The organism is Pseudomonas sp. Irchel s3b6, from assembly GCF_900187415.1.
GTDB lineage: Bacteria > Pseudomonadota > Gammaproteobacteria > Pseudomonadales > Pseudomonadaceae > Aquipseudomonas.
In genome coordinates this window covers 57,672-101,517 of the sequence record NZ_FYDM01000017.1, presented here as the reverse complement: position 1 = coordinate 101,517, position 43,846 = coordinate 57,672, and the positions used below count along the sequence as shown (strand labels likewise).

Genomic DNA, 43,846 nt, shown 5'->3' with positions numbered 1-43,846 from the left:
ATCACTACGACGCAGCTCGGCAGGTTGCCGAAAAAATGCATCATCTGTGCTCGCGTGAGCTTCTTGTGAAACACCTCTCGGCCCGCAGTGTCTTGGCCGTGCAGGTGAAAACTGTGTTTACCGAGATCGATACCGATCAGCGCTGACTCACTCATGATGATGGCCTCCGAAAACAAAACACCCTGCGAAAGCGTAGCCCTCGCAGGGTGTGGGGGTGACCATCTCATTAAACCGGCCACGTGGACCGGTTTTTTGTATTCCTGCATCCCCCGTCAAAAGCACCTTGACGTGAGACAAAATTCGATTGGAGCGGGTGAAGGGAATCGAACCTTCGTTATCAGCTTGGGAATCTACAATTGGCGTAATGCCATCATTGTCCGGGGAATATCATTAACCCCCTTCGAGCCAGTAGAATCGTGCCTTTCAGCGTGGTGCTGCAGTCAGTGCTTGTTCACCTCGGACCACACTGGTTCTTGCGAACTGTCACCACGAACTGTCACCAAATACAAGGAAGAGACACCGATGCTCACGGATAAGCAGATACGGGCGCTGCAGCCCCGGGAAAAGCCCTACGTCATGTCGGACGGACGCAGTGCAAGGGGAGAGGGCGTATTGCTGCTCAAGATCCGCCCGAACGGAACAAAGGAATTCTATTTTCAACGCTTTGTTGGTGGAAAGAAGAAACTTTCGAAACTGGGAACATGGCCCGCATTGGGCTTGGCAGCGGCCAGAGACCAGTGCCGTGAAGAAAAAGAGCTGGTTATCTCGGCGGGTACCTTCCAGCAGCTGTTGGACAACTACATCGCCAAGCTGCGTGCAGAGAATGCCGCGTCGGTCGAGGATGTTAAGAGTTCATTTGAACGGTACGTGAGCAGGCCTTTTCCGCAGATGGTGCAACGCCCGGTCGCGATGATTGGGCCTGTCGAGGTCCGCACTATCATTGCGAGGATGATCGACAACGGCATTACCACCTATTGCAATCGCGTCAGATCGCAATTGCACGCTGCGTTTCAGCTGGGATTGGAGCAAGAGCACAACCCGCGCAATTATCTGCAGAACAAAATCCAGTTCGGATTACTGAGCAACCCGGTAGCCAGTATTCCTGTGCAGGCCGATTGGGAGCAACCAGGTAATCGGGCGTTATCCGTTGCTGAGCTTAAATCTCTCTGGAATTTGCTTCCTGAACAGCTATCGCTTGTGACGTCTGAGCTGATCAAGTTTCTTATCGCATCCGGTGGCCAACGTCCCCAACAATTGTTGGCCACCACGCGAAAGCAGTATTTCGACGATCACCTGGTTATTCGTAACCTCAAGGGTGTCGACGGTGAAAGGATCTTGCACGCGGTACCGTACAACCGACTGATGCGGCAGAGTCTGAAAACGTTGGATGAGGTCAGCGAAACAAGCATTTATCGGTTTATGGGAAAGATGGAAGACAAACCCCTACACACCCAGTCGTTGTCTAGGTCGGTGACAAAACTTTATAGCCGACATATGAAGCTGTTCGACGGGCCGTTCACCCTTCGAGATATTCGACGTACCTGTAAAACGCTGATGGGGGTTGCGGGCCTGGATAAGGAACTGCGGGACCGTATTCAAGGGCATGCTTTCAACGATGTGTCATCAAAGCACTACGATCGTTATGATTATTTCAAAGAAAAACAGCGTGGTATGCAACGGTGGTCGCTATGGCTACAGAAAAACATTGTAGATGTTGGTACTTTATAGATTCGTTTTAAGTGGGTTAAGTAGCAGATCGTTATAATTGGGAGCGAGTGTTATTTCGTTGAGTGATTGATTTAAATAGTGTCCAATTAGTTTACAGTTTTCTTTTCCGACAGAAGGTACGAATAAAATCGATGTCTGAGTTTTTAGTCTTTTTTTTCGTGCTATACCATTTCTATCGGTGTTTCCTTCAATATGTAGATCTAGGATATCTCAAGTGAAAATTATTGTCCGCTTGGCTTTGTTCTTTGGCTTGGTTATCTCGCAGCTCTCGCAAGCAGATTATCCAGTGTTAACATCAAAAAATAATCAATGTTTGGTTGAAATAAGAAAGTCACCATTTTATGGTAATGGAGATGCTAATTCTTATCCGGTAATAAGCACTGGGCCCGTGAGTGCCGGTCAGGTGTGGGATGGTCCTGAGGGTTCCAGAATATGCGTTCGACATGCAAGCGATTGCAAGAACTTACCGTCCAGCTTCTATTGTGTGGGCTCTACGGTGGGGATAAGTGAGGGACAGGCAGTGAATGGAGAGTTTTAATAATGTTTTTTTGAGGATGCATTTTAGGAGGTGAGTAATGAGAACTCTAGGATTGCTCGGTTTGATGGTTTTTTCGTGCTGGTCTGGTTTGGCAAGCGCAGACTATACCGATAAATGGTGTATTTCGGATGATCCTGGGAAATGCACTGTTAAACCTACTTATGGTTGCCCTCAAGATGGTGGGCCAGGCGCCGGCGATCTGGCAAAGCAAGTTTGCACGATCCATTCAACTAGCGGACAAAAAGTTTTGGACTTCAGATTAAAAACACTATCTTCCGATAGCGGAGGCAAGTGTGGTATTAGTGTCTATGAAGTGACTTGCATTGAAAAGTAGTAAGTCTGCAAGACTAAGTTTTCCACCGAAAGGTAAAAATATAATAAATAAATGACCAAAGGGCCGCTTACGCGGCCTCAGTGGCTTTCCATTGAATCGGGTTCTTCTGCCAAGCGATGATCGCAGATTCCCGCCATCCCACACGGCCAGGCGAGATCAAAACGGGCCTGGGGAATCGACCCTCCTTCATCGCACGCCAAATGGTGGAATGTGAAAGTGACGTCACCGCTATCACGTCCTTTTCCCGCATGAACCGGTCCAGCTTACTCATTTAATTTCTCCATTTTATAGCCACTGTTGCTTCTCTTTATGTCTGAGGGGCTCTACGTCAGGCCATTGCGGGTCGTAATCTGAATGGTCATTCGTGCGCTACTTGATCACGATTTGAAAATCCAGCATTTGACGGTGGGGCATCGGTTGATCATCGGATTCTTGGCTGCTTGCGCGGACCGCACTGCGCTGTCGACGGCCTTGTAGTCCAGGAATTTGTGGCTGCGGGATTCCTTGAGCAGGTCTTTCAACGTAGTGACGTCGGAGAGCTTCTGACGGTGTTCTGCAGCACGCTCGGCAAACTCGTTAAGATTGATGGCGATAACGTCCGGGTTCTTGCTGTGGTTCACCAGGGGCTCGTCGTAGATAGATTCCAAGTAGTCATAAACCTGCCAAAACTCGGCCACAGCACTATGGTCAGCGTTGGTCGTGCTCTGCCGCTCGAGCGCCATCTCGACGATCTGACGGCGCGTGGAGCTGACTTGTACTTCGGTCAGAGTGATGACCAGTCGGATGGCGTCCAGCAGAGCGAATAGCTGAGCGTGGTTCTTGATGATCCGCTCAACGCCGATATAGCCCCGCAAACCATTTCCGCACTTGCGGCACGAGCCTTCACCGCTGAACTGGGTGTCACAGGCAAAACAATGTGTGTGCAGCCGGCGCAACTTGGCTTCGTGTTCAGGAAAACGCTTGCTGAACAGGTCCATCACCTCTGCCTCTTTGCGCACTGCCTGCAGGAGGAAGTGGCTTAGCGTCTTCCCGTCCAGGGCATTGAGCTTGTCCGCTGCAGCGCGGCTTTCCGGGGTGACAGTTGGGCGTATGAAGTGCAGCTTCACAATGCGCGTCATGATCGCTTCGTGGGCCACCACTGCTGCGTTCTGACTGATTGCGATCGTTCCGCGAAACGGAGGTTCGTAGGTTTCGTTGCCGGCAGTCTTAACGCCCTTGGTCGCCAGCGTGCCGCCGCCGAAAAAGTCTTTCAGCTCGTCCCATTCGAAGGTTTTGGCGTGCGCCTTGTCTTCGCTATGGCGGTCGGCCTCGAGGAACACGACCGGCATACCGGACACTTGCCCCATCAAGCGCGACCGTCCGGCCTTGGTGGACTTCATCGGGTCGAACCCTTCGTAGCCTTCACGGCCGAGTAGTTTCCACAGCAGGTTGAGCAAGGTGGTCTTGCCGGCACCGGCTTCGCCGGTGGCTTCCAGGAATGGAAACGACTGGTAGCGTGCGCGGATCTGCTCGCAGAACAACGAACCGAAGAAGAACAGCCGCGCCGCCAATCCTTGGGTGCCAAAGCAGATCCAGAGCAGGCGCAACCACTCCTCGTCGTAGCCTTTCGAATCGCGCTGCAGCTGCACCGGCACGCCCTTCTGCAGGGTCTTGAGGCGCATTTTCCCGAACTCGAAATAGTCTTCGCTATTCACCGGATAAACGTTGCCATCCTTGATGGCCACGTCGCCGTAGATATAGCACTCGTATTCCTTGCTGTAGCCGACGTAGTCGATGGTAGAGACGGTTTTGATGCCATAGAGCTGGTCTTTCATGAGCTTGTCCAGTTGTTGGCCGCTGCCGGTGTACATGGCGCCAGCGGCCATCCCCAGCAATCGCTTTTTGAATTCGCTGGCGGCGGCAAGCTGGCCGCTGGTGAAGGTGTTCTTGACGCTGCCGGCGTCATGGGGGAAGTCCACGCGCAGGTAGTACCAGGACTCGTCGGTGACTTCGTTCCGCTGGAAGTACAAGGCTTGCGGGTAGCAGTTGGCGATCTCCACCACGCTGCCGGATTGCTGCAGCGCCTTTTCACGCATCTGCGCTTGGTTCAGCAGCTGCTCATCGTGATTTTCACTGTCCTCAAGATCCTGGACGGCCCGGTTGTACTTCTCCATGTCCAACTTGAACCAATAGAGACGGTTGCCGAAGCCCAGGTGGAATTCGCCGCGCTTGTTCCAGTCGTACATCAGCAACGCCTTCTCGGCGGCGCTTTCGGCTATTAGCAGCGCACCTTGGTGGCGGATCTGCTTAACGTCTGTAGCGACCTGAGCGGCCCGCTTCTCATCACCGTCAATAAAGGCCCAGCGCTGATGCAAGTCGTTCCAATCGACCTTGCGGCCGTCGCGCTGAGGGATCTGTGCTGCCTCACAGATGAAGCCCATCTCCCGCGCCTGACGGACCCAGCGACGGGTGTAGGTATGCGCACCAGGTTCGTTATCAAGAGCCCAGACGAGCTTCGGCAACTTGTCAGTTCGATCGCGCAGCAATGCTTTCAGTGATTCTTCAGGGAAGGCGTTCGAAGACATTGCCGACACGGCGGAAAGGCCGTTATGTACAAGTGCAATCGCGTCAAAGATGCCTTCAACAATCCAGATTTCTTTGACCTCGAGCAGGTCCACGCACGGCGGGCACCACCACACCCCACGGTAGGTTTCACCTGGTTTGAAGCGTGCTTTCATTTTGCCGAAGCGGGCAGGACGATCGATCAGGCGTTCCCAATATCCACCTTTCTCCAGGGCGAAACGCACCGTTGCGCTGCCTGCCTGATCATTGCTGGAGTAAAACGTTTCCTGAGTGAACCAACCACCGATCAGCGAAATATCGAAGCCGCGGGCGAACTCTAGGTAGGCCCGGGCGGTTGCTGTTGGAGCGCTTTCGGTGGACGGAGCGCGCTTGCTCCAATCTTCAAACAGATCGTCGTAGAGCTCCTTAACGTGCAGTGTGTGGCCGCACTTTTCCTGACGACCACAAATCAGCTGCCACGGGCTATCGAAACGTGTGTACAGCTCTTTCTTGTTGCACTTTGGGCAGACGCCACCACGCATGTAATTCGTGGGGATGCGGTGCTTCAGGCCAAAGTCCGATTCGATGCGCTGCAGAACGTCATGACGCAGATCTTCTCTCATGGTTATTTCACTGCTTTGAGGCTGAGGCCAAGGCTTTGAGTGAGGGCACCGATCAGGTGTTTTTGAGCGGCCATCACCGGGCTATTGGCGAGAATCGATCCGTGACGTAGGCCATCAGGAATCAACCGATATTCGTCTGCGTACCAAAGGTCATTGAGGCTGAGACGGTATTGCTCGCGCAGGTTGGCCAAGAGCGCCTGGGCCTGACCTGGTGTCAGTTTTGCGTTGATGTTCATGGCGTTTTCCATCGTCAAACCTCAATTTCGGACGCAGCTCACCCAAACCCACGGCAGTGGGACAGGCGATTTAGTGGGTGGGTGTTACGGTGCGGCTACGCGGAAACGACCGTTATCCGGCGCGTTGAGAATGCGTTCATAGATCAGACTGACCGGAACGGCCCAGGCTTTGCCTGTGGCGGGGTCAATGATGACGGTGTGTGTCGACGAACTGCTGCCGACGTCGAGTCGCTGCCGATCGCGTATCGCTGACATATCGCTGCAGGCTAGATGCACGGCCTTCTCTGCTGTGGTCGTCAGGATGTCGAAATCCGTGATGAGGTACTGCACTGTGCGGTCGAACAATTGTTGGTCGTCGCCCAGGTGTTCGCATTGGTGACGCTCTAGGAACAACAGCGCAGCAGCTTTGAGCACGTCCTGGTATTCCTGTACTGCAGGCAGATCGTTCATTGAGCAGCCCCTGATTTGTTGCGGTACAGGTCGATAGCTGCAAGCACTTCTGCGTGACGTGCAGCCATGTGTAGGTTGTGAGCATTGAGTATGTGTTCTGCTTCGATTTCGGAAATGCAGCCATCCGCTAAAGCCTTCGCGATCTCTTGGTCAACACATCCCCGCTTGGCCGCAACGTTCACCGAAAGGGTGTACATCTCGACGTTGTCCAGGTTCTCCGGATCTGCAACCGGAACGAACAAACCCCCATACATTGCTGCAACGTAGTTGGGAAAATGCTGGGTGCCAGCCTCCTGCTCCAGTTGGTAGAGCTGGGCGTCTGAGAGCGGGCGACTGTTGTTATTTTCGTACGCATGGTTGTCGAATTTTTTCAGTGCCAAACCGATGCGCGCAGCGGCGCATTCTCGGCCACCTGGGTAACTGCAGATAATGGCGCTGACTACTTCCCGACGAGTCTTTAGAACTGAACTTTTCATGTTCTGCTTTTCCCTGTGGCTCAGTGCCATTACTGTTCGATCACGCCGTCTTTGATACCTAGCAAAACAGCGGCGCGATGTGCCTCCCCACGGCGACAACGGCTCTGGCCACTCAGCACCGCGTATACGGTGCTGGGATTCAGATTGTGCTGTTCAGCAAAGTCCTTTGCGGATTGACCGCGCTTATCCAAGGCCTCACGCGCTTGTTGTCGGGCTTGCTCGGTGATGCTTGAGTTGGGCATAGTGCAGTTCCGTGCATTTTCATGTGGTGTGAGATGCAGAATGATGCACTTCGATGCATTTGTAAATATCAGAGATGAATAATTTTGCACCTTTCCGAAGAGATAGGCTCCCGACTGCAAGAAGAACGTAAGCGTTGCGCTTTGACGCAGAACGAGATCGCAGAAGCGCTTGGAATAGCCAAACGGACGCAGGCCAATTACGAAGCAGGAACCAGTGACGCGACTGCGTCTTACCTGAGTAAAGTCGCGAGCCAGTTCGGTTTTGACGTTCCCTACATCCTCAATGGTTTGCGCTCTACGTTGGCTGTGGATGCTCTCAGCGACATTGAAGACCAGCTGGTAAAGCAATACAGAAGCATCGCTCCAGGGGACCAAGAGGCGATTCGTCGATTCCTTAAAGCCATGGCCGACGATGCTGCCCGTCAATCGAAGTGACTTGTTACAACGCGTGTACGACATTCGTCGCCCCCTTGTACTTAAGCCAGTTCCAGCCCCGTCAACGTCGGTTCAGCAATGCACTTTATGGAGTAGTACGCATGTTGGATCGCAAGAAGAACGACCTTGGCAATATCGGAACCACCGAGTTCGAATGGACAAACCTGACCAAAATTGAACGTCGCCTCATTCGGCTGTACCGCATGCTGAATGAGAAGGAACAGGTTCATCTCCGTCGTATGTCCGAGGTCCTGGCGACCCATCCGGAAGAGCCGGTTGGTAGCTGATAGCCGTTTCATACAACCGATCGCCGACTTAATGAGTCGGCGGTTTGCGCCTCACGCCACTGCCTGTGAACCAAGCTGCTCGAACAGCTCTCGCTGTTTCGCCCTGGGCATATCCCTCAAACGATCAATCAACATCCTTTCGAATGACTGAGCTGAAGGGCTCAGCGTGTGTGAAAACGTCAGCTCTGCGACCCATGTGTGCCCGCACTTTGCATCCAGGCACTGGCAGTAGAGCTTCACGAAATCTACGGAAAATTTCTCTCTCGAAGAGATCCGGCCTTTGTGTCCGCACTTGCATTCAACTCGCATTGTGTCCCTCCCCAGGGCATCCAATCGCCACTATATTGCCACAATATGTAGTGGCAATCTCTCAGCTATGCGCTGGATGTAGTGGAATCAACTGCATCTTCCGGTTTTCTCCAGGTGAATCGCCTATCTTCTCGAAGCGTGTCATTCAGCTGATTGAATAGCTGACAGATCGGCCGGATCTCGTTGCTGGTGTAAACGCGATCGATCTTTTCGATGTCGCCAAACCCAGCGCTGTTTTCCGGGATGATCCCGGCCAATGCCGGGTTCATGCGCCAGGCGGCGATCACGTCGTTGCGCGTGATGTTCTTCACCTTCTCCAGCTCGTCCTTCGCCTGGAAGTCGCCGACCGGGATGATCTGAATCGCTTTCTCAGCGCCGCCCGGGATGTTCACGAACATCGACCGGAAGTTACCCACACCCTTGCTGGCGCTGATCTGATCGCGCAGGGAGTCTTCGTCTTCCTCCGTCAGGTTGGGGTCGTTCGTGTAGAAGATGTAGCCCGCGTGCGCGCCGTTGCTGTAGTAGCGGCGTCGGAAGAGGGTGGCGGCTTCGTTCAACAACAGCGCCTGCATACCGCCCAGGTAATCGGGTACGCCGTAGATGTTCTGTTCCACGTCGTAGTTCATGACGTGCTCGACTTCGTGCTCTTCGAACTCCACTTGTTTGCCGTCCGGCAACAGCATCACAAACCCGCCCCCAACCCTGACCCGCATGTTGATCGTTGGCAGGTGGTCCAGGTGCAGCACCTGGCCAAAGGCGTTTCGATTGCGCAAAAAGTACGCTTCACCGAACACCATGAAGTCCAACCCGGCACGGCTCATGGTTTGAACCGAACAGCCTTCAGAGGCAATGAATTCACGCAGCAGCAGGTTGCGCTTGAACCCGGGAATGGCGCCGTGGTGAGCGTTGGCGCGCAGCAACTTGGCCAGGCCTTGGCGCGATACCGGTGGTGTGTAGGTCTTGCCGTCGTGGGTGGCGAACACGCCCAGGTAATGCCCGATGTTCTCGGTCAGAACCTGTTCCGGCGCACCGAATGAAAACGCCCGCATCGGACCTGGTGCTGGTTTTTGCGGCTGGTTTTTTACTGGTTTGCCCATGGGTGCTTGGTCCGCTGAGTGTGTAGCGGCTGCGCCGCTGTTTGTTGGTGTTGAGGGGTTCATGGGCCAGGGCATGCATGATCGCCCAGGCAATGTCGGCATGGCCGGAGGCGTCGGTGCGTGATGCGCTGTACGTGACCTGGCCACCGCCGGTGGTTCCGCGTCTGATCGTCAGGAACGCCTGAGCGATGTCATTCCAGCCCGCATCCCACTCGATCCGGCTGCCCTGAATCGTGTCCTGCGCCTTGAGCACCAGGGTGTTTTTGGTTTCGAGGCTGTAGTGGATTGAGGTCGCACGCGGGTAGAAGTCGCGCACCAGGTCGAACACGCCGTAACCGATGCCGGTGGTATCGATGCCGATGTGCTGCACGTTGAAGCGTTCGGTGAGCTTCTTGACCTGGTCGGCCTGGAACTTGAACGACTGCCCACGCCAGCTGTGTTTCTCCAGGATCCGGAACTTGCCGCCGTCCTCCAGCGGCGGTGCGATGACCACGCAGCTGGCATCGTCGCGGGTCCGACTCGGGTCATAGCCAATCCACACTGGGCTGTTGCCGAATGGACGGGGATCGTCGGGGTCGTAATCGGTCCACAAGGACAGGTCGGAATAGCAGCGCTCCAGGTCGTCCAGGGAAAAGGCGCTCTGCGTGCTGTCGATGAACTTGCACATGAACAGCTGCTGAAACTTGTCCTCGTCGTACTCCAGCTGCAGCTGCTCGAGGTCGAACAGATCGCAACCGCCGGCGATGGCGTCGAGGATGGTGATGACCTTGCGCCATTGCCCGTCCGGACACAACGTGCCAGCCGCGGCTTGGGCTTCGCTGGGCCATGGGTCCTTGGCGTTTTTGCGCTTGCTGTTGCGGAACTTTTCACCGGTCCAGAACGGGTAAGCCTGGTGCGACACCGCGCTGGGCGTGGAGAAGTAGGTCTTACGCCACTTCTTGTGGGTGGCCATGGCACTGGCAACGGTGTTCAGTTTCTCGAAGTCGCGAATCCAGAAGTACTCGTCGACGTAGACGTGCCCGTGGTGACCTTGGGCGGTGCTGCTGTTGGTGCTGAGAAAACGTAGCTCGGCCCACGGTTTGCCGTCTTTGCTGAGCACTATCGGGTTGCCGGTCAGCTCCAGGCCGAACCATTCCTGCGCAAACGACACGATGTAGCTGCGGAAAATCTCGGACTGGGCGCGGCTGGCTGACAGGAAGATCTGGTTGTCACCGGTCAGCACCGCGTCCATGAAGGCTTCGCCGGCGAAGTAGTACGTCAGGCCCACCTGGCGGCTTTTGAGAATGTTCCGGATCCGGCTCGTCAGCGGATTCTGTTTGGCGGCAAACAGCTCCTTCTGATAGCCGTACATTTTGCTGATGAACTTGTCGAGAAAGTCGACTTCCGTCAGCTCGCCGACCTCGTTTTTGGCTTTCTTCTCGCGCTTCTTCCCGCCCTTGTCGCCGCGATCGCCGCGATCGCCACGATCACGACGCTCGTTACGCTGTGGCTCACGGCGCTGTCCATCGTCCGGCGGCGGATCGCCGATCGGCGCCGGCGCCGGTTTCGCGGACTGCTTCAAGAGCCGATCGCGAATGGTGGTCAACCGGTCGAGCTCGTCCAACTCGCCCTTGGTCAATGACGTGGCTTTATCCAGTAGCAGGGTGATTCGTCGGCCGACGGCGGTCAGCGGTTCTTCATCCGACAACATGTCGTCCCACTCACCCTGGCGGATCCAGTAGTAAACGATTCGGATGTTGGGCAGGGATAACTGCGCCTGAATTTCACGCGGCTTGCAGCGGCGTAAATAGAGGCGTTTGGCGGCTTCTTTAAGTTCGGGGGCGTATGGCATGTCCGCAGTCTATGCGGCGAAAACGCTAGAAACGTGGGGGTAAAATCCGCATTAGACCTAAAAGCGCGAAATAGGACCAAAGCAAAAGTGAACCGTTTGTTTGGTGGTCCGACGGTGCATATCGTGGCGACTCAAATCAACGATTGAGCGCAGTTATCGCCCATGCCCCGTTCCCTTGTTTCGTTCTGGAAACGAGTCGCCACCAGCGGCCCGACCGTAGATGGCCGCGAGATCCTTCCCCAGGAACTGCGTGATATCGCTGATACCTACAAAGCTGCCACTTACACGGCGGTGATCTGGTGCGAACACGAACGCTGGTACGGGTCCCACGGCACCGTATTCGCCGTGCGCCTGGTCGAAGAGGCCGAGGATCTGGCCCCAGGTCAAGTCGCCTTAGAAGCGCAGTTGAAGCCCAACGACAAACTGCTTTGGCTCAACGACCAGGGCGAAAAGCTGTTTACCAGCATCGAGATCACACCCAACTTCGCGAACACCGGGAAAGCCTACCTGACAGGCCTGGCTGTGACCGACGAACCGGCCAGCCTCGGCACTCAGGAACTCTACTTTTCGAAGAGGACCAGTAAGGCCGCGTACTACGCCGCCTCTATGGAACTTGGCCCATTCCGCGAACCCGAGACCCAAGGCGAAATCAGCAAGATCGCTGCCATGTTTGCGGGTCTGTTCAAGCGCTTCGGCCTCGAAGAAACCCCCGCATCCCCGCAAACCCCCACCGAGAGCAAACCCCCAATGGATGAAGCTACAGCCAAAGCGCTGAAGGCACTGCTGGAGCAGCTGTTGCTTGTTGCTGCCGGCATTCAGGCCGTGATCGAACCCGTCACTGATGAAGTTACGGACCCTGTGGTTGACCAGGTCGATGACGTTGAAGTCGCTGTAAAGGACATCGTCGATCAGGTCGAAGCCGATCGCGAGTTCGCAAAAAACGGCGACACCGACAAGCGCCTGGCCAACATCGAGAAGCTGTTGAGCAAGGCGTTCAACACCGTCAGCACTCGTCAGGTACCGCGCGTCACCGGTCCTGCCGACACCAAAAAGCGGGTGCTGTGATATGAGCCAACAATCTCTATCCAACCGCGCCCTGAAGCAATACGCAGCCCTGCGTGAGGCCATCGCCGAGACCTACAGCGTCGACGTGACTCGCCAGTTCAACGTCGAGCCGACCATTGCCCAGGAGCTGAACGACAAGATCACCGAACGCGCCGACTTCCTGGAGCGCATCAACGTCATTCCGGTGACCGAGATCAAGGGTGAAAAGGTCATGATCGGTGTGAGCGGTCCCGTGACCAGCCGCACCAACACCAAAACCACCGACCGTGAAGCCAAGGACGTTTCCGACCTGAACGGTCTGCCTTACGAGCTGTTCCACACCGAGTCGGACGTGGGCCTGCCGTTCGCCAAGATCGACAGCTGGGCCAAGTTCCCCGACTTCGCCGATCGCTACTCGGCAGCGGTACAGAAGCAGATTGCCCTCGATCGCATCATGATCGGTTGGCATGGCGTCACAGCTGCAGCCCAGACGAACCTGACCACCAGCCCGATGCTGCAGGACGTCAACAAAGGCTGGCTGCAACTGGCCCGCGAGCAGATTCCTGAACAGGTTCTGCTGGAAGGCGCGGTCGACGGCAAGATCACCCTGGGCGCTAGTGGCGATTACGAAAACCTCGACGCCCTGGTGCATGACGTCAAACAGATGATCAGCTCGGTGTTCCGCGATGGCGGTGACCTGATTGCCATCGTTGGCAGCGATCTGTTGGCCAGCGACAAGGCCAAGCTGTATTCCAACCAAGCCGGCAAACCGACCGAAAAGGAGCGCATCGAAAGCGCCCAGGTCATTGCGACCTACGGCGGTCTGCCGACCTTCACCGTGCCGCACTTCCCGGTCAATGCCGTGGTCGTCACCAGCTGGGACAATCTATCGATCTACTTCCAGGACAGCAGCTGGCGTCGTCACCTGATCGAGAACCCGAAGCGCTCCCGCGTCGAGGATTACAACGGCCGCAACGAAGGCTACGTGATCGAGCAGCTGGAGAAATTCGCGGCTGCTGAAAACGTGGAGCTGATCTGATGAGCCTGGCACTGGCGCACAAACGCCGCGTTCAAGCCGAAGGCCCGGCCGCTGCTGCGCGTGCCGGGGCCGAAACGGCGGTGTATTCCGCTGCTACCGCGCTGTCCAGCCCAGCCAACGCCAAAAAGCACCTGAAGCTGATGGAAGACGCATTGGCTCAAGACCTGGAGCGCATTGGCGCGATCAACAGTCGCGAACTGCGCCAGCAACTCAAGCGTGACGAGTTGCTGCCCAAGTACCTGGACTATGTGCAGCGCTACCGCGATTCCGGATTGAGTTTCCCGAACTCGGTAGTAATGCAAGTCCTGGTTTGGCTCTTCGACACCGAGCAATTCGAAGCAGGTCTGGACTTGGCGACCTTCGCGATGGGGCAAGACCAGCAGCTGCCTGAGCGCTTCAGACGTGACATCCCTACCTTCGTCGCTGATGCGGTGATCGACTGGGCTGAGGCTGAGTACAAAGCCAAACGCAGCCCAGAACCTTACCTCTCCAACCTGCTGCCTTTGGTGGACGGCGAATGGAAGCTCTTTGAGCGCATTCCTGCTCGCTATCACAAGCAAGTGGGGATTCTGGCCCTGGACCAGCGCGAGTTTGCGAAAGCCATCACCCACTTTGAACGTGCGGAAGCTCTGTACGAGGGCATCGGTGTTGGTACCCGCCTGGAAGGTGCTCGCAAGGCCCTGGCAAAAGAACTGGCTGAGAAAGCCGCCGAATAACCGACTACCCCCCCCGGCGAGAAACTGTGGATGTGAGCCAACCATTTATGGCCCTGACCCACTGAAACAGTTTTCCCGCCCCTATTTGAGTGCCCAGCAATGAGCTTTTCCGGGAAACCCACCACCTTTGTGGATCAGGCGATCGAGAACGACGGCTTCTGGCCGAACCTCTCCCTGGCCGAATTCCAGAAGGGCTACCGCCTGCCGGCGGAGTACCTGGTAGACATGCTGGCCACTGATCTGACCACGGCGATGATCGAGGTCAATCGAGATCTGGCCAAGCTCAAAGGTCAATGGCAGAACGCGGGCGCGTCCTCCGTGGAATCTGCTGACCCTACGGTGCTGCCGGAGCGCACATTTCAAGCAGCGACGTACAAGCGCGCCGTGTATTGCCGCGCCAAGGCCAGCTTGCTGACTCAGTTCGCCACCGTGACCCGCCGTGAAAGCGCGGAGAACACCGGCAAAGAACTGCCCGAGCGTGGCGAAACCTTCCTGGAGTTCAGCCAGCAGGCCGTTCGCTCGCTGCAGGGCCGTGGCCGCATCACGGCGGTACTCCTGTGATCAAACTCAAAGCCCTCACGACATACCTGATCGAGCGCGAACTGGTGTTGCCGGAACAGCTCGACAGTTGGGCCGACCAGGTACACCTGGAGCTGATCTGGAAACCCGACATTGACGGCATGCGCATGGGTGATATGCGCTACAGCGCGACGATCGCCCTCGAGCGTTTCGCCGATCATCCGGGGCGTCTTATGGCACTGGTGGGTAGCTGGCTGGAAGCCAATGACCAGGAGCGTTATCGCGACGAACTGTCGGCGCCGAAGTTCGACATCACCATGCTCGACAACGACCTGGCCGACGTGGACATCACCCTGGAGTTCAACGAACCGCAGTATTTGGCCGAGGATCCCGACGGCGAAATCAAGGCCTTCGGCAATACCTGGGCATTTGTCCCGTTTGATCTGTGGATTGCCGAACACGGCGAGGTATCAAGCCTTGGCCGGTCGTAGCACCTTCGAGCTCGACGCCCGGGGCTATCTGGGCGTGCGCGAGCAGCTGGCGCTGCTCAGCCTGCCGCCACAGCTGCGCCGACGCCTGCTGAACAACGTTACCAAGCGCGTGCGGACCATGAGCCGCAAGCGTGTGCGCGATCAGCAGAACCTCGACGGCACCCCGTTTGAAGCGCGCAAAGGCACTGGCAAGGGCAAAAAGAAGATGGAAGCGGGGCTGGCCAAGCTGATGTTGGTCACCCGCGTGAGTCCCGATGAGGCCGAGCTGGGTTGGCGTAATGCCCTGACCAGCTGGGTCGCGGCGCAGCAGCACAACGGCGTCAGCGAGCGCCGCACCGCCGCCCAGATGAAGCGCTGGAACAACGTTCCCGCTGGACTGGCAGCCACGGAAAAGCAGGCCAAGCGCCTGCGCCGGCTGGGCTTCAAGGTTCGCCAGGAGGGCAAGAAATCCCTGTCCCGGCCATCGGTGGCCTGGATTCAGGAGCATGTGAACTACGCCAAGGCCGGACTGCTGATCCGCATCCTGGACGACGAAAAAGCTGAAAGCAGCGGCGCGCAAAGCTGGGAGATCACCTTGCCCAAGCGCCAGTTCATCGGCGTCAGCACCGAACGAGACACCGGCTTGCTGCTGAACCAGGTGCTCCAACAAATCCTTAATTCTCCCCGCTAGCGAGGCACTGCATGGCACTCGGCAAAGTCAGCGTAAACAATCTCAATCTGGGCCAGGGTGCCGTGACTGAGATCGAACGCTATTTCCTATTCATCGGCGTCGGTGCGAAGAGCGTCGGCCAGCTGATTCCCTTGAACACCGACAGCGACCTGGACAGCGCCCTGGGCATTCCTGCCAGTGACCTGAAAACCCAGATCACTGCCGCCAAACTGAACGGCGGCGATCGCTGGGCCTGCCTGGCTGCGCCGATCGCGGCCGACGGTGATTGGTCCGACGCACTGGAGTACGCGCAGCAGCAGGGTTTTTCGGTGGAGGCGGTGGTGATCACCAAGCCGGTGACCACTGCAGCTCAGCTGTCGGCGATGCACGACGCGGCCATTGCACTGAACAACGTCTACGGCCGCCGGGCTTTTGTGATGGCTGCGAGCGCGGGCATCACCGTGCTGCAGACGTGGGACCAATACCTGATTGCGCAGCGGGCCATCACCGCAAGCGTGGCCGCTCCGCGTGTTCTGGTCGTACCGCAATTGCACGGCAATGACCTGGGCGTGTTGGCGGGTCGTTTGGCCAACGCGGCGGTGAGCATTGCCGACAGCCCCATGCGTGTGGCGTCCGGCGCCGTGCTGGGCTTGGGCGCGATTCCTGCCGACGTTGACGGCGTGCCGCTGCCATCGGCGATCCGTTCCGAACTGGATAAGGCGCGGTTCTCTGTATCGCAGACCTATCCCGATTACCCGGGCGTGTTCTGGGGCGACGGCAACATGCTCGATGCGCCGGCGAGCGACTTCCAGGTGGTTGAGTACCTGCGCCTGGCTGACAAGGCCGCTCGCCAAGTGCGCCCGCTGCTGATCCGCCGCGTGGCCGATCGCCGACTGAACAACACCCCCAACAGCATGGCCGCCGCCATTAGTGCGCTGATGAAGCCCCTGCGCCAGATGGCCAAGTCCGTCACGTTCGCCGGCCAGGTGTTCCCTGGTGAGATCGAGGCGCCCAAGGACGGCGACATCGTCCTGGTGTGGCTCAGCAAAACCAAGGTCGAGGTTTACATCAAGATCCGGCCGCTCAACTGCCCGAAAGACCTGACGGCCAACATCGCCCTCGACCTTTCCAACGACGATTCGGAGTAACCCCTTATGTCACGTATTGGCGGCAAGAACTTCGACGTGAACCTGGGCGATCTACTGGTCCACGTCGAAAGCTGCACCCTGGATATCACGGACAACACTGCCGTGGCGCAAAGCCGGGGCGTACCCGACGGCCACGTCGATGGCGACGTGGCGGCCAGCGGGGAAATGGAGTTCGACACCAGCAACTTCAATTTGCTGATCGAAGCTGCACGCGCTGCCGGCAGTTTCCGCGAGCTTGAGCCATTCGACTCAGTGTTCTTCGCCAAGGCCGGCGAGGAGGAACTGCGCGTTGAGGCCTTCGGTTGCAAATTGAAGGTCTCCAGCCTGCTCAGCATCGACCCGCAAGGCGGCGAGAAGTCCAAGCACAAGGTGCCGTTTGACGTCACCAGCCCGGACTTCATTCGCATCAACGGCGTGCCTTATCTGGCTGCCGCCGAGATCGAGGGCCTGCGCTGATGGTCTGCCCGTTCGATCGTGCCCAGGCGCTGGAACAACGCCAGCGTGAACAGGCGATTAACGCCCAACTCGCCAAGGCACGTGCGAGCGGGCCGAGCCGCAGCCATTGCCTGGACTGTGACGAGCCGATCCCGGAGAAGCGCCAGGCGCTGGGTGGCATCACTCGTTGCACGCCATGCCAATCCCTTTTCGAGCAAGGAAAACGCCGATGAAAGTCATCAGTTGGCCCTACACCTGGCCGCACTTCGCCGCGGCTGAATTGCGCTGCAAATGTGGCAAGTGCAACAGCACCGGCGCTGAGATGGATCCGGCGTTCATGGCCGAGCTGGTGACCCTGCGTCAGCAGTTTGGCCGGCCCATGGCGCTGAGCAGCGCTTACCGCTGCCCGAAACACCCGGTGGAGGTGAACAAGCCTGCACCAGGTGAGCACTGCACCGGTCTGGCGGTAGATGTGCGCTGCCGTGGTGAAGACGCGGTGGAGATTCTGCGTCTGGCCATGAACCTGAAGTTCACCCGTTTCGGCATCAGCCAGCGCGGCAACTCTCGTTTCCTGCACCTGGGCATGGCGCCGGCCGGTGGGCGATTCCCAAGTCCTGCGATCTGGAGCTACTGAATGACACGCCTGTTGATGATTGCCGTGTTCACCGTCGTCGCCCTGGTCGGCTGCGCCTTCAGCGACACCCACGCGGTGGTGGCGCGCAGCGCTTCCACGTTGGTGGCGTTGTATTGCAAGGCGCCGGAGGCCGGGCGTGTGCTGCTGCGCACGCAGATTGCCAGTGATACGGCCCCGAACACGATCCGCGTGGAGTGCGCCGCCGATGGCCTTTAGGAGCGAGCTGGTCGTCAAGGCCGTGAAGGGCACCAAGCAATGGCAGCTGATCAGGCCGCTGTTCTACCTGACGGCCAGCAACAAGCTGGTGACGGTGCCCAAGTGCTACCGCACCGACCTGGCCAGCGTGCCCCGGCCGGTCTGGTGGTTGATCCCGCGTGACGACGAGTGCGCTCGGCGCCCATCGGTGGTGCACGACTTCATTTACACCCATGGCACCTGGACCTTCACCAAGGCCGAGGCAGACCAGATCTTTTATGACGCCTTGCTCGAGGAGGGCATGCCCAAGCCTCTGGCCTGGCTGATGTACGCCGCCGTCCGGATTGGCGGGCGTGGCAACTGGAGCGCGTGAAATGGAGCTTTCAGCCATGGCCGTGAGCGTACTGCTGATGCTGACCGAACTGGTTCTGACCGGTGTGGTGGGCTTTCAGATGTACCTCTTCAAACAGATCAGCGCGGCCCGTCGTGAGCACCTGGAGTTTCGCATCGAGGTCGCTGAGCGATACGTGCGGGCCGAGCACATCGACAAGGCCATGGAAAAGCTGGAAGACCGGCTGGAACAACGCCTGCAGCACCTTTTTAACCAACCCCCACAACGGAAAAGAACATGAGCGAAAAACGCGATATCACCCTGGAAGTCGGCGCCCAAGAATTCACCTTCACCCTGACGCCCCAGGACGTGACCAAGTACTTCAACGCCGTGACCGCCAACAACAAGGTGGCGCCATCCCACAACTTGCTGAGCAACACCGTCGTGGCCGAGCAGCGCGCCGATCTGCGCACGTTGTTGGCCAACCCGGTGATGACCATGCAGATCGCCGGTGCCCTGCTCGAGGAGTACGCGCCGGACGTTGAGATCATCGTAAAAAAGCACTCGACCACGCTGAGCGCCTGAGCGAGGACGGACTAGGTCAGCTGCTGGCCTTGTCCAGTCGCTGGCTACCTGGTCAGGAGCCCACACCCGAAGTAATGGGCACGGCCAAGTGGCTGGAAGACGAACACTGGAAACGCATGGAAATCGCCGTGGCTAACGGCATCGCCCATGCTCTGAACGGATAAAAACACATGGCTGACCGCGCCGCCCGCCTGGCCTTCATCTTGAGCCTGACCGACAAGGTCACCGCGCCCCTGGGCAAGGTGAAAATGGGTTTTTCCGACCTTGCTGAGCAGGGCGAAAAGAACATCAAGACGATGGGCTTGGGCTTGGGCGGCTTGGTGGGTGCTGGCGTAGCGATCACCCAGTCATTGGCACCCGCCCTGGAGATGAACCGCGCCCTGGGCGAGGTCAGATCGCTGGGCGTGGCCGAAGACGCGCTGACCGCGCTCAATCAAAAGGCGCTGGAGTTCTCTGTCGACTACGCCGCCAATGCCCGGGATTTTGTGGCATCGGCGTCGACGATCGATGGCGCCATCAAAGGATTGACCGCCAGCCAGCTGACCTCGATCACCAACACCAGCAACGTGCTGGCCAAGGCGACCAAGGCCGACGCAGAAACCACCAGCGCCTACGTGGGCACCATGTACAACCTGTTCAAGGGTCAGGCGGACGCCTTCGGCAAAACCGAATGGATCGAGAAGCTGGGCGGGCAGACTGCGCTGGCGGTGAAGCTGTTCCGCACCGATGGCGCGCAGTTGAAGGATGCCTTCAAGGAAGTCGGCTCCATCGCGACCACAGCGGGTGTGGACCTGGCCGAGCAGTTCGCGGTGATTGGCTCGCTGAGCAGCACCATGGAAGGCGGCGATGCCGGCGGCATCTACAAATCGTTTTTCGAGAACATCGGCAGCGCCTCGGAAAAGCTGGGGATGAAGTTTGTCGACCAGAACGGCAAGTTGCTGCCGATGCTCGACATCCTTGGCAAGTTGGAAGGCAAGTTCGGTGATCTAAACAGTGCCAACGCGGGCGCCAAGCTGATCGATGCCTTTGGCGGCGAAGGTGCGCGCGTGATCACGGCACTGGCCAAGGACACCGATCGCCTGCGCATCGGTATGGACCAGTTGGGCAAGATTCGCGGCCTGGAGAGTGCCGAGCAGATGGCCAAGGCCATGGTCGATCCTTGGGCGCAATGGACGTCCCTGGTGGAAAGCATGCGCGCTTTGTTTGGCCAGCTGCTGATCCCGGTCCTGGCGCCGTTCATGGAAAAGATGGTGGCGATCGGCAAGGCGCTGATGCGCTGGGTCACCCTGTTTCCCAACATCACCCGGGTGATCGGTATCACCGCACTGACCATCTTCGGCATCATCGCCGCTATGTCCCTACTGACCCTGGCGGTGGGCATGTCGAAGATGGTTTGGCTGGGGATGTTGACGGTCTGGAAGCTGTTGAACTGGACCGGCTACCGCAGCATCGCCATGTTCCTGTTCCACACCGTCATGACGATCGCCTTCGTCGCCGGCCTGGTGCTGCTGTACACCTGGATGGGCCTGGTCAAGGTCGGGATGGTGGCGTGGCAGGCAGCGATCTGGCTGGTCAACGGCGCGCTGCTGGCCAACCCGGTGCTGTTGATCGTTGTGGGCATCGTTGCCCTAGTCGCGGCGGTGGTCGCCGCCATCTACTACTGGGACGAATGGACCGCCGCCCTGATGAACAGCGCCGCCTTCCAGTGGGTCAGCGATCAGTTCAAGGCCCTTTCCGACTGGTTCAGCTCCATGGGCGGCTGGTCCGCCATGGCCAAAGGCGCCTGGGACAGCATCGTCGGCGTCTTCTACAAGGCCATCAACAGCCTGATCGAGATGATCAACAGCATCCCGGGCGTGAACATCGAAGCGCGCTTTGGCGGCATGCCTGAAGTACCAGGAGTCGACGCGGCAGTCAGTGCGGCCAACACCGCCGGCGCTGGGCAGAAAGCTCAGGAGAGCATCAATGGGGCCATTCCAAGCCTTTCCCCCACGCGCCCGACGGCCGTGCCCCCGGGCGGGTTGCTGACCAGCATTCAGAACACCAAAAACCAGACAAAGACCACTCCTGTAGAGAACGTGAACATCTACACCAGCAAGCCAATGACCCCGCTTGAGCTGGAAAACATGGTCGCGATGGGAGTAGGCGGATGAGCCTCTACATCGATCTGCTGATCACCAATAACGACCTGACCCTGGATCCGTCGAACCAGCCCCTGCTGGTGGACGATCGGGCCAGCATCGCCCAGGACATCGGCCACATGATCCGCGAAAGCGGGCTGCTGGTGACGATGGTGGCCGAGCGCGATCGCTTCCGCCAAGCCGACTGCATCCAGCAGCTGGAGCTGCTGGTCGAGACCGACGTGCGCCTGGTACCGGGCACCGTCCGCATCCTTGGTGAAGGGACAGGGAAGTACCTGGTGACGGCGAAAACCGTTGAATTTGGATCTGTCGAGGTAGTGCTGTGAGTGACGTGGACTTCAAACAGGCGTTGAGCGACGCCGGCATTCCGACCACCGAGGCCAAGCTGCGCGCCGCCTGGGAACTCGAAGTGATCGCCCAGGGCAGCAAGTTGAGCAACACCAGCGCCTGGTCGCCATTCTGGCGGGTGATCACCGCCCTGGTGACCAAGCCAGTGATGTGGCTGATCGAATTCATTGCCGGCACCGTGCTGCCGAACTTCTTCGTGAAGACAGCGACCGGCGCCTGGCTGGACATGTTGGCTTGGGCGGTCAACGTCACCCGCAAGCCAGCGACAAAGGCCGAGGGGTTGTTGCTGTTCACCCGCAGCGCGCTGGCTGGCTTGCTGGAAGTGCCGGCCGGTACCCGAGTTCAATCGATCGCCATCAACGGCAACGTCTACGAACTGTTGACGGTGGCAGCGGCAACCTTTGCCGATGGCGAATCGCAGATCCGCGTGCTGGCCCAAGCAAAATACGCCGGCAGCGGCTTCAACCTTGCACCAGGTTACTTTTCCATCCTTCCGGAACCGGTGCCCGGGGTTGTCCAGGTGGTGAATGCTGACGGCTGGTTGAGCCAACCAGGTGCTGACACCGAGCCTGATGATGAGCTGCGCCTGCGCGTGCGCAACCAATTCTCCGCGGTCAACCAATGGCACACCGACGCGGTGTATCGCGCCATGATCGCCGCGTTCCCAGGTGTGCAGCCCGACGGCGTTTATTTTGAACACAACGCGCCCCGGGGCCCCGGCAGCGCCAATGCCTTTGTGCTGTTCGAAGCGGACTCGCCGGCGGATACCTATCTGGCTGAAATCAACAACTCCATTCGCGACCAGGGCAACCATGGCCACGGCGACGACCTGCTGGTGCTGGAAATGCCGGCCACGTTGCACACCGTGAATTTGACGGTCTGGCCGAAAGCCGAAGTCGGTGCCGAGCGCTGGCCGAAGCTGAAATCTGACATCGAGCTGTTTATCCGCGCCGCGTTTCGCGAGAGCACTGCGAGCGACTATCAGCCAACGCTGACCCATCCGCAGTCCCGTTTTTCCTTCAGCCGCCTGGGTGAGGAATTGCATCAGCAGTTCCCGGGGATCGACTCCCTGGACTTCGACAACGACGACATCATTTCTGAGCTGACCATCCCGCGCCTGTCCGGGGTTGAGGTTGTGCTGAATGCTTAAGTTGAGCCTGCCTTTTTGGCTGGACGGGCCGGAGCTGGCCAAGCTTAAAGCCGCCGCGCAGTCCTGGTGGGGCAAGGTTGAGAGCTGGGTGAACTGGCCGTTGCTGCAGCTGGACGCCGAGACCTGCCACCTGAGCGTGCTCGATCTGCTGGCTTGGCAGCGCGACATCCAGCGTTTTCATGGCGAGCCGGAAGGGTTGTATCGCCGACGGGTGAAGTACGCCTTTATCAATGCCGTCGACGCCGGCAGCACCTCCGGCATGGTGCGCATCTTCGAACGCCTGGGCGTGGGTTATGTGGAGATCCAGGAGCGCCTGCCGGATCTGGATTGGGACGTGGTCCTGCTGCACCTGTCCGACACGCAACTGAGCGAGAACCCGGTGCTGCTGCGCGTCCTGATGCAGCAATACGGGCGCACTTGCCGGCGTTACGACTTCGTCACGATCACCCCGGTGAAGCTGAACATCGGCGTGGCCGACTTCAACGACGACCAGCAGACCCTGATTGCCAGGCTCGATGACAGCGCAAGCCGCCTGGTCGTGATCAACGAGCTCGCCATTCTCACCTTTCTGACCGATTCATTTTAGGAGCCCCCATGGGAGCGAGCATTACCCTTGCCGGCGAAAGCCTCATTGCCCAGAAACAAGGCGCTGGGGAGAAGCTTGATATTGCTCGCTTCGTGCTGGCCCTTGTTCCTGGCCTTGATCCGAATGCGCCGGTCGATCGAGCAGCTGGCAAGCCGCCGGCGGATCAGATCGTTTACACCAAAGTCTATGACCGCAAAGGTTATGTCAGCCCCAACCAGGTGATCTACAGCCTGATGGTGGGCTCCGATGTGGGTGACTGGGACTTCAACTGGATCGGCCTGGAAGCCGCCGAAGGCGTGCTGCTGGCTGTTGCCACGGTCCCGGTACAGCAGAAGCGCAAGAACATCCCGCCGCTGCAGATCGGCAACAACGTCACCCGCAACTTCCTGGTGGAATTCAACGGGGCCCAGGCACTGACCGGCGTCACCGTGGATGCCAGCACCTGGCAACACGACTTCACGGTGCGTCTGAATGGCATCGATCGGCGCGAGCGCATGAGTAATCGTGACGTCTTTGGCCGTGTCTGCTACCTGGCCAACAGCCTGCAGATGGAGCGCAACGGCTTCGGGTTGTATCAGCTCAAGGCCGGGACTGCCTACGTGGAAGGGATCCGCGTCGAACTGCCTGAGCCTGTCCAGGTGCAATTGCCGGCACTGCCGGCCAAAGCCTGGCTGGACGTCGCCCTGGCCCGCGAAGGCAGTGACACCGTTGCCGTCTGGAAGGTGGTGTTTGGCGAGGCGAAAGCGGACTACGCCGACAGCAACGGCACAGCCCACTACGTGGTGGAGCTGGCCAGCGTGACGGTGTCGGGCGAGATCACCGACCAGCGTCAAAGTGAGCCCATCACCGACGCCCTGGTCAAGCGGATCGCCCTGCGCGATGGTGATTACGAGGGCCTGCGCGCCCGTGCTACGACCAAGGACGACGTCGACCTGGGCAACCTCCCCAATGCCAAAAGCGACGATCCGGCAACCGACAGCAGCGAGATCCTGGCCACCACCAAGGCGCTCAAGGCGCTGCGCAAGATCATCGAAGATTCCGAAGTCGGGCGCATCGGCACTTTTGCCATGGACACCCCACCGCCGGGTTGGTTCCGGGCCAACGGTGCGGCAGTGTCGCGCACGGTCTATGCCGCCTTGTTCGCCAAGATCGGTACCACCTACGGCGCCGGTGATGGCGTCAGCACGTTCAATTTGCCGGACCCACGCGGCAAGTTCATTCGCGTCTTGGACGATGGTCGGGGCATCGATGTCGGCCGGGTGCTGGGCAGCTCGCAGGCTGATGAGATCCGCAGCCACAGCCACACCGGCAGTTCCGGCGCGGCGGGTGGTCACGGCCACACCGGCAGTTCCGGCGCCGCCGGTAACCACAGCCACACCGCGTCCAGCGATGCCCAGGGTGCCCACGCTCACACGGTGAAAGAGGGTTCGACCAACCCGAGCATGACCGGTGGCGAGCTTCTGGCGTCTGGCGATGACGTCACTCAAGTCGCCGGCTCTACCTCAACGACATCCACCGATGGCGCGCACGCCCACAACATCACCGTCAACGCAGTGGGTGATCACTCCCACGCCATCTCGATCAACGCAATCGGCGACCACTCCCACGCCATCACGATCAACGCGACCGGTGGAGGCGAAACCCGGCCTCAGAACATCGCGTTCCTCGCTTGCATCAAGTACTGAGGCCATCCCATGGACACGAAAATCGTCTACCAAACCGATCACCTGGGCATCTTCACCGGAACCGCTATGGCCGATCGCTCGCCGCTGGAACCCGATGTCTGGTTGATCCCGGGTGGTTGCGTGGAAGTGTCGCCGCCGGCGGTACCGGAAAAGAAGGCAGCGTTCTGGGATGGTCGGCGCTGGCAGCTGGTCGACTCCTATCAGGGGCTGACGGCGTACAACATCGTCACCCGCGAACCGCTGGTGATCGAGCGCGCCGGTTCTCTGCCGGCGGGTTACACCTTGGAGAAGCCAAGCCCGGGGCAGATCTGGGGCAACGGTCACTGGATTGATGACATCCCGGCCGTGATCGAACTGCGTTACGTGGCCCAGATGGCCATGGTCAACACCGCGTGTTTGCAGGAGATTACCCGCGGGTTCTGGTCGTCGGTGCTGGGCGATCGCTTTTTCTACGACACCGAGCTGGAAGATCAGTTGAACCTGACCGGCATGATCCTGCGCGGCTTGGGTGGCGCCTATGCCTGCCGCGATGAGTCCGGCACTAAAGCCTTCCTGGAGCACACCAGCGAGCAGCTGCGTGAGATCGGCGACGAGTTCACTGAGTTCAAGCTGCAGCGCCTGCGCAAAGCCAACGACCTCAAGCAAACCCTGGCAGCGGCGCGATCGACTTCGGACCTGGACGCGATCAACGCCGTGGCGTGGGAGTCGGCACCGGTATGACCTGGGTTCCCATCACTTTGCGCTGGCCGGAGCAGTCCACCCAGTGGCTCGACGACCTCGAGGCGGCGAAGACTCTGGCCAGCAGCGAGCTGGCCAGCACCGGGCAACGTCTGGCAGGTCTGGCCGACTTGGCCACCACTTCCCCTGGTCCGGTCGGTGCTGCAGCAGAAGGCGCCGTGGCCGCTGGCCGTGCGGGGCTGGCCGATACGCTGGGCGAAGTGCCGGCCTGCCTGGTGGTGACGCCGTTTCAAAGCGGGGTAGGGCAGGGCCGTGGTTACCAGCGTTACCTGTCAGCTCCCAACCTGCTGCAGCAGCTGGGCGAAAAGCTCGTGGACACCGGCGACGACAGCCGTCCGGCCGGTTCGCAATATGCCTTGGCCGTGATGTTCCTGGGCACGCGCTACGACAAGTTCGCGGCGACCTTGGCCCGATTCAATGCCGTGTTGCCCATGTCGGACCTGCAGCGCGCCGAACGCCGAGCGAAAAACCTGTTCGCCTTGGACGCGGAAAAGTGGGAATTGCCCACCGCCGGCACACTGCCGCGCTGGGGTGCGTTGCCGCTGGAACGTTGCACCGTGACCAAGGCCGCCACGCAAGCCCTGAACGGTCAACTGTCGTCACTGGAAAGCTATGCGGACAGTTCGCCGATGGCTGACCTAGCGAAGCTGGCTGCCCGCAAAGCCAGCCAAGCCCAGGCACAGGCGCAGAAACTCGCCGACCTCAAGTCGCAATTCGCCGGCGGTACCGCCGACGACAGCATGCGCGCGCGGCTGATTGGTCCCGGGAATGCCGCCGAGTTGCGTCACCAGCTGCTGCAGGGCGAAGCCCCTGGTCACGAGTGGGGACTGTCCGCCGGCGTGCTCCTGGTCGGCTCCCTGAAGGGGTTGTCATTCGTCCGGGAATTGGTGGGCCTATGACCTTATTGCTCGATGGCGAAGAGGTGCGCGGCAAAAACCTCAAGGTCACCGCCAACCTGCGAATCGAAAGTGACGACCTGTCGGGGCAGACCAGCAACACCGATTCGGCACATAAGGGATTCAAGCCCAAGACACTGGCCGTCACCTTGTTGATCCCCTTCGTCGATGCGGGGCATCTGCGCAACCTCATGAGCCTGGCCGAATCGACGGGCACCGGTGGCGAGCTGAAAACCTATCGAGTGGTCAACGACACCGCGGCTGCGTTTGGCGTTCGCCAGGTGCAGTTCACCGATGGCGTCAGCGCCCGTGAAGACGACTCGGTGAGAGCCTGGCTTGTGCAATTCACACTGGCGGAAAAGCTTTCCAACCCTGAGCGGGTGGAGTCGCGCCGTGCCGGTAAAGCAGTGACACAGCAAGGCGCCCCGGGCCAGTCCGTGACTGCACCAGGTGCAGGCGCCGGTGGAGCAGACGCACCTGGTCAGGAGCTCACCGGTTTCGAAGCCACCCTGAAAAAGCTGGATAACTACCTGGGCGGTGGGGCATGAGCATGAAATTGCACAAGGTCCTGACCATCGGCGGAGTCGTGTACCCCCTAGTCAACGATGACGTCCGCCTTGAACTACGCACCCCAGGCCGCGCCACGCTGACCATTCAGGCATCGACGCCGGTGAAAGGGCTGGTGACACTGGATATTGGCTACAACGACAGCCCGCTGCAGCGCCACTTCATCGGCTACGTCGAGCGCTGCACCTCGTCCAACGCGATCGAGCAGGTGCTGTTCTGCCGCGAGCTGGCAGCGATCCTGGCCAACCCGTTGCCGATCAACCTGCGGCATGCCGACCTGAGCACCGTGCTGGCCGACATCAACCAGAAAACCGGGTTGAGCTTCCGCGTACCTGACAAGGCCTACGCCAAGGTCAAAGCCCCGTTCTTTTACAACCTGGCCGCCGGCTACCAGGCCATGGACAGCCTGGCCCGGGTGTTCGGCATCCCTGACTTCATGTGGCAACAGCAAGGCGACGGCGAAGTGTTCGTGGGTAGTTGGGCCGACAGTTTCTTTGGCTCCCGATCGCCGCTGCAGCTGCCCGTTGCGTTATTCGACGGCTACCAAAACAACCAGAGCGCGATGATTGCGGCCCTTCCCGGGTTGCGACCAGGTGCATCCATCAACCAAGGCGAGCGGATCACTCAGGTGACGCTCACCGGCAACCAAATGGCGATCCGATGGAAGACGCAATCCGCCGCAGCGTAGAGCGGCAATTCCCCGAACTCACCGGCGGTTATCACCTGCCGCGCTTCGCCCGGGTGGTCGGTGTGGCGGACGCCCCGACCGGCGCCGGAATCTGCGACGACTTCCGTCCGCGCTTTGCGGTGGACATCGAGCTGCTGGGCGAGGACGACGAGCCGGATCCGGCGCTGCCAGTGTTGGCCGGTGTGCCGCTGCCAATGCCGATGGGCGGCGACGAGATGGGGTTTTTCGCCTTTCCCGAAGAAGGCACCCGCGTGGTCGTGTCCTTCGCCTACGGCCTGCCGAGCAAGCCGTTTATCCAAGCCATCCTGCCGCACGGCCTAAGCCTGCCCAAGGTGCCGAAGGGTGACCAGGTATGGCAGCACAGCGACGCCGCCCAGCAGCGCGTCGATGCCGACGGCAACTGGTTGCGCCAGACCGATGGCCGGATCCTGGACAAGTCGATCGATCGCGAGGTGGAGAGCCTGAGCAACGTCGAGCGCCACCAGAGCAGCACGGTGACGGTGGACGACCATTCAACCGAGTCAGTTGGAGGCATCAAGGCGATCGAGGCGATCGGCGCGCTCAAGCTGTTGTCTGGCGGTGCCGCAAGCCTGGCCGCTTTGGATGATCTGCATCTGGCCAGTGGTCGCGACCTCAACCAGGTGGTGGGCCAGAAGCTGAACCTGACAGTGGGTGGCCAGCTGCAGGAGCGTATCGAAGGCGCCCGCCGCAGCATTGCACCCACGACCTGGCTCGGATCTGAGTCGGTGAACGTGCTGCAGGTGCTGTGCGATCTGATCGACGTGGTCATCCAGATGAGTACCGATATCGCCAGCCATCAGCACGGATCCAGCCCAGTCCCAACCAACGCGGCGAGCTTCGCCGGTCACGCCGGTACCGGCGCACAACTTTCTGGGCAATTGACGCCCATCACCGGAGCCTAATTTGGAACTCAAGAACTATTTCGCCCAGGACGACCAGGGCAACGCGCTGCCCGGGGCCACTTGCTATGTGTACCAGCGCGGTACGGAATCACTCGTCCAGGGGTTGTACAAGGCCAATGGCGTTTCCCTGAGCAATCCGTTCAAGGCGGATGACGCCGGCAAGATCCAATTCGCCGCGCCCAACGGTCTGTATGACCTGCGCGTAGTCCAAGGCGTGCGGGACTACCGTATTCAGGTCCAGCTCAATGACCTGGACGAAGGCGTGGCCGCAGTAAAACAGGCAGCCGATCGGGCGGAAGCGGCACGAGACATTGCCCTGCAGGAGGCCAATGCTGCCGATAGCGTGGAAGAGGGGCTGCTGAACACTTCTAACGGCGAAACGTTCCAGGTACTGAGCCCGGTCGATGGTGCCTATCTGATTACCTACCAGAACCAAGCGGGCGTTGCTGTCGAGCTGCGCCGCTACCCGACCGCAGATGCGATCGAGGCCGTACGGCGCCTGGTCAAGACTTCGAGTACTCCGAACACGCACCTGGAGGTCTTCGATGATGAAGACGCCCAGATGGTCAGCATCACCGATGACCTCTTTCAAACGCCGGCCTTTTCGATCGCTTCCAAAGATGGCGTCACCACGATTGAGGGCGCGGAAGGCGAGCTGATTCTGTATGCCGATAGCAGCCGAATCATGCTCGGCGGTCTGGAGATCGAGCCGACGTTTTGCCCGGGAATCCTGGTCGTGGATGCAGAGGACGCCATTCTGCAGGATCTTTGCGCGGTTCCGCCGCTTGAAAGCGAAGTCGAGCCACAGTCGCCGTTTGATGACGGTCTGCTCTTTGCCCCGGTCATTGCGACGGCGGAGCACCAGGACGCTTACATCTATCCCCAGTGCCTGCTCACTCATCGCGAACGGGGGCAGGATGTCGTCGCCACGGTATCGAGCACCACCACCGCAATGGCGGCAACCGGCAAACCTCTGGCCGTGAACGCTTTGACCTATGGGCCTGCTGCCGTCTTGAACCTGCGCGCGACAGGCATTGCCAACCAGCGGCGCTTCATGGCGCTGACGTTGAAGAACGTCCCGACTCAAACGCCGGCCGTACCGGTAAAGATCCTGTTCATCGGCGACAGTATCGGCAACCGTCAAGGCGGCACCCTGCTAAAACAGAATCTGGCAGCCATGGGCATCGAGGCAACGTTCATCGGCACTATCGGCGGATCGGCCGTATCCACGGCCAATACCGTCGAGGACGGTGAGTGGGGTGAATGCCGGGAGGGCTGGGAAACCGGCGACTTCACTTTCGCGATTACCGATCGCGTGCAGATCATCGCGCCCGGGGGAGAACAAGCCTATCGAGAGTTGGGCAAACAAGAGCGCTGGCCGATCAACCCGTTCCTGCGCGCCGCCACTGCAGGCGACTCAGCCGACATCGTGCGCAATGGTTATGTGTTCGACGCCGCGTTCTACCAGGCCCGATTCGGCTTCGACGCTCCCGACGTGGTGATCCAGGCTCTGGGGACCAACGACGTCCGGGACCGCACGGACGCGACAATCTACGATCACGTCTATGCCAACGACCGGATCATCAACGACCAGATCCGCAAGGCCTGGCCGGCCGCAAAGATCATTCGCACGCTTCCAGGAACTGCCTTCAACGATGTGCGCAACGAGCTGTGGAAGAACCGCTATGCGCCATTGATCCGCGCCATGCAGCGATGCGCTGCTGATCGTGCGGACCCCGACACCATCATTGCGCCGCTGTGGGCAATGACCAATCCCGAGGCTGCCTACTCCTACTCGACAGCGGACGCCGCTAACGACGGGTTCAACGTTGGCGACTGGGGTGACGCTGTTCACCCGATCGGCGCCTCTCGACACGCTCTGTATCAGGCAATGGCGCCATTCGTGGCAGCAGCGGCCCTGGACATCATCTGACCGATTCACACAAGGACATTACTCAATGGGTATCAAACTCAAATCCAACCAGATCGGCCCGTGGCACACCAAGATCAACGTTCCAGTTGAGCAAGGGCTGGAGGCCTGGTTCACCTTTGACACTGACGCCAAGCGCTTCTTCTTCAACCGGGCAAAGGACAAACCGGATGCGGTCATTGTGGGCTCGCCGGTAGCGTACCCAACGCACGGTCGATTCAAAGGTCTGGCCGACTACTTGAGGACTGCTATCCGCGAAACCGACGGGCAAACGCTGATCGTGGTGGGTAAAGCTGCAGCGCCAATTCCGGCCGGAGCATCCACGACGGGCGACGCAACGACGCCATTCTACGTCGGCAACTATCGCGGGGCCTCGGTGACGGCGGGGGTGGCAGGCACCGCCTACGGTACTTCGCTGTATCACGTACAGCCTGCAACAGTCACTGGTGGTGCGGCCCGTGCTAACGACACTGGGGGGGCGACGTCGGCGGTAACTAGTGTGGGTGCCGGGGAGGTTCCAACCGACTGGGGGCTGCGCGTTTTGCGAACCAGTTCAGCGATGGCGACCAAGGTCCAAAACCTCACCAGGAACACCATGGTCCAAGGTACCGATCTTCGGGCCCGCGCGCTTGCCGACTCTGTGTTTCATATTGGTAGTGGTACAGCTGTCTTTGGTGGCGAGGTTGATATTTCTGCGGTTGCCATTTTCTCCAGGGCAATCACGGATGCAGAACTGAATGAGGTGGCGGCCGCGATGCGGAAACGGATGCAGCGGCTGGGGATCAATGTCTAACACAGAGCCAAAAATAGCCCGCATCAGCGGGCTTTTTGTTGCGATGCGTGTGCAATCTGTAACTCTATAAAAGCGAAGGATTTACCAAACGTAATAAGCGGCTAAGGCGCCAATAATTGCGGCATAAAAAATTGACCGTCCAATCCATGGGTGAGTCAGCATGTTGATTGTATTGGTCAGCTTTGGCTTTTTCTGGTCCCAGTCGGATTCCACTATATCGCCGTTGGCGATAAATGGTTTCCAATATTGTGCAATGTGATTATTTTGCGGTTCAAAAAAATCACTGTGGCCATAATCAAAGTATCTATCTTTAACGTGTGGGGCCTGAAAGCCTTTTCTGCCCGAACTCCCGTAACCAAAGCTGGAAAACGTTGCGAGTACCGGGTAGAAGTCGCGTGTTCCCACATCGTTAATTATAGAGCGCTTGTCCATCTCCTTGGTATATAGGCCCCATGGATAGGAAGTTGGGACGATACAGCCGCAGAGTATGATTCTTCTGAAGCGAATGTCGGTAGAAGTAGCTAGGATGCGACTTAAAATATAGCTGCCAAAGCTGTGCGCGATAACCATGAACTGTGCATTAGGCTCTAAGGATTTAGCCTCGCGAATAGATTGAGCTATTTTCTGTATAGGAGTATTGCGGACCGGGGATGCCAGTTGGAGCCCGGAAACGAAATCATAGCCAAGCCCTTCTACGTTAGTGTGCGGCAACGCACTTAGCTCTTTTTCTACTAGATTATGCCAAGCACCATCTGTTTGTATTCCATGGATCAGGAACACAACAGTAGCTTGAGGGTTGTCTTGAATACCTGATAGCTTTGCATCGAGCATACTATCGACCAACTCCCAGTGTTCCTTTGGAAGTTGCTCTTTCATCAATTGAATTTGCCTGATCCTAGCGTGCGGCAGCGTGTCGTTCCAAGTCAAATTGAATCGTTCAAATACTTCAACTGGCCTCATTGGTCACCAAAATATAAGACGGTTCGATATTGTCTTCTGTCACGTGAACCTCAATGTCCTGAACAGGATCTCGAACGACAGGGGGAAGCTCTGAATATGACGCAAACGTTAGGCCGGATCCAGAAGGGAATCGCACCAATACCTGACGACGGAAAACTTGTCCATCAATCAGGATAGCAATTATCCTCGACAGGCGAGAGCTACTACCAGCCTGTAAGATATCGAACATACGTGACGGATTAAGTCGCATTCTCGGCAAGTCATCAGCTCTCCGATCTTCGAAGTCGCACAGAAATTTCTCCATTCTACGCAGGGCTTCCGCATCCTGCGGAAAACTACGTATTAAGGGAGATAACTTTTCCGCGTACATAAGAATAGTCTCCTGCGGAGCATGCACCTGGGACTGCGAACTCGTTAATGTCACCACCCAACAACAAGTGAATTTCACGCTGCGGGTCCGTACCCGGTATCTTAGCGTAAACGTTCGCTCCCGTCACATGGCCGTCGCCCGCCAAGAAGCTGTCAATCGCCGCCATCGAGCCATTATCAGACGAAAGGTTGTCGTCTTGGGACGATGATGAAATTTGCAACACAGCGCCAAGATCATTAACGGCTGTGGAGTTGCTATAACGGAACTCTTGGGCTAGTGCAACTCTATCTTTTAATATTTTGTCCTTTGCCGCGCCAAGAGACGTTGTTCCGAATCCATCGATAGGGATGAATTTACGTATTCTAAGCAACATATCTCTTACCAAGTTCGTGTACTTGGTTGAGTTGTCTTGTGAGGCAATACGAAGCTCTAGCAGTCCTTCATGATTCAACGTCGCAATATTTACTGCGCGCTTTTCAGTGAAGTTGTATTTTTTTGTAATGGTGCCCGCGGCGTGGTCGATAGATTCTGAGTCGAAAACTTTTGTTATGCGTTTTTCGATGATTTTAATCGTTAGACTTACTGGAATTAAATTAGGGTCTGGATGAAAGACTCGTATATCAACTATTACGGGGGCATCTGGGAAGTCAATATCCAGTGGAGTATCCAAGAGAGCTTCGAGGTTTTCCTCTTGCGCGATTGCACGCACCCGTGCTGGGTTGATCAGTCCTTGCGCCCGGTCAGGTGCGCATTGGAATAAAAACGTGTGTTGACGACCATACTCTTCAACGGTCTGCAAAAGCGCGCGCAGATCGGTAACAGTGAAAATGTTTTGCCTCAGGGCCGGCAAGATACGTTTCTCGTACAACTCGTCCCAGTTCCCAGACGTAGCGACGCCCTTTTCCTTGAGAAAGTCTTTGACGACTTGCTGGTTCGTTGCCTTTTTGATCAGTTCAAAAATGACAACCGAAAGCCTGCTATCTACATCGCTCAGCACCCAGTCTCTCCTGCCTATTTGAAGCTCAAAGCTCACATTGGTTACGCGAAGCGTACCGGCACTGGTTGAAGGCTTTTGACCCTCACTGGATACCAAAGGCGGTCCATCGCTCGTGGGCGCATTCTGGCTCAACCGTGCCGGCCGACACAACATGAATCAACACGAATCCACACGAATCCACACGCACTTACACGAACCTATCTTAATAGGAACGCAGGGGGCCCCCCTCTATGCACAGCACAGCGATACTTCCGACCCCCCCCCCCCCATTCGTGTCAGAGGCGAAAAATAGCGTCTCTATTAAAAAACCATCTGGAAAAGCACTTATCCCCCTCCCGCCGACGGGCTTTGCGTCCGTTTTTTGTGCAATTCCCGATGTAGTGCAAACGAAGCTGCAGCCCCGACGGGCCGTGGGGCTCTGCAGGCGATCGGCCATTTCACAGAGTGCAAAGTTTTGAAGGGGATTGCAGTGCGGTTGCACAGCAGTGCCCTGGGCGGTCACGGAGGCGTTATCGATGGAGTGCCCGGTTTCATTGGGCGAAAACTTTCAAAACGTGGGTTTTGGCGTGTTTTATGATTTCGAAGTGATCTCTCTTGCGCGTTTTACGGCTCGGGTATTGGGATGGTGAAAACGCCTGCAACCCTTTGCTGGCAGGCGTTTCAGGGATACTGATGCTTTTCAAAGGTTTTACCTGTGGCTCGACTTTCGAGACGGGGCAAACTCAATCAAAACCAAGAAATCGTCAAAGAGCGCCGATGCCCTATTTAGCTGGTCAACCAAGAGCGCGGCTTCAGCTGCTGGCTCACGTGGCTGCAGTTTTTTGCGGTGGGCTTCATCCAGGTGATTGAATTGAGACTTGAACATTTCATCGTCATCCGTCTTGTGCGGATGCAGGTGAAGACTGTGTACAAGAAGGTTACGCCGCTGGAGAAGAAACGGCAGACCATCGTCTTGTTTAGAAGTCTGGAAGGCGCGCAGGCGCTTCCAGCTGCCGCTATTGCATAGATGATCGTTCATAGGTCTGACATTCGCATGGATTCGATCCATGACAGCGTTGAAGCCGTTATGGTCGAATTTTCGAATGTTGAAGAAGGTGAAGTCTAGTACCTGCCCGATTCGATCCCAAAACGAAGAGAGGCGGATGTACGCGGCTTCTGCGTGCTCCCAGAAAGCTGATTGCGCATGCGTTTTAAACATTTCTGCGGAGCCCGGATTCTTGGGCCAGTGCATTAAATCAGGCTGCTCGACCAGCATTGTTGAGCCGGTCATGAACAAATGAGCTCGAATCACTGATTTGCGAGCGCGCTGGAATACATCGAACACCTCACGCATCGAGCTCGCCGGGTAATCATCGGCAGGTGGGGGACTTTCGCCATTTAGCAATAAGTACAATGCAGGAGGGCCACCCAAATGCTCTACGACGCGATGAATGCGTTTTTCAAAATGCTCACTGTCACCGCCCGCAGGCCATAGCTTCGTGAATCGTCCTTGCTGGATTCTTTCATATTGACCCAGCACAACCATCTCATTTGCGACGTAAGCCACCGCATTGCTAAGTACCTTGACCAGCTTTTCGTTCGTGATGGAAGGATCGTCTTCGGTGCTCATTTCTTCCCCCTAAAAATGAATGCAGCATAGCTGGGTAAGCCGCACTTTCGGGGAGGGCGTGGCAAAAAGGTAATTTCGGTAATGAGGGTGCGGGAATGGGCTGGAGCCCTTGTGCTGCGTGGCTTTGAGTGATTACCGGAGAAGGTAATTTAGGGTAATTGAAAAGGTAATAATTTTGTAAGTGGCTGATTTTAAAGGGTTTTGTAAGGTAAGGATCTAACCCTATCAAAAGGTAATCTGATTACTAAAAAATTACCCTATTATTACCTTTAACAATATGAGCTAACCCATTGATTTTAAAGGCTTCTGGAGGATTGTGTAGATCCAATTACCAAAATTACCTTTTTCCCATGGGTCAACATAAAACGTGGAACGGGGTAGGGCGGGGCTGGCCAGAAGCGTGACACGCGAATTCTGAGTAACTGTCACTGAAACTGTCACCAGTCTCACCTGACGCTACCTCCGCATCGCTGGAGGCCTTGAAAGTAGTGGAGCGGGTGAAGGGAATCGAACCCTCGTTATCAGCTTGGGAAGCTGGAGTAATGCCATTATACGACACCCGCTCAGAGCGGTTGACTTTGTACCAGATGTGGCAGGAAAACTGAAGTTTTTCTTTGCAATATCTGCGGTTACGCGGTTTCTACCGGCACGGCAAGACGTCGTCGGCGACCGGTTTGGCGCAGGCGATGGAGGTGAGGGGCAGGTTTTGAAACTGTGTTGCGGTCTGTCGCGAGCAAGCCTCGATCCTGCAGGTAATGAGATTACCTGTGGGGCGAGGTTGCTCGCGAGGACGTTGTTTCAAATGGCCAATGCATGGTGGTCCTGAATGAAGTTGGAACGCGTTCGGCCTTCGTGGTGCGCCGGTTTCAGGAAGCCCAGCAGTGCCTGGCGGCTGTCTCGGCAGGCAGCTTTGTGCTCCATGTCGAGAAAGTGCCCGGTGGCCTGGAGAGTACTGAACGTACTGTATTGCACATGGTTGGCGAACAACTGGGCATCGCTGGCGGCGGTGTACTCGTCCCATTCGCCGTTCATGAACAGCACCGGAACATCGATTTGCTTGGCCGCCTTGAGGTAGCACAGCCGGTCGCTGTTGAGGACTTGGCTGATGTGGAAGTGCATCTGCCCGTATTCGTGTTCGGCCAGGCTGCTGACGTGGCGATGGTTGAAGCGCTTGAACAGGGATGGCAGGTGTTTGCCGATGGTGTCATTGACCAGGTGCCCGACACGATCGCGCTCCAGGTTGCCGAGGTAATCGACTCCCCGTTCAAGGTAGTCGCGCATCGGTTCGTTGATCACCGGCGAGAACGAACTGACCACGGCTTTTTCGATCCGCCGCGGGCGTTGCGCCAGGGCGAGCAGCGTGGCGGCACCGCCCCACGAAAACGACAGCACATGCTCGGCGGCGAAGTGGTCGATGAGCTCCAGCAGAATCTGCCCTTCGACTTCCTTGGTGAGCATCTTCTCGTGTCGGTTGTGGGCTTTGGACTTGCCCGCGTAGGGTTGGTCGTACAGCACCACGTTGAACTGCGGGTACAGGTTTTTCACGGTCTGTGCAAACGATGCAGTGGTGGCCATTGAGCCGTTGACCAAGATAATGGTCTTCTCTGCGGCGTCTGCGCGATAGAACTCCGTGTAAACCCGATACTGACCTTGTATATCCAGCACAGCGATTTCTGGCCTCATGTCCTGGGACTCCTGGCAAGCGTGTATATGCGCGCAACTGAGTGTGCACGGGATATATGACAGGTAGGCATACGCCTGAGATTGAGGGCCCATGTCGATCCGGTGAGGCCTGGTCGACGGGTGTTGTTATAGGCGGGCAGTCTGTCGGGGGGGGTGGAGCCTTGAGGCTCTCTGCCGACAAAAGGTTTCTTAGACGTTATAGGTGACTTGTCGGTCACAATTCGGCCGACGGTTTGATTCAAGCAGGGAGAGCGCTATCGCGCAAGTGCCGTTTGTGAATTGTTCGACAAATTTTGCCCGGCGGTCCCGTGATCAGATCAAGGCGATTTCGGCGGCCGTCAGTGGGCGGTATTCGCCCGGTTTTAACCGGCTGTCCAAGACCAACGGGCCCATCTGCTCACGATGCAAGCGCAACACCTTGTTGTCGAAGTGGCCAAACATCCGTTTCACCTGATGATAACGGCCTTCAACGATGCTCAATCGCGCGCAGCGGGACGCCAGCACCACCAACTCGGCGGGCTGGGTGGTCAGGTCTTCGTAGGCAAAGTACAGGCCTTGGGCGAAGGTCTGTGCATAGTCGGGGGTGATCGGTTGCTCGGTTTCGACGTAGTAGAGCTTCGGCAGTTTGGTCTGCGGCTGGGTCAGGCGACGTGACCAACTGCCATCGTTGGTGATCAGCATCAGCCCGGTGGTGTTGAAGTCCAGGCGTCCGGCGATGTGCAGGTCGTCCTTGTCGGGTTCATGGATCAGGTCGAGGACGGTCGGGTGCTCGGGGTCGCGGGTGGCGCTGACGCAGCCCTGGGGTTTGTGCAGCATGAAGTAGCGCGGTGGTTTGCCGACTTGCAGCACCTCGCCGTCGCACTCGACGCAGCTGAACTCGCGCACTTCGAAATGCGGGTCGCTGACCACCTGCCCGTCGACCTTGATCCGTCGTTCCACCAGTAGCAGGCGCACCTGTTTACGGTTGAAGCGGGGCAGGTTGCTGAGAAAACGGTCAACGCGCATGACGGTCGGCAGATCGGAAAAGGGCGCGCATCTTACTCGATAGACGCGCTGGCTGCCTGCAACTGCGCCTCGACCCGGGCACAGCGCGGGCACAGGCACGATTGGTCGCGCAGTCCGGCGGGTAGGGCCAGCAGCACTGCCGGGTCGATCGTCACGCCGTAGCACCAGCAGGCCCGGTCGGCGGTTCGTGGGTCAGCCAGGCTACAGTCGTTGCGGGCGCCACAGGCCGGGCAAAAGTCAGGTTTATTCATCAATGGAGTGGGTATCTGTGGGCCGGTTCGAGTGGGTACGGGGTGCTTGGCCCGGTACATCCCATGATGGGGGTTTGGGTGTCATCGGGTTGTAGAGTGTAGCGGCTCGACTGTTCGCTTGGCAGGGATTCAGTCAGCGCATTCTAGCGTCACTGTGGAAAGGAAACGCGGGTATTTGCGCCCAATCGCCGCCGCTGTTGATTGCCAGTGTTGTGCGGGCTCGATGTGCCAGCAGGCTGCGCCGGGATGGGGCGAATGAGTCGACGGATGACATGTATCAGCGTATTGCGGCGGCGCACCAGATTCCGATTTCGATGTCTGATATTGCGTCAGTCAACTCAATTGACTGTCGCCGGCCAGCGTCGCTGGCAGGGCGTTTTCGCGGTCCAGGAGGCCGCCATGTATCGCCGACTGCTTCTGATTGCTTCGATGAGTTTGAGTCTTGTTGCGTGCGTCCCTTACTACGATGGAGGTTCCAGCTACTACAGCTCAGAGGTCTATTCTTCGCCGGTACCGGCTTACTATGCGGGTGGACCGAATTACGCTTATCCGCGTAGTTATTACACCTATCCACGCAGCTATTACTCCCCATCCACGCGGTACTACCCGTCAGTGCGCTACTACCAGGCCGCCCCTCGTTACTACCAGGCGGCTCCCCGTTACTATCAGTCATCGCCTCGCTATTACCAGGCGCCGCGAGCGGTTTATCGGTCTTACCCGAACCGTGGCTGGGACGACCATCACCAACAGGGATGGAGCAACCAGTACGGCAGCCCGCGTCATCGCCAATGGGATAACGATGGCGGGCAGGGCGGGCGTGAACACGGCAGGCATGGCGACCATGATGGTCGTGGTGACAGAGGCGGGCGCAACCGCTGAGCCTTGCAACGAACAAGCGGCGCATTCAGCGCTGCTTGTCTATCCCGGGTACTTCAAACATCCGACAGATCCGCCAGCGGATGTCGACCTTCCCACACCTTGTGGAAATGCGCCGCGATCACGGCATCGGGTATCGCGTTGATGTCCGGCCAATGCCAGTGCGGCTTCTGGTCCTTGTCAATCAGCCGTGCTCGAACGCCCTCGCTGAATTCCGGGTGCCGGCAGCAATTGAGGCTCAGGGTGTATTCCATCTGAAAGACTTCGGCCAATGACAAGTGCCGGGCGCGGCGAATTTGCTCCCAGACCAGATGAGCGGTCAGCGGGCAGCCTTCGTGCAGCTGCTTCGCCGCACGGGCCAGCAGCACGTCGCAGTGATCGCGCAACAGGCTGATCGCCCGCCAGGCGCAGCGGACGTCGCTGACGTCGAGCCACTCATCGATCTGCTGGCGTCGCGGCAGCCATTGCGCTTCGGGCATGCGCCCGAGCGCTTCTCGCTGCAAGGCCTTGAGCAGGCTGTTGAGCTGCATCGGCGTCTGCTCCTGCCAGTTGAGCTGCAGCAGGCCTTCGATCAGCGCTTCCTGTTGTTCGTCCAGCAGGAAGCGGTCGGCCAGGTCCAGGTCAATGGCATCGCGGCCGTTGATGTGAGCGCCGGTCAGGCCGAGAAACAGCCCGAGCTTGCCGGGCAGGCGCGACAGGAACCAACTGGCGCCGACGTCCGGATACAGGCCGATACTGATCTCGGGCATGGCCAGGCGGCTGCTGGGGGTGACGATGCGGATGCTGGCACCTTGCAGCAAGCCCAGGCCGCCGCCGAGCACGTAGCCATGGCCCCAGCAGATCAGCGGTTTCGGATAGGTGTGCAGGTGAAAGTCCAGTCGGTACTCCGCCGCGAAGAATTGTGCGGCCAGCGGCGGCACCTCGCCAGGGTGGGCGCGACAGGCCTCCACCAGGCCGCGCACTTCCCCTCCGGCGCAAAACGCCTTGGCCCCGTTGCCGCGCAGCAGCACGCAAACGATCTGCGGTTCTTTTGCCCAGGCATCCAGTTGGTCGCTCAAGGCCCTGATCATCGGCAACGAGAGGGCATTGAGGGTGTGTTCGGCATCCAGGCTGGCAATGCCGATGCGCGCGCCGTCCGTGCCGGTGAGTTCTTCGAAGTGCAGGTTCATTTTGACCTCGATGACTGATTTGAAGATTCAGTATGATCGTTGCGTGGGAAAGTGCTGGATCCGTGTCAGATCAATTGACAAGCGCGGTTGGTTTTCCTAGGGTTCGCCCGATTGAAACTGTGGATGTAACCATGACTGCTGACGACCGTATCAAACTCGAACCGGGCTGGAAGGACGCGCTGCGTGCCGAGTTCGACCAGCCCTACATGGCAGAGTTGCGCGAGTTTCTGCGGCAGGAAAACGCTGCCGGCAAAGAGATCTATCCGCCAGGGCCGATGATCTTCAATGCCCTCAACTCCACGCCGCTGGACAAGGTCAAAGTGGTCATCCTGGGACAAGACCCGTATCACGGCCCGGGCCAGGCCCATGGCCTGTGCTTCTCGGTGCAGCCAGGCATCCCGACACCGCCTTCGCTGTTGAACATCTATAAAGAGCTCAAGCGCGACCTGAACATCGACATCCCAAGCCACGGTTGCCTGCAAAGCTGGGCCGACCAGGGGGTGCTGATGCTCAATACCACCATGACCGTGGAGCGCGCCACTGCCAACGCCCATGCGGGCAAGGGCTGGCAGCATTTCACCGACCGGATCATCGAACTGGCCAGCGAGCATCAACCGCATCTGGTGTTTTTGCTGTGGGGCGCGCATGCCCAGAGCAAACAGAAACTGATCGACGCCACCAAGCACCTGGTCCTGACCTCGGTGCACCCGTCACCGCTGTCCGCCTATCGCGGCTTTCTCGGTTGCGGGCACTTCAGCCGCGCCAACAAGTTTCTTGAGCAGAATGGTGAAACACCGATCGAGTGGCGGTTGCCGCCGGTCGTATAACGGTCTAGTGATCGTTCCCACGCTCTACGTGGTAACGCCTCAATGGACGCTCTGCGTCCGCTTCGGAATGTGACGCGGAGCGTCACGGGCTGCATTCCCACGCGGGAGCGTGGGAACGATCAAATCAGGCCGAATTCGGCTGCCGGTCCCAATGCCTGAACAATGGTTCCGCCAGAAACAGCACGAACAACAGCCGCATCACCTGCATCGCCGTCACCAATGGCACCGACAGTTGCAAGGTTTCGGCGGTCAGGCTCATTTCCGCGATGCCACCGGGCATCATGCCCAGGGTCAGCGAGCGCAGGTCCAGCTGCGTCAGGGCGCTCAGGCCCAACGCTGCCAATGTCGCGATCAACATGGTCAGTGCCGTGCCGATCAGGGTTCGACCCATGAATGACGGCGCGCGGCGAAAGAACTGCCGGTTGAAGTGACAGCCCAGGCCGCTGCCAATCAACCATTGGCCGATCTGGCTACCGCCCTCGGGCAGGCCGATGTGCAAGTTCCCGCTGATGCTGACCACCGCACTCACCAGCAACGGGCCGAACAGCCACGGGTTGGGCTGGCGCAAGCGCTGCCAGACCCAGGCGAGCAGGGCGCCCGCCGGGAACAAGATCGCCAGCCAGCGCCAGTCGACGGTGGCCGGGTGCGTTAACGGCACCCCTTCGCCCAGCAAGTACTTGAAGGCGGCGGGTACGCAGAGCACCACCACCAGCACGCGAAGACTTTGCCCTGCCGCCACGCGACTGAGCACGGCGCCGTTGCGCGCGCCGAGATTGACCATTTCACCGGAACCGCCCGGCATGCTGGAGAAGAACGCGGTGGCGCGATCTTCACCGGTACGCCGCAGCAACCAGACCCCGACCACTGCCGACAGGCTGGTGACCAGGGCGCCAAAAAAGATCAGGCCAAAGTGGCTCATGACCTGCTCCATCACCACCGGGGTGAAGTGCAGGCCAATGCCGATGCCGACGATCCACTGGCCGCATTTGCGCCCGCCAGGGATCTCCGTCAATTGCCAGGGGGTCAGGCAGCGCACCAGGATGACCGCCAGTAACGAGCCGACCATCCAGGGCAGTGGCCAGCCGATCTGGCTGGCGAGGTAACCGCCCAGCAGACCGACCAGCGGGGTTCCCCACCAGGTGTTGAAAGACCGGTCAGACATCGGCGATGGCGCGCCTTGCCACCGAACGTTTACGCCAGATGCGCAGCAGCGGCACCAGCAACATGATCGCGGTCAGGATCCAGCACCCGAAGGTAATCGGGCTCGACCAGAGGATCTCCAGCGCACCGTTGGAAATCGACAGCGCACGACGCAGGTTCTGTTCCATCAAGCCGCCGAGGATGAAGCCCAGCAGGATCGGCGACAACGGGAAGTCGAGCTTGCGCAGGATGTAACCGAAGATGCCGATACCGATCATCAGGAACAGGTCGAAGGTGGTGGCGTGTACGGCATAGACGCCGATCGCAGTGATGATCGCGATCACCGGCACCAGCGCCCAGTTCGGCACGGCCAGGATACGGGTGAAGATACGGATCATCGGGATGTTGAGGATCACCAGCATGAAGTTGGCGACAAACAACGAGGCGATCAGGCCCCAGACGATGTCGGGTTGCTGCTGGAACAACAACGGGCCCGGGGTGATGTTGTACAGCGACAGCGCACCGATCATCACGGCCGTGGTGCCCGACCCTGGTACACCGAGCGTCAGCATCGGCACCATCGCACCACAGGCCGCGGCACCGATGGCCGTTTCCGGGGCGGCCAGACCACGCTTGTCGCCCTGGCCGAACTTGCCGTCGGCACCGGCAATGCGTTTCTCGGTCATATAGGCCACGGCACTGGCCAGCGTTGCGCCGGCACCCGGCAGTACGCCCATGATGAAACCCAGCACACCGCAACGAAGGTTGACCACGAACACCGAGGCCGCTTCCTTGGCGTTGAACATCATCCGGCCGGTGGCCTTCACGGCTTCCTGGCCATGGTGGGTCTTTTCCAGCAGCAACAGGATTTCGCTGATGGAGAACAGGCCCAGCACCAGCACCACGAACTGAATACCGTCGGTGAGGTGAATGTTGTCACCGGTGAAACGATAGACACCGCTGTTGGCATCGATGCCGACACAGGCCAGGAACAAACCGATCAGGGCAGAGATGAAGGTTTTCAGCGGTCGATCACCAGCCATGCCGCCCAGGCAGACAATCGCGAATACCATCAGTACGAAGTACTCCGCGGGTCCGAAGGCAATCGCCCATTTTGCCAGCAGCGGGGCGAACAGCACCATGCCGCAGATGGCGATGAAAGCGCCGATGAACGAACTCCATGCCGACAATGACAGCGCCACCCCGGCCATACCTTTGCGGGCCATGGGGTAGCCGTCGAGGGTAGTCATGACGGTGGAGGCTTCACCCGGAATGTTCAGCAGGATCGAACTTATCCGCCCGCCGTACTCACAGCCCAGGTACACCGCGGCCAACAGGATCAGGGCCGATTCCGGTGGCAGGCCGAGGGCAAAGGCGATCGGGATCAACAGCGCCACGCCGTTGATCGGACCCAGGCCTGGCAACAGGCCGACTACGGTGCCGATCAGGGTGCCGCTCAATGCGGTGACCAGGTTGTACGGCGTCAGTGCGACGCCGAAGCCCTGGCCAAGGTAGCTAAGGGTATCCATATCAGTTCTCCAGAACGTCGAGCAGGCCCAATGGCAGAGGTACGTCCATCACGCGGTCGAACAGCAGGTACA

Annotated in this window: 51 protein-coding genes, 1 tRNA gene and 1 pseudogene (1 of these 53 running past the window's edge); 32 read left to right on the top strand and 21 right to left on the bottom strand. The window is 58.5% G+C overall.

Annotated elements, in window-relative coordinates; genetic code table 11:
* Window positions 1-155: pseudogene (locus tag CKW07_RS21850) on the bottom strand (IS110 family transposase); the annotation flags it as partial.
* Between the two features lie 367 nt (window positions 156-522).
* Between CKW07_RS21850 and CKW07_RS21845 the strand changes: the two are divergent.
* Window positions 523-1,728 (top strand): integrase family protein, encoded by a 1,206-nt coding sequence (locus tag CKW07_RS21845; RefSeq protein ID WP_095146998.1) that lies wholly within the window; start codon window positions 523-525, stop codon window positions 1,726-1,728.
* Between the two features lie 939 nt (window positions 1,729-2,667).
* On the opposite strand, the gene CKW07_RS21840 is transcribed toward CKW07_RS21845, so the two are convergent.
* From CKW07_RS21840 to CKW07_RS21815, 6 genes are all read right to left on the bottom strand, one after another.
* Window positions 2,668-2,871, bottom strand: a complete 204-nt coding sequence (locus CKW07_RS21840) for an AlpA family transcriptional regulator (RefSeq protein ID WP_095146997.1) — start codon at window positions 2,869-2,871, stop codon at window positions 2,668-2,670.
* 106 nt (window positions 2,872-2,977) lie between these two features.
* Entirely contained in the window at window positions 2,978-5,764 is a 2,787-nt protein-coding gene (locus CKW07_RS21835; protein ID WP_095146996.1) for a toprim domain-containing protein, read from the bottom strand.
* 2 nt (window positions 5,765-5,766) lie between these two features.
* Entirely contained in the window at window positions 5,767-6,012 is a 246-nt protein-coding gene (locus CKW07_RS21830; RefSeq protein ID WP_033043962.1) for a hypothetical protein, read from the bottom strand.
* 72 nt (window positions 6,013-6,084) lie between these two features.
* Window positions 6,085-6,450 carry a hypothetical protein gene (locus CKW07_RS21825; protein WP_095146995.1) on the bottom strand — a complete coding sequence of 122 codons (366 nt, stop codon included), beginning with the start codon at window positions 6,448-6,450 and terminating at the stop codon, window positions 6,085-6,087.
* Window positions 6,447-6,926, bottom strand: coding sequence for a YmfL family putative regulatory protein (locus tag CKW07_RS21820; protein WP_305883052.1), 480 nt, complete (start codon window positions 6,924-6,926; stop codon window positions 6,447-6,449). The genes CKW07_RS21825 and CKW07_RS21820 overlap by 4 nt, the downstream gene beginning before the upstream one ends.
* Before the next feature lie 29 nt (window positions 6,927-6,955).
* Window positions 6,956-7,168 carry a DNA-binding protein gene (locus CKW07_RS21815; RefSeq protein WP_033043958.1) on the bottom strand — a complete coding sequence of 71 codons (213 nt, stop codon included), beginning with the start codon at window positions 7,166-7,168 and terminating at the stop codon, window positions 6,956-6,958.
* Window positions 7,169-7,252: 84 nt separating this feature from the next.
* Between CKW07_RS21815 and CKW07_RS21810 the strand changes: the two genes are divergently transcribed.
* On the top strand, window positions 7,253-7,603 hold the full coding sequence (locus CKW07_RS21810; protein WP_033043957.1) for a helix-turn-helix domain-containing protein: 351 nt from the start codon (window positions 7,253-7,255) through the stop codon (window positions 7,601-7,603).
* Window positions 7,604-7,704: 101 nt separating this feature from the next.
* Complete coding sequence (locus CKW07_RS21805) at window positions 7,705-7,890, top strand: hypothetical protein (protein ID WP_095146993.1); 186 nt, start codon at window positions 7,705-7,707, stop codon at window positions 7,888-7,890.
* Between the two features lie 51 nt (window positions 7,891-7,941).
* On the opposite strand, the gene CKW07_RS21800 is transcribed toward CKW07_RS21805, so the two are convergent.
* The 3 genes from CKW07_RS21800 to CKW07_RS21790 form a co-directional block, all read right to left on the bottom strand.
* Complete coding sequence (locus CKW07_RS21800; RefSeq protein ID WP_033043955.1) at window positions 7,942-8,199, bottom strand: ogr/Delta-like zinc finger family protein; 258 nt, start codon at window positions 8,197-8,199, stop codon at window positions 7,942-7,944.
* Between the two features lie 65 nt (window positions 8,200-8,264).
* Window positions 8,265-9,128 carry a phage portal protein gene (locus tag CKW07_RS25800; protein WP_256577101.1) on the bottom strand — a complete coding sequence of 288 codons (864 nt, stop codon included), beginning with the start codon at window positions 9,126-9,128 and terminating at the stop codon, window positions 8,265-8,267.
* Window positions 9,055-11,127, bottom strand: coding sequence for a terminase large subunit domain-containing protein (locus CKW07_RS21790; RefSeq protein WP_095146991.1), 2,073 nt, complete (start codon window positions 11,125-11,127; stop codon window positions 9,055-9,057). Before CKW07_RS21790 ends, CKW07_RS25800 begins: the two co-directional genes overlap by 74 nt.
* Window positions 11,128-11,289: 162 nt before the next feature.
* On the opposite strand from CKW07_RS21790, the gene CKW07_RS21785 reads away from it, so the two are divergent.
* The 27 genes from CKW07_RS21785 (at window position 11,290) to CKW07_RS21660 (ending at window position 31,358) form a co-directional block, all read left to right on the top strand.
* Window positions 11,290-12,192 carry a GPO family capsid scaffolding protein gene (locus CKW07_RS21785; RefSeq protein WP_095146990.1) on the top strand — a complete coding sequence of 301 codons (903 nt, stop codon included), beginning with the start codon at window positions 11,290-11,292 and terminating at the stop codon, window positions 12,190-12,192.
* A gap of 1 nt (window position 12,193) precedes the next feature.
* On the top strand, window positions 12,194-13,210 hold the full coding sequence (locus CKW07_RS21780) for a phage major capsid protein, P2 family (protein ID WP_095146989.1): 1,017 nt from the start codon (window positions 12,194-12,196) through the stop codon (window positions 13,208-13,210).
* Complete coding sequence (gene gpM / locus CKW07_RS21775) at window positions 13,210-13,926, top strand: phage terminase small subunit (RefSeq protein WP_095146988.1); 717 nt, start codon at window positions 13,210-13,212, stop codon at window positions 13,924-13,926. The genes CKW07_RS21780 and gpM overlap by 1 nt, the downstream gene beginning before the upstream one ends.
* Window positions 13,927-14,025: 99 nt before the next feature.
* Window positions 14,026-14,487 (top strand): head completion/stabilization protein, encoded by a 462-nt coding sequence (locus CKW07_RS21770; protein ID WP_095146987.1) that lies wholly within the window; start codon window positions 14,026-14,028, stop codon window positions 14,485-14,487.
* The gene (locus CKW07_RS21765; RefSeq protein ID WP_095146986.1) at window positions 14,484-14,936 is read left to right on the top strand and encodes a phage tail protein; all 453 of its coding nucleotides are present in this window, start codon (window positions 14,484-14,486) and stop codon (window positions 14,934-14,936) included. The genes CKW07_RS21770 and CKW07_RS21765 overlap by 4 nt, the downstream gene beginning before the upstream one ends.
* Complete coding sequence (locus CKW07_RS21760; protein WP_095146985.1) at window positions 14,923-15,606, top strand: phage virion morphogenesis protein; 684 nt, start codon at window positions 14,923-14,925, stop codon at window positions 15,604-15,606. Before CKW07_RS21765 ends, CKW07_RS21760 begins: the two co-directional genes overlap by 14 nt.
* Window positions 15,607-15,617: 11 nt before the next feature.
* On the top strand, window positions 15,618-16,733 hold the full coding sequence (locus tag CKW07_RS21755) for a DUF2586 domain-containing protein (protein WP_095146984.1): 1,116 nt from the start codon (window positions 15,618-15,620) through the stop codon (window positions 16,731-16,733).
* Window positions 16,734-16,739: 6 nt separating this feature from the next.
* Window positions 16,740-17,189, top strand: a complete 450-nt coding sequence (locus CKW07_RS21750) for a DUF2597 family protein (RefSeq protein WP_095146983.1) — start codon at window positions 16,740-16,742, stop codon at window positions 17,187-17,189.
* Window positions 17,189-17,401: a TraR/DksA family transcriptional regulator gene (locus CKW07_RS21745; RefSeq protein WP_095146982.1), complete on the top strand. Its 213-nt coding sequence runs from the start codon at window positions 17,189-17,191 to the stop codon at window positions 17,399-17,401. Before CKW07_RS21750 ends, CKW07_RS21745 begins: the two co-directional genes overlap by 1 nt.
* Window positions 17,398-17,802 (top strand): D-Ala-D-Ala carboxypeptidase family metallohydrolase, encoded by a 405-nt coding sequence (locus CKW07_RS21740; protein ID WP_095146981.1) that lies wholly within the window; start codon window positions 17,398-17,400, stop codon window positions 17,800-17,802. The genes CKW07_RS21745 and CKW07_RS21740 overlap by 4 nt, the downstream gene beginning before the upstream one ends.
* A complete protein-coding gene (locus CKW07_RS21735) occupies window positions 17,803-18,018 on the top strand; it encodes a hypothetical protein (protein ID WP_095146980.1) in 216 nt (71 codons plus the stop codon).
* Window positions 18,008-18,370, top strand: a complete 363-nt coding sequence (locus CKW07_RS21730; protein WP_095146979.1) for a DUF1353 domain-containing protein — start codon at window positions 18,008-18,010, stop codon at window positions 18,368-18,370. Before CKW07_RS21735 ends, CKW07_RS21730 begins: the two co-directional genes overlap by 11 nt.
* Before the next feature lies 1 nt (window position 18,371).
* Window positions 18,372-18,629, top strand: coding sequence for a hypothetical protein (locus CKW07_RS21725; RefSeq protein WP_033043940.1), 258 nt, complete (start codon window positions 18,372-18,374; stop codon window positions 18,627-18,629).
* Window positions 18,626-18,913: a putative phage tail assembly chaperone gene (locus CKW07_RS21720; protein ID WP_033043938.1), complete on the top strand. Its 288-nt coding sequence runs from the start codon at window positions 18,626-18,628 to the stop codon at window positions 18,911-18,913. Before CKW07_RS21725 ends, CKW07_RS21720 begins: the two co-directional genes overlap by 4 nt.
* A gap of 20 nt (window positions 18,914-18,933) precedes the next feature.
* On the top strand, window positions 18,934-19,077 hold the full coding sequence (locus tag CKW07_RS25795; RefSeq protein WP_371850667.1) for a hypothetical protein: 144 nt from the start codon (window positions 18,934-18,936) through the stop codon (window positions 19,075-19,077).
* Window positions 19,078-19,083: 6 nt separating this feature from the next.
* A complete protein-coding gene (locus CKW07_RS21715; protein ID WP_095146978.1) occupies window positions 19,084-21,066 on the top strand; it encodes a phage tail tape measure protein in 1,983 nt (660 codons plus the stop codon).
* A complete protein-coding gene (locus CKW07_RS21710) occupies window positions 21,063-21,380 on the top strand; it encodes a DUF2590 family protein (protein ID WP_095146977.1) in 318 nt (105 codons plus the stop codon). Before CKW07_RS21715 ends, CKW07_RS21710 begins: the two co-directional genes overlap by 4 nt.
* Window positions 21,377-22,552, top strand: coding sequence for a baseplate J/gp47 family protein (locus CKW07_RS21705; protein WP_095146976.1), 1,176 nt, complete (start codon window positions 21,377-21,379; stop codon window positions 22,550-22,552). Before CKW07_RS21710 ends, CKW07_RS21705 begins: the two co-directional genes overlap by 4 nt.
* Window positions 22,545-23,138 carry a phage tail protein gene (locus CKW07_RS21700; RefSeq protein ID WP_095146975.1) on the top strand — a complete coding sequence of 198 codons (594 nt, stop codon included), beginning with the start codon at window positions 22,545-22,547 and terminating at the stop codon, window positions 23,136-23,138. The genes CKW07_RS21705 and CKW07_RS21700 overlap by 8 nt, the downstream gene beginning before the upstream one ends.
* Window positions 23,139-23,146: 8 nt before the next feature.
* The gene (locus CKW07_RS21695; protein ID WP_095146974.1) at window positions 23,147-24,823 is read left to right on the top strand and encodes a phage tail protein; all 1,677 of its coding nucleotides are present in this window, start codon (window positions 23,147-23,149) and stop codon (window positions 24,821-24,823) included.
* 9 nt (window positions 24,824-24,832) lie between these two features.
* Entirely contained in the window at window positions 24,833-25,543 is a 711-nt protein-coding gene (locus CKW07_RS21690; RefSeq protein ID WP_095146973.1) for a phage tail protein, read from the top strand.
* The gene (locus tag CKW07_RS21685) at window positions 25,540-26,460 is read left to right on the top strand and encodes a hypothetical protein (RefSeq protein WP_095146972.1); all 921 of its coding nucleotides are present in this window, start codon (window positions 25,540-25,542) and stop codon (window positions 26,458-26,460) included. Before CKW07_RS21690 ends, CKW07_RS21685 begins: the two co-directional genes overlap by 4 nt.
* Window positions 26,457-27,005: a DNA-binding protein gene (locus CKW07_RS21680; RefSeq protein ID WP_095146971.1), complete on the top strand. Its 549-nt coding sequence runs from the start codon at window positions 26,457-26,459 to the stop codon at window positions 27,003-27,005. The genes CKW07_RS21685 and CKW07_RS21680 overlap by 4 nt, the downstream gene beginning before the upstream one ends.
* Window positions 27,002-27,712 (top strand): hypothetical protein, encoded by a 711-nt coding sequence (locus CKW07_RS21675; RefSeq protein WP_095146970.1) that lies wholly within the window; start codon window positions 27,002-27,004, stop codon window positions 27,710-27,712. Before CKW07_RS21680 ends, CKW07_RS21675 begins: the two co-directional genes overlap by 4 nt.
* Window positions 27,685-28,635, top strand: a complete 951-nt coding sequence (locus CKW07_RS21670) for a hypothetical protein (RefSeq protein ID WP_095146969.1) — start codon at window positions 27,685-27,687, stop codon at window positions 28,633-28,635. The genes CKW07_RS21675 and CKW07_RS21670 overlap by 28 nt, the downstream gene beginning before the upstream one ends.
* Before the next feature lies 1 nt (window position 28,636).
* Window positions 28,637-30,568: an SGNH/GDSL hydrolase family protein gene (locus CKW07_RS21665; RefSeq protein ID WP_095146968.1), complete on the top strand. Its 1,932-nt coding sequence runs from the start codon at window positions 28,637-28,639 to the stop codon at window positions 30,566-30,568.
* A 25-nt stretch (window positions 30,569-30,593) separates the two neighbouring features.
* A complete protein-coding gene (locus tag CKW07_RS21660; protein WP_095146967.1) occupies window positions 30,594-31,358 on the top strand; it encodes a hypothetical protein in 765 nt (254 codons plus the stop codon).
* A gap of 81 nt (window positions 31,359-31,439) precedes the next feature.
* Here CKW07_RS21660 and CKW07_RS25790 read toward each other — a convergent pair whose 3' ends face one another.
* The 7 genes from CKW07_RS25790 to CKW07_RS21620 form a co-directional block, all read right to left on the bottom strand.
* Window positions 31,440-32,234: a hypothetical protein gene (locus tag CKW07_RS25790; RefSeq protein ID WP_256577098.1), complete on the bottom strand. Its 795-nt coding sequence runs from the start codon at window positions 32,232-32,234 to the stop codon at window positions 31,440-31,442.
* A gap of 419 nt (window positions 32,235-32,653) precedes the next feature.
* On the bottom strand, window positions 32,654-33,685 hold the full coding sequence (locus CKW07_RS21645) for a hypothetical protein (protein WP_095146965.1): 1,032 nt from the start codon (window positions 33,683-33,685) through the stop codon (window positions 32,654-32,656).
* A 688-nt stretch (window positions 33,686-34,373) separates the two neighbouring features.
* Window positions 34,374-35,294, bottom strand: coding sequence for a hypothetical protein (locus CKW07_RS21640; RefSeq protein WP_095146964.1), 921 nt, complete (start codon window positions 35,292-35,294; stop codon window positions 34,374-34,376).
* A 489-nt stretch (window positions 35,295-35,783) separates the two neighbouring features.
* Window positions 35,784-35,857: transfer RNA gene (locus CKW07_RS21635), tRNA-Gly, on the bottom strand.
* Window positions 35,858-36,092: 235 nt separating this feature from the next.
* Window positions 36,093-36,977 carry an alpha/beta fold hydrolase gene (locus CKW07_RS21630; RefSeq protein ID WP_095146963.1) on the bottom strand — a complete coding sequence of 295 codons (885 nt, stop codon included), beginning with the start codon at window positions 36,975-36,977 and terminating at the stop codon, window positions 36,093-36,095.
* A 312-nt stretch (window positions 36,978-37,289) separates the two neighbouring features.
* The gene (locus CKW07_RS21625; RefSeq protein WP_095146962.1) at window positions 37,290-37,982 is read right to left on the bottom strand and encodes a pseudouridine synthase; all 693 of its coding nucleotides are present in this window, start codon (window positions 37,980-37,982) and stop codon (window positions 37,290-37,292) included.
* 32 nt (window positions 37,983-38,014) lie between these two features.
* Window positions 38,015-38,233 (bottom strand): cysteine-rich CWC family protein, encoded by a 219-nt coding sequence (locus CKW07_RS21620; protein WP_095146961.1) that lies wholly within the window; start codon window positions 38,231-38,233, stop codon window positions 38,015-38,017.
* Between the two features lie 399 nt (window positions 38,234-38,632).
* On the opposite strand from CKW07_RS21620, the gene CKW07_RS21615 reads away from it, so the two are divergent.
* Window positions 38,633-39,112: a hypothetical protein gene (locus tag CKW07_RS21615; RefSeq protein ID WP_095146960.1), complete on the top strand. Its 480-nt coding sequence runs from the start codon at window positions 38,633-38,635 to the stop codon at window positions 39,110-39,112.
* Window positions 39,113-39,165: 53 nt separating this feature from the next.
* Here CKW07_RS21615 and CKW07_RS21610 read toward each other — a convergent pair whose 3' ends face one another.
* Window positions 39,166-40,278 carry an enoyl-CoA hydratase/isomerase family protein gene (locus CKW07_RS21610; protein ID WP_095146959.1) on the bottom strand — a complete coding sequence of 371 codons (1,113 nt, stop codon included), beginning with the start codon at window positions 40,276-40,278 and terminating at the stop codon, window positions 39,166-39,168.
* Window positions 40,279-40,409: 131 nt separating this feature from the next.
* On the opposite strand from CKW07_RS21610, the gene ung reads away from it, so the two are divergent.
* A complete protein-coding gene (gene ung / locus CKW07_RS21605) occupies window positions 40,410-41,105 on the top strand; it encodes a uracil-DNA glycosylase (protein WP_095146958.1) in 696 nt (231 codons plus the stop codon).
* A 124-nt stretch (window positions 41,106-41,229) separates the two neighbouring features.
* On the opposite strand, the gene CKW07_RS21600 is transcribed toward ung, so the two are convergent.
* The 3 genes in view from CKW07_RS21600 to CKW07_RS21590 are tightly spaced (at most 1 nt apart) and all read right to left on the bottom strand, a layout consistent with a single transcriptional unit that may run on beyond the window.
* Window positions 41,230-42,267, bottom strand: coding sequence for an AbrB family transcriptional regulator (locus CKW07_RS21600; protein ID WP_095146957.1), 1,038 nt, complete (start codon window positions 42,265-42,267; stop codon window positions 41,230-41,232).
* Complete coding sequence (locus tag CKW07_RS21595) at window positions 42,260-43,774, bottom strand: tripartite tricarboxylate transporter permease (RefSeq protein ID WP_095146956.1); 1,515 nt, start codon at window positions 43,772-43,774, stop codon at window positions 42,260-42,262. The genes CKW07_RS21600 and CKW07_RS21595 overlap by 8 nt, the downstream gene beginning before the upstream one ends.
* 1 nt (window position 43,775) lies before the next feature.
* On the bottom strand, window positions 43,776-43,846 hold the 3' end of the coding sequence (locus CKW07_RS21590) for a tripartite tricarboxylate transporter TctB family protein (RefSeq protein ID WP_095146955.1). It continues 388 nt past the right edge of the window; the window shows 71 of its 459 coding nt (coding positions 389-459); the start codon falls outside the window, past its right edge — the gene reads right to left on this strand; it ends in the stop codon at window positions 43,776-43,778.

Coding starts and splice junctions, on each gene's coding strand:
- CKW07_RS21845 (WP_095146998.1), top strand. CDS start 523: ATGCTCACGGATAAGCAGATACGGGCGCTGCAGCCCCGGGAAAAGCCC.
- CKW07_RS21610 (WP_095146959.1), bottom strand. CDS start 40,278: ATGAACCTGCACTTCGAAGAACTCACCGGCACGGACGGCGCGCGCATC.
- CKW07_RS21770 (WP_095146987.1), top strand. CDS start 14,026: ATGAGCTTTTCCGGGAAACCCACCACCTTTGTGGATCAGGCGATCGAG.
- CKW07_RS21825 (WP_095146995.1), bottom strand. CDS start 6,450: ATGAACGATCTGCCTGCAGTACAGGAATACCAGGACGTGCTCAAAGCT.
- CKW07_RS21805 (WP_095146993.1), top strand. CDS start 7,705: ATGTTGGATCGCAAGAAGAACGACCTTGGCAATATCGGAACCACCGAG.
- CKW07_RS21620 (WP_095146961.1), bottom strand. CDS start 38,233: ATGAATAAACCTGACTTTTGCCCGGCCTGTGGCGCCCGCAACGACTGT.
- CKW07_RS21715 (WP_095146978.1), top strand. CDS start 19,084: ATGGCTGACCGCGCCGCCCGCCTGGCCTTCATCTTGAGCCTGACCGAC.
- CKW07_RS21640 (WP_095146964.1), bottom strand. CDS start 35,294: ATGAGCACCGAAGACGATCCTTCCATCACGAACGAAAAGCTGGTCAAG.
- CKW07_RS21660 (WP_095146967.1), top strand. CDS start 30,594: ATGGGTATCAAACTCAAATCCAACCAGATCGGCCCGTGGCACACCAAG.
- CKW07_RS21815 (WP_033043958.1), bottom strand. CDS start 7,168: ATGCCCAACTCAAGCATCACCGAGCAAGCCCGACAACAAGCGCGTGAG.
- CKW07_RS21755 (WP_095146984.1), top strand. CDS start 15,618: ATGGCACTCGGCAAAGTCAGCGTAAACAATCTCAATCTGGGCCAGGGT.
- CKW07_RS21625 (WP_095146962.1), bottom strand. CDS start 37,982: ATGCGCGTTGACCGTTTTCTCAGCAACCTGCCCCGCTTCAACCGTAAA.
- CKW07_RS21735 (WP_095146980.1), top strand. CDS start 17,803: ATGACACGCCTGTTGATGATTGCCGTGTTCACCGTCGTCGCCCTGGTC.
- CKW07_RS21690 (WP_095146973.1), top strand. CDS start 24,833: ATGGACACGAAAATCGTCTACCAAACCGATCACCTGGGCATCTTCACC.
- CKW07_RS21820 (WP_305883052.1), bottom strand. CDS start 6,926: ATGAAAAGTTCAGTTCTAAAGACTCGTCGGGAAGTAGTCAGCGCCATT.
- CKW07_RS21835 (WP_095146996.1), bottom strand. CDS start 5,764: ATGAGAGAAGATCTGCGTCATGACGTTCTGCAGCGCATCGAATCGGAC.
- CKW07_RS21710 (WP_095146977.1), top strand. CDS start 21,063: ATGAGCCTCTACATCGATCTGCTGATCACCAATAACGACCTGACCCTG.
- CKW07_RS21725 (WP_033043940.1), top strand. CDS start 18,372: ATGGAGCTTTCAGCCATGGCCGTGAGCGTACTGCTGATGCTGACCGAA.
- gpM (WP_095146988.1), top strand. CDS start 13,210: ATGAGCCTGGCACTGGCGCACAAACGCCGCGTTCAAGCCGAAGGCCCG.
- CKW07_RS21685 (WP_095146972.1), top strand. CDS start 25,540: ATGACCTGGGTTCCCATCACTTTGCGCTGGCCGGAGCAGTCCACCCAG.
- ung (WP_095146958.1), top strand. CDS start 40,410: ATGACTGCTGACGACCGTATCAAACTCGAACCGGGCTGGAAGGACGCG.
- CKW07_RS21700 (WP_095146975.1), top strand. CDS start 22,545: ATGCTTAAGTTGAGCCTGCCTTTTTGGCTGGACGGGCCGGAGCTGGCC.
- CKW07_RS21780 (WP_095146989.1), top strand. CDS start 12,194: ATGAGCCAACAATCTCTATCCAACCGCGCCCTGAAGCAATACGCAGCC.
- CKW07_RS21720 (WP_033043938.1), top strand. CDS start 18,626: ATGAGCGAAAAACGCGATATCACCCTGGAAGTCGGCGCCCAAGAATTC.
- CKW07_RS21630 (WP_095146963.1), bottom strand. CDS start 36,977: ATGAGGCCAGAAATCGCTGTGCTGGATATACAAGGTCAGTATCGGGTT.
- CKW07_RS21675 (WP_095146970.1), top strand. CDS start 27,002: ATGAGCATGAAATTGCACAAGGTCCTGACCATCGGCGGAGTCGTGTAC.
- CKW07_RS21695 (WP_095146974.1), top strand. CDS start 23,147: ATGGGAGCGAGCATTACCCTTGCCGGCGAAAGCCTCATTGCCCAGAAA.
- CKW07_RS21750 (WP_095146983.1), top strand. CDS start 16,740: ATGTCACGTATTGGCGGCAAGAACTTCGACGTGAACCTGGGCGATCTA.
- CKW07_RS21840 (WP_095146997.1), bottom strand. CDS start 2,871: ATGAGTAAGCTGGACCGGTTCATGCGGGAAAAGGACGTGATAGCGGTG.
- CKW07_RS25790 (WP_256577098.1), bottom strand. CDS start 32,234: ATGAAAGAGCAACTTCCAAAGGAACACTGGGAGTTGGTCGATAGTATG.
- CKW07_RS21615 (WP_095146960.1), top strand. CDS start 38,633: ATGTATCGCCGACTGCTTCTGATTGCTTCGATGAGTTTGAGTCTTGTT.
- CKW07_RS21785 (WP_095146990.1), top strand. CDS start 11,290: ATGCCCCGTTCCCTTGTTTCGTTCTGGAAACGAGTCGCCACCAGCGGC.
- CKW07_RS21740 (WP_095146981.1), top strand. CDS start 17,398: ATGAAAGTCATCAGTTGGCCCTACACCTGGCCGCACTTCGCCGCGGCT.
- CKW07_RS21790 (WP_095146991.1), bottom strand. CDS start 11,127: ATGCCATACGCCCCCGAACTTAAAGAAGCCGCCAAACGCCTCTATTTA.
- CKW07_RS21730 (WP_095146979.1), top strand. CDS start 18,008: ATGGCCTTTAGGAGCGAGCTGGTCGTCAAGGCCGTGAAGGGCACCAAG.
- CKW07_RS21595 (WP_095146956.1), bottom strand. CDS start 43,774: ATGGATACCCTTAGCTACCTTGGCCAGGGCTTCGGCGTCGCACTGACG.
- CKW07_RS21680 (WP_095146971.1), top strand. CDS start 26,457: ATGACCTTATTGCTCGATGGCGAAGAGGTGCGCGGCAAAAACCTCAAG.
- CKW07_RS21600 (WP_095146957.1), bottom strand. CDS start 42,267: ATGTCTGACCGGTCTTTCAACACCTGGTGGGGAACCCCGCTGGTCGGT.
- CKW07_RS21830 (WP_033043962.1), bottom strand. CDS start 6,012: ATGGAAAACGCCATGAACATCAACGCAAAACTGACACCAGGTCAGGCC.
- CKW07_RS21745 (WP_095146982.1), top strand. CDS start 17,189: ATGGTCTGCCCGTTCGATCGTGCCCAGGCGCTGGAACAACGCCAGCGT.
- CKW07_RS21670 (WP_095146969.1), top strand. CDS start 27,685: ATGGAAGACGCAATCCGCCGCAGCGTAGAGCGGCAATTCCCCGAACTC.
- CKW07_RS21800 (WP_033043955.1), bottom strand. CDS start 8,199: ATGCGAGTTGAATGCAAGTGCGGACACAAAGGCCGGATCTCTTCGAGA.